Annotated in this window: 65 protein-coding genes; 13 read left to right on the forward strand and 52 right to left on the reverse strand. The window is 34.3% G+C overall.

The window, feature by feature from the left end; translation table 11 throughout:
* Positions 1-67 precede the first annotated feature (67 nt).
* The 3 genes from Z054_RS0114755 to Z054_RS0114775 all read left to right on the forward strand — a co-directional run bounded on the left by Z054_RS0114755 (position 68) and on the right by Z054_RS0114775 (position 3,347).
* Positions 68-952, forward strand: a complete 885-nt coding sequence (locus Z054_RS0114755; protein ID WP_024770824.1) for an efflux RND transporter permease subunit — start codon at positions 68-70, stop codon at positions 950-952.
* A gap of 29 nt (positions 953-981) precedes the next feature.
* A complete protein-coding gene (locus Z054_RS0114760) occupies positions 982-1,755 on the forward strand; it encodes an outer membrane lipoprotein-sorting protein (protein WP_035092091.1) in 774 nt (257 codons plus the stop codon).
* A gap of 383 nt (positions 1,756-2,138) precedes the next feature.
* Positions 2,139-3,347 carry a hypothetical protein gene (locus Z054_RS0114775; RefSeq protein ID WP_024770826.1) on the forward strand — a complete coding sequence of 403 codons (1,209 nt, stop codon included), beginning with the start codon at positions 2,139-2,141 and terminating at the stop codon, positions 3,345-3,347.
* 75 nt (positions 3,348-3,422) lie between these two features.
* Here Z054_RS0114775 and Z054_RS0114780 read toward each other — a convergent pair whose 3' ends face one another.
* The 7 genes from Z054_RS0114780 to Z054_RS0114810 all read right to left on the reverse strand — a co-directional run bounded on the left by Z054_RS0114780 (position 3,423) and on the right by Z054_RS0114810 (position 10,378).
* Positions 3,423-4,274 carry a M57 family metalloprotease gene (locus Z054_RS0114780; protein WP_024770827.1) on the reverse strand — a complete coding sequence of 284 codons (852 nt, stop codon included), beginning with the start codon at positions 4,272-4,274 and terminating at the stop codon, positions 3,423-3,425.
* 548 nt (positions 4,275-4,822) lie between these two features.
* Positions 4,823-5,098 carry an ATP-dependent Clp protease adaptor ClpS gene (locus Z054_RS0114785; protein WP_024770828.1) on the reverse strand — a complete coding sequence of 92 codons (276 nt, stop codon included), beginning with the start codon at positions 5,096-5,098 and terminating at the stop codon, positions 4,823-4,825.
* A 62-nt stretch (positions 5,099-5,160) separates the two neighbouring features.
* Complete coding sequence (prmA, locus tag Z054_RS0114790; RefSeq protein ID WP_024770829.1) at positions 5,161-6,000, reverse strand: 50S ribosomal protein L11 methyltransferase; 840 nt, start codon at positions 5,998-6,000, stop codon at positions 5,161-5,163.
* 118 nt (positions 6,001-6,118) lie between these two features.
* A complete protein-coding gene (gene tpiA / locus Z054_RS0114795) occupies positions 6,119-6,871 on the reverse strand; it encodes a triose-phosphate isomerase (protein WP_024770830.1) in 753 nt (250 codons plus the stop codon).
* A gap of 63 nt (positions 6,872-6,934) precedes the next feature.
* Positions 6,935-8,008 (reverse strand): ABC transporter permease, encoded by a 1,074-nt coding sequence (locus Z054_RS0114800; RefSeq protein ID WP_024770831.1) that lies wholly within the window; start codon positions 8,006-8,008, stop codon positions 6,935-6,937.
* Positions 8,008-9,672, reverse strand: coding sequence for a BT_3928 family protein (locus Z054_RS0114805; protein WP_024770832.1), 1,665 nt, complete (start codon positions 9,670-9,672; stop codon positions 8,008-8,010). Before Z054_RS0114805 ends, Z054_RS0114800 begins: the two co-directional genes overlap by 1 nt.
* A 160-nt stretch (positions 9,673-9,832) precedes the next feature.
* A complete protein-coding gene (locus Z054_RS0114810; RefSeq protein ID WP_024770833.1) occupies positions 9,833-10,378 on the reverse strand; it encodes a DUF1599 domain-containing protein in 546 nt (181 codons plus the stop codon).
* 169 nt (positions 10,379-10,547) lie between these two features.
* On the opposite strand from Z054_RS0114810, the gene folP reads away from it, so the two are divergent.
* The 3 genes from folP to Z054_RS0114825 all read left to right on the forward strand — a co-directional run bounded on the left by folP (position 10,548) and on the right by Z054_RS0114825 (position 13,044).
* Positions 10,548-11,372, forward strand: coding sequence for a dihydropteroate synthase (folP, locus tag Z054_RS0114815; RefSeq protein ID WP_024770834.1), 825 nt, complete (start codon positions 10,548-10,550; stop codon positions 11,370-11,372).
* A gap of 113 nt (positions 11,373-11,485) precedes the next feature.
* Positions 11,486-12,262 carry a diadenylate cyclase gene (locus Z054_RS0114820; protein WP_024770835.1) on the forward strand — a complete coding sequence of 259 codons (777 nt, stop codon included), beginning with the start codon at positions 11,486-11,488 and terminating at the stop codon, positions 12,260-12,262.
* Complete coding sequence (locus tag Z054_RS0114825; RefSeq protein WP_024770836.1) at positions 12,262-13,044, forward strand: DUF3667 domain-containing protein; 783 nt, start codon at positions 12,262-12,264, stop codon at positions 13,042-13,044. The genes Z054_RS0114820 and Z054_RS0114825 overlap by 1 nt, the downstream gene beginning before the upstream one ends.
* A 14-nt stretch (positions 13,045-13,058) precedes the next feature.
* Here Z054_RS0114825 and Z054_RS0114830 read toward each other — a convergent pair whose 3' ends face one another.
* Both Z054_RS0114830 and truA read right to left on the reverse strand, forming a co-directional pair.
* On the reverse strand, positions 13,059-14,822 hold the full coding sequence (locus Z054_RS0114830) for an ABC transporter ATP-binding protein (protein WP_024770837.1): 1,764 nt from the start codon (positions 14,820-14,822) through the stop codon (positions 13,059-13,061).
* Positions 14,823-15,569, reverse strand: a complete 747-nt coding sequence (gene truA, locus Z054_RS0114835; protein ID WP_024770838.1) for a tRNA pseudouridine(38-40) synthase TruA — start codon at positions 15,567-15,569, stop codon at positions 14,823-14,825.
* A 181-nt stretch (positions 15,570-15,750) separates the two neighbouring features.
* On the opposite strand from truA, the gene Z054_RS0114840 reads away from it, so the two are divergent.
* Positions 15,751-16,245 (forward strand): metallophosphoesterase family protein, encoded by a 495-nt coding sequence (locus Z054_RS0114840; RefSeq protein ID WP_024770839.1) that lies wholly within the window; start codon positions 15,751-15,753, stop codon positions 16,243-16,245.
* A gap of 57 nt (positions 16,246-16,302) precedes the next feature.
* On the opposite strand, the gene Z054_RS0114845 is transcribed toward Z054_RS0114840, so the two are convergent.
* Positions 16,303-16,713 carry a DUF4293 domain-containing protein gene (locus Z054_RS0114845; RefSeq protein WP_024770840.1) on the reverse strand — a complete coding sequence of 137 codons (411 nt, stop codon included), beginning with the start codon at positions 16,711-16,713 and terminating at the stop codon, positions 16,303-16,305.
* 201 nt (positions 16,714-16,914) lie between these two features.
* On the opposite strand from Z054_RS0114845, the gene rho reads away from it, so the two are divergent.
* From rho to Z054_RS30280, 3 genes are all read left to right on the forward strand, one after another.
* Positions 16,915-18,567 carry a transcription termination factor Rho gene (gene rho, locus Z054_RS0114850; RefSeq protein WP_024770841.1) on the forward strand — a complete coding sequence of 551 codons (1,653 nt, stop codon included), beginning with the start codon at positions 16,915-16,917 and terminating at the stop codon, positions 18,565-18,567.
* 142 nt (positions 18,568-18,709) lie between these two features.
* Positions 18,710-19,381: a peptide-methionine (S)-S-oxide reductase MsrA gene (msrA, locus tag Z054_RS0114855; protein ID WP_024770842.1), complete on the forward strand. Its 672-nt coding sequence runs from the start codon at positions 18,710-18,712 to the stop codon at positions 19,379-19,381.
* Between the two features lie 607 nt (positions 19,382-19,988).
* Positions 19,989-21,143 (forward strand): SH3 domain-containing protein, encoded by a 1,155-nt coding sequence (locus Z054_RS30280; RefSeq protein WP_024770843.1) that lies wholly within the window; start codon positions 19,989-19,991, stop codon positions 21,141-21,143.
* A gap of 320 nt (positions 21,144-21,463) precedes the next feature.
* Here the strand turns inward: Z054_RS30280 and Z054_RS0114865 are convergent, their stop codons facing one another.
* The 4 genes from Z054_RS0114865 to argS form a co-directional block, all read right to left on the reverse strand.
* Positions 21,464-22,348, reverse strand: a complete 885-nt coding sequence (locus Z054_RS0114865) for a bifunctional 5,10-methylenetetrahydrofolate dehydrogenase/5,10-methenyltetrahydrofolate cyclohydrolase (RefSeq protein WP_024770844.1) — start codon at positions 22,346-22,348, stop codon at positions 21,464-21,466.
* A 37-nt stretch (positions 22,349-22,385) separates the two neighbouring features.
* Positions 22,386-23,714 carry a signal recognition particle protein gene (gene ffh / locus Z054_RS0114870; RefSeq protein ID WP_024770845.1) on the reverse strand — a complete coding sequence of 443 codons (1,329 nt, stop codon included), beginning with the start codon at positions 23,712-23,714 and terminating at the stop codon, positions 22,386-22,388.
* A gap of 338 nt (positions 23,715-24,052) precedes the next feature.
* Positions 24,053-24,520: a GNAT family N-acetyltransferase gene (locus tag Z054_RS0114875; RefSeq protein ID WP_084050375.1), complete on the reverse strand. Its 468-nt coding sequence runs from the start codon at positions 24,518-24,520 to the stop codon at positions 24,053-24,055.
* A gap of 149 nt (positions 24,521-24,669) precedes the next feature.
* Positions 24,670-26,448 carry an arginine--tRNA ligase gene (gene argS / locus Z054_RS0114880; RefSeq protein ID WP_024770847.1) on the reverse strand — a complete coding sequence of 593 codons (1,779 nt, stop codon included), beginning with the start codon at positions 26,446-26,448 and terminating at the stop codon, positions 24,670-24,672.
* A 344-nt stretch (positions 26,449-26,792) separates the two neighbouring features.
* Here argS and Z054_RS0114885 point away from each other — a divergent pair, with 344 nt between their 5' ends.
* Positions 26,793-27,437, forward strand: a complete 645-nt coding sequence (locus Z054_RS0114885; protein WP_024770848.1) for a chromophore lyase CpcT/CpeT — start codon at positions 26,793-26,795, stop codon at positions 27,435-27,437.
* Between the two features lie 14 nt (positions 27,438-27,451).
* On the opposite strand, the gene Z054_RS0114890 is transcribed toward Z054_RS0114885, so the two are convergent.
* The 38 genes from Z054_RS0114890 to rpsL all read right to left on the reverse strand — a co-directional run bounded on the left by Z054_RS0114890 (position 27,452) and on the right by rpsL (position 51,499).
* The gene (locus Z054_RS0114890; protein WP_024770849.1) at positions 27,452-27,862 is read right to left on the reverse strand and encodes an RrF2 family transcriptional regulator; all 411 of its coding nucleotides are present in this window, start codon (positions 27,860-27,862) and stop codon (positions 27,452-27,454) included.
* 61 nt (positions 27,863-27,923) lie between these two features.
* Positions 27,924-28,832 (reverse strand): citrulline utilization hydrolase CtlX, encoded by a 909-nt coding sequence (gene ctlX / locus Z054_RS0114895; RefSeq protein WP_035092098.1) that lies wholly within the window; start codon positions 28,830-28,832, stop codon positions 27,924-27,926.
* 36 nt (positions 28,833-28,868) lie between these two features.
* The gene (locus Z054_RS0114900; protein WP_024770851.1) at positions 28,869-29,831 is read right to left on the reverse strand and encodes an arginase; all 963 of its coding nucleotides are present in this window, start codon (positions 29,829-29,831) and stop codon (positions 28,869-28,871) included.
* Between the two features lie 184 nt (positions 29,832-30,015).
* Positions 30,016-31,302 (reverse strand): citrate synthase, encoded by a 1,287-nt coding sequence (locus tag Z054_RS0114905; protein WP_024770852.1) that lies wholly within the window; start codon positions 31,300-31,302, stop codon positions 30,016-30,018.
* A 175-nt stretch (positions 31,303-31,477) separates the two neighbouring features.
* Complete coding sequence (gene eno, locus Z054_RS0114910) at positions 31,478-32,767, reverse strand: phosphopyruvate hydratase (RefSeq protein ID WP_024770853.1); 1,290 nt, start codon at positions 32,765-32,767, stop codon at positions 31,478-31,480.
* Between the two features lie 184 nt (positions 32,768-32,951).
* A complete protein-coding gene (gene carA, locus Z054_RS0114920; RefSeq protein WP_024770854.1) occupies positions 32,952-34,067 on the reverse strand; it encodes a glutamine-hydrolyzing carbamoyl-phosphate synthase small subunit in 1,116 nt (371 codons plus the stop codon).
* A gap of 222 nt (positions 34,068-34,289) precedes the next feature.
* The gene (rplQ, locus tag Z054_RS0114925; protein WP_024770855.1) at positions 34,290-34,769 is read right to left on the reverse strand and encodes a 50S ribosomal protein L17; all 480 of its coding nucleotides are present in this window, start codon (positions 34,767-34,769) and stop codon (positions 34,290-34,292) included.
* 63 nt (positions 34,770-34,832) lie between these two features.
* On the reverse strand, positions 34,833-35,825 hold the full coding sequence (locus Z054_RS0114930; RefSeq protein WP_024770856.1) for a DNA-directed RNA polymerase subunit alpha: 993 nt from the start codon (positions 35,823-35,825) through the stop codon (positions 34,833-34,835).
* Between the two features lie 23 nt (positions 35,826-35,848).
* The gene (gene rpsD, locus Z054_RS0114935; RefSeq protein WP_024770857.1) at positions 35,849-36,454 is read right to left on the reverse strand and encodes a 30S ribosomal protein S4; all 606 of its coding nucleotides are present in this window, start codon (positions 36,452-36,454) and stop codon (positions 35,849-35,851) included.
* Between the two features lie 132 nt (positions 36,455-36,586).
* Positions 36,587-36,970: a 30S ribosomal protein S11 gene (gene rpsK, locus Z054_RS0114940; protein WP_024770858.1), complete on the reverse strand. Its 384-nt coding sequence runs from the start codon at positions 36,968-36,970 to the stop codon at positions 36,587-36,589.
* Positions 36,971-36,978: 8 nt separating this feature from the next.
* Positions 36,979-37,353 carry a 30S ribosomal protein S13 gene (gene rpsM / locus Z054_RS0114945; RefSeq protein ID WP_024770859.1) on the reverse strand — a complete coding sequence of 125 codons (375 nt, stop codon included), beginning with the start codon at positions 37,351-37,353 and terminating at the stop codon, positions 36,979-36,981.
* Between the two features lie 2 nt (positions 37,354-37,355).
* Positions 37,356-37,472, reverse strand: a complete 117-nt coding sequence (gene ykgO / locus Z054_RS28600; protein ID WP_013621733.1) for a type B 50S ribosomal protein L36 — start codon at positions 37,470-37,472, stop codon at positions 37,356-37,358.
* Between the two features lie 117 nt (positions 37,473-37,589).
* On the reverse strand, positions 37,590-37,805 hold the full coding sequence (gene infA, locus Z054_RS0114950) for a translation initiation factor IF-1 (protein ID WP_008613577.1): 216 nt from the start codon (positions 37,803-37,805) through the stop codon (positions 37,590-37,592).
* Positions 37,805-39,142, reverse strand: a complete 1,338-nt coding sequence (secY, locus tag Z054_RS0114955) for a preprotein translocase subunit SecY (RefSeq protein ID WP_024770860.1) — start codon at positions 39,140-39,142, stop codon at positions 37,805-37,807. The genes infA and secY overlap by 1 nt, the downstream gene beginning before the upstream one ends.
* Positions 39,143-39,152: 10 nt before the next feature.
* Positions 39,153-39,605, reverse strand: coding sequence for a 50S ribosomal protein L15 (gene rplO / locus Z054_RS0114960; RefSeq protein WP_024770861.1), 453 nt, complete (start codon positions 39,603-39,605; stop codon positions 39,153-39,155).
* Between the two features lie 9 nt (positions 39,606-39,614).
* A complete protein-coding gene (gene rpmD, locus Z054_RS0114965; protein WP_024770862.1) occupies positions 39,615-39,794 on the reverse strand; it encodes a 50S ribosomal protein L30 in 180 nt (59 codons plus the stop codon).
* An 11-nt stretch (positions 39,795-39,805) separates the two neighbouring features.
* The gene (gene rpsE, locus Z054_RS0114970; RefSeq protein WP_024770863.1) at positions 39,806-40,330 is read right to left on the reverse strand and encodes a 30S ribosomal protein S5; all 525 of its coding nucleotides are present in this window, start codon (positions 40,328-40,330) and stop codon (positions 39,806-39,808) included.
* Between the two features lie 6 nt (positions 40,331-40,336).
* Positions 40,337-40,693: a 50S ribosomal protein L18 gene (gene rplR / locus Z054_RS0114975; protein WP_024770864.1), complete on the reverse strand. Its 357-nt coding sequence runs from the start codon at positions 40,691-40,693 to the stop codon at positions 40,337-40,339.
* Between the two features lie 11 nt (positions 40,694-40,704).
* Positions 40,705-41,247, reverse strand: coding sequence for a 50S ribosomal protein L6 (gene rplF / locus Z054_RS0114980; RefSeq protein WP_024770865.1), 543 nt, complete (start codon positions 41,245-41,247; stop codon positions 40,705-40,707).
* Between the two features lie 20 nt (positions 41,248-41,267).
* A complete protein-coding gene (rpsH, locus tag Z054_RS0114985) occupies positions 41,268-41,666 on the reverse strand; it encodes a 30S ribosomal protein S8 (RefSeq protein ID WP_024770866.1) in 399 nt (132 codons plus the stop codon).
* A 70-nt stretch (positions 41,667-41,736) separates the two neighbouring features.
* Positions 41,737-42,006: a 30S ribosomal protein S14 gene (gene rpsN, locus Z054_RS0114990; RefSeq protein ID WP_024770867.1), complete on the reverse strand. Its 270-nt coding sequence runs from the start codon at positions 42,004-42,006 to the stop codon at positions 41,737-41,739.
* A gap of 2 nt (positions 42,007-42,008) precedes the next feature.
* Positions 42,009-42,560, reverse strand: a complete 552-nt coding sequence (rplE, locus tag Z054_RS0114995; protein WP_024770868.1) for a 50S ribosomal protein L5 — start codon at positions 42,558-42,560, stop codon at positions 42,009-42,011.
* Positions 42,561-42,562: 2 nt separating this feature from the next.
* On the reverse strand, positions 42,563-42,874 hold the full coding sequence (rplX, locus tag Z054_RS0115000; RefSeq protein WP_024770869.1) for a 50S ribosomal protein L24: 312 nt from the start codon (positions 42,872-42,874) through the stop codon (positions 42,563-42,565).
* Between the two features lie 13 nt (positions 42,875-42,887).
* A complete protein-coding gene (rplN, locus tag Z054_RS0115005; protein ID WP_024770870.1) occupies positions 42,888-43,256 on the reverse strand; it encodes a 50S ribosomal protein L14 in 369 nt (122 codons plus the stop codon).
* A 2-nt stretch (positions 43,257-43,258) separates the two neighbouring features.
* Positions 43,259-43,516: a 30S ribosomal protein S17 gene (rpsQ, locus tag Z054_RS0115010; protein ID WP_024770871.1), complete on the reverse strand. Its 258-nt coding sequence runs from the start codon at positions 43,514-43,516 to the stop codon at positions 43,259-43,261.
* 12 nt (positions 43,517-43,528) lie between these two features.
* Positions 43,529-43,723 (reverse strand): 50S ribosomal protein L29, encoded by a 195-nt coding sequence (gene rpmC / locus Z054_RS0115015; RefSeq protein WP_024770872.1) that lies wholly within the window; start codon positions 43,721-43,723, stop codon positions 43,529-43,531.
* A gap of 12 nt (positions 43,724-43,735) precedes the next feature.
* Entirely contained in the window at positions 43,736-44,155 is a 420-nt protein-coding gene (gene rplP / locus Z054_RS0115020; RefSeq protein ID WP_024770873.1) for a 50S ribosomal protein L16, read from the reverse strand.
* A 20-nt stretch (positions 44,156-44,175) separates the two neighbouring features.
* The gene (gene rpsC, locus Z054_RS0115025) at positions 44,176-44,904 is read right to left on the reverse strand and encodes a 30S ribosomal protein S3 (protein ID WP_024770874.1); all 729 of its coding nucleotides are present in this window, start codon (positions 44,902-44,904) and stop codon (positions 44,176-44,178) included.
* Positions 44,905-44,912: 8 nt separating this feature from the next.
* The gene (rplV, locus tag Z054_RS0115030) at positions 44,913-45,320 is read right to left on the reverse strand and encodes a 50S ribosomal protein L22 (RefSeq protein WP_024770875.1); all 408 of its coding nucleotides are present in this window, start codon (positions 45,318-45,320) and stop codon (positions 44,913-44,915) included.
* 8 nt (positions 45,321-45,328) lie between these two features.
* The gene (gene rpsS / locus Z054_RS0115035) at positions 45,329-45,607 is read right to left on the reverse strand and encodes a 30S ribosomal protein S19 (protein WP_024770876.1); all 279 of its coding nucleotides are present in this window, start codon (positions 45,605-45,607) and stop codon (positions 45,329-45,331) included.
* A 7-nt stretch (positions 45,608-45,614) separates the two neighbouring features.
* Complete coding sequence (gene rplB / locus Z054_RS0115040; RefSeq protein WP_024770877.1) at positions 45,615-46,439, reverse strand: 50S ribosomal protein L2; 825 nt, start codon at positions 46,437-46,439, stop codon at positions 45,615-45,617.
* A gap of 9 nt (positions 46,440-46,448) precedes the next feature.
* On the reverse strand, positions 46,449-46,739 hold the full coding sequence (gene rplW / locus Z054_RS0115045) for a 50S ribosomal protein L23 (protein ID WP_024770878.1): 291 nt from the start codon (positions 46,737-46,739) through the stop codon (positions 46,449-46,451).
* Positions 46,740-46,744: 5 nt separating this feature from the next.
* Positions 46,745-47,374, reverse strand: coding sequence for a 50S ribosomal protein L4 (gene rplD / locus Z054_RS0115050; protein ID WP_024770879.1), 630 nt, complete (start codon positions 47,372-47,374; stop codon positions 46,745-46,747).
* A complete protein-coding gene (rplC, locus tag Z054_RS0115055; RefSeq protein WP_024770880.1) occupies positions 47,374-47,991 on the reverse strand; it encodes a 50S ribosomal protein L3 in 618 nt (205 codons plus the stop codon). Before rplC ends, rplD begins: the two co-directional genes overlap by 1 nt.
* 179 nt (positions 47,992-48,170) lie before the next feature.
* Complete coding sequence (gene rpsJ, locus Z054_RS0115060; RefSeq protein WP_010181931.1) at positions 48,171-48,476, reverse strand: 30S ribosomal protein S10; 306 nt, start codon at positions 48,474-48,476, stop codon at positions 48,171-48,173.
* Between the two features lie 11 nt (positions 48,477-48,487).
* Positions 48,488-50,614 (reverse strand): elongation factor G, encoded by a 2,127-nt coding sequence (gene fusA / locus Z054_RS0115065; protein WP_024770881.1) that lies wholly within the window; start codon positions 50,612-50,614, stop codon positions 48,488-48,490.
* A 10-nt stretch (positions 50,615-50,624) separates the two neighbouring features.
* The gene (rpsG, locus tag Z054_RS0115070; protein WP_024770882.1) at positions 50,625-51,101 is read right to left on the reverse strand and encodes a 30S ribosomal protein S7; all 477 of its coding nucleotides are present in this window, start codon (positions 51,099-51,101) and stop codon (positions 50,625-50,627) included.
* 23 nt (positions 51,102-51,124) lie between these two features.
* The gene (gene rpsL, locus Z054_RS0115075) at positions 51,125-51,499 is read right to left on the reverse strand and encodes a 30S ribosomal protein S12 (protein ID WP_024770883.1); all 375 of its coding nucleotides are present in this window, start codon (positions 51,497-51,499) and stop codon (positions 51,125-51,127) included.
* 1,055 nt (positions 51,500-52,554) lie between these two features.
* On the opposite strand from rpsL, the gene Z054_RS0115080 reads away from it, so the two are divergent.
* Entirely contained in the window at positions 52,555-55,737 is a 3,183-nt protein-coding gene (locus Z054_RS0115080) for a SusC/RagA family TonB-linked outer membrane protein (RefSeq protein WP_024770884.1), read from the forward strand.
* An 11-nt stretch (positions 55,738-55,748) separates the two neighbouring features.
* The gene (locus Z054_RS0115085) at positions 55,749-57,140 is read left to right on the forward strand and encodes a SusD/RagB family nutrient-binding outer membrane lipoprotein (protein ID WP_024770885.1); all 1,392 of its coding nucleotides are present in this window, start codon (positions 55,749-55,751) and stop codon (positions 57,138-57,140) included.
* Positions 57,141-57,547 lie beyond the last annotated feature (407 nt).

A 57,547-nucleotide genomic window follows, 5' to 3' on the forward strand; every position in this document is an offset into this window, starting at 1 on the left:
AATATACAATCCTGAGTATCTGAAGAAATTAAATGATTTTGAAGATTGGCTTAATGAGCAACCCGAAGTGATTCATGTAAATGCATTTAGCGAGGTTGCCAGAAGAGTAAACCGATCTATGCATGGAGATAATGAATCTTATTATAAGGTTCCTAATAATCGTGAAGAAGCAGCACAGTACTTATTGCTATACGAACTTTCTTTACCCTTCGGATTAGACCTCAACAATCAAATTAATGTAGATAAGTCTGAAAGCAGGGTTACTATAACATTACAGAATATCTCTAGTGCCGAGATGATAGCCTTTTCAAAAAGAGCCGAAAAATGGTTGCAGGATAATACCCCAAAACCTATGCATACTATTGGAGTAAGCCCTACCCTTATGTTTTCTAAACTAGGCTTTAGACAAGCCGATAGTATGCTTAAAGGAAACATAATAGCACTAATATTGATCTCTCTGGTATTAATGTTTGCTCTAAGAAACTTTAAACTTGGGCTCCTTAGTATCATTCCCAATGTTACTCCGGTTTTTATTGGATTTGGATTTTGGGCAATGTACAAAGCTCAGATTAACACAGGAATGGTTATCGTTTTCGGAATGACTTTAGGAATAATAGTAGATGATACTGTTCATTTTATGAGTAAGTTCTTAAGAGCTCGCAGAGAGTTAGGTTATGACGCCAAACAGGCAGTTATCTATGCTTTTGAAACCGTTGGAAAAGCATTGGTAACTACTACAATTGTACTTCTGGCCGGGTTTGCTGTACTATCCACCTCATCATTTGCTTTAAATAGCTATATGGCAAGGATTACAGTTATCATCATCCTGTCGGCCTTAATAATCGACTTTATATTACTTCCTTCACTACTAATTCTTATTAGTAAAAAAGATAAGGTTATATCAGAAACACCAGTGAAAGAATTAGAACCACAAATGCAACTTGATAAATAATAAATAAAAACAATAAAGAATCTATTCGTATGAGAACACTAATTTTAGCTGGACTTGCAGTACTAAGTATCGCAACTATAACAGCACAAAATGCAGAAGAACGAGGTTTACAAATTGCTAAAGCAGCAGATCAGGCAGATCAAGGTTTCAATAGCACTATTGTAAATCTAAAAATGACCCTAAAAAATAAAAATGGGCAAACCAGTGAACGGTTACTAATCACCAGAACTTTAGAACAAACAACAGACGGAGATAAATCACTGATTGTTTTTAATAGTCCAAAAGACGTGAAAGGAACCTCGACATTAACTTTTACACATAAAATTGGAGCAGATGATCAATGGCTTTTCTTACCTTCAATCAAAAGAGTAAAAAGAATATCTTCTAATAATAAATCCGGTCCTTTTGTAGGTAGTGAGTTTGCATACGAGGATCTTTCTTCGCAAGAAGTAGAAAAATACGGTTATAAATTTCTGGAAGAAAAAGGAAATTTATTGATGGTAGAACAAGATCCGGTTGATCCAAAATCTGGTTACACAAGAAGAATTGTTACTTACAATAAAGATAAAGGATATCGAATAGAAAAGGTTGAATTCTATGATCGCAAAAATTCACTGCTAAAAACACTTAACTACAGTGACTATAAATTATATAAAGGGCAATTCTGGAGAGCATTAACCCTTCATATGGTAAATCACCAAAGTAATAAAGAAACCGTACTAAAATTTAGTGACTATAATTTTGAGGCAGCACTTGCCGATGAAGATTTTACGCAAGTTGCTCTTAAACGAGCAGGGCGATAAATCTAAATAAATGAAATACACAAGGCTCAGTCTGTTATATCCTATAGTAGTTCTTTTGGTTACTGGATTTTTATTGTTATCACGACCTGGTCTTGTGTTTTCCCTTATGCAAAGTAATACCACATACCCATCTGAACTTGCAAATTTATTGGGAATGATTTTTTTAGGATTTGGGTTTTTGATGATTCTTATTTATAAGTATCAGGTTCAAAAAATATACAAATGATCCATAGTAATACGGATTTTTTTTAGCCTTTGCTCAATTGGATTGTATTACGTGTATCAAAACCCGCTTTTTATTGCTTTACTTTTTATCATCCTTATTGGAGTATTGATCACAATTCTTGGTCTGGTTAAAGATCAGGAAATAAAAAAACTAATACATGAAGATTAAATTTATCTATTGTATAATTCTGCTACTATGCATTGGTAATACAATATATGCTCAAAACGAAAAACCTAAAAAGGTAAATCACGATTTTGAGTTAGAATTAGAAGGAGAATATCGCTATTTCTATGATAATGCTCTTTTTGAAGATCAGGAAGATCATTTTCCTTCTCTGGCAATACGACCAGAATATAAAGCCGAATGGAATGCCGGATATGAAAGTATTAACTTTAAAGGTTTTTTTAGGCTAGACGTCGATGATGGGCGAACACATTGGGATATACGCGAACTATACTATCAAAAAGCTAAAAAAAACTGGGAATTTAACCTCGGGCTTAAAAAGGTCTATTGGGGCGTCGCCGAAAGTAATCACTTAGTAGATATCATTAATCAAACCGATGCCGTTGAAACTTTTGACGGTGAAGAAAAATTAGGTCAACTTATGGCCCAGTTTACATGGATTACCGAAAAATTTGGAACTTTTGATTTCTTTTATCTCCCCTATCATCGTAAACGTACCTTCTCTGGCAAAAAAGGAAGATTGCGGTTCCCGGTAGTAATTGATAAAGATGACCTGGGATATGAAAGTAGTGCAGAAGAATGGAGACAGGATGTTGCTTTTCGCTGGAAACACTATTTTGATATTTTTGATATTGGCATCTCTCATTTTTACGGAACCGGTAGAGAGCCTCTTTTTGTATTTGATACCACAGGAAATATCAATGCCTTTTATCCCGTAATACATCAAACTGGTCTGGATTTACAGATTACCCATAATGCTTTTTTATGGAAACTAGAATCTATTTATCGCAATGCAGATGCTCAGGATTTCTTTGCTATGGTAGCTGGTCTCGAGTATACATTCTCTAATATCGATGGAAATGGACTTGATATAGGTCTTTTGGGTGAGTATTTGTATGATGAACGAGACGAATTGGCACTAAATGCATTGCAAAATGATGTATTCTTCGGAAGCCGTATTGCTTTTAATGACACCCAGGATACATCAATATTAATTGGAGGGATTGCTGATCTAGAATCTAGCACTACAATTTTTAGCCTCGAAGCATCAAGGCGTTTTGGCAGTACTTGGACTGCAGCAATTGAAGCTCGTATTTTTAATGAAATTGATGATAATGAATTGATCTTATCAAATTTTAGAGAAGATAGTTTTTTTAGAATTTCTATTTCTAAATATTTTTAAAATAAAATAAAAAAGCCATCCTTAGTTAACAGGATGGCTTTTACAAAAAGTTCAAAGCTTTTCAATAACTAATTTTTAGTATAGGTAGTTTAAAGCAGTTCTATCTCTGCTACTAAATTCTCCATTTTCATTACCCGAGAAACAAGAAATCATAATAGAAGCAGTATCTAAACCACTCTGACCCCAACGATTTGCTGTAGGTGTACCAGGAATATGAATAGCTCCTATACCAGCAGCTCCTTCATTACTACCATCACATCTTCTTTTAGCATAATCAGTATGTCTGAATCCTACGCAATGTCCCATTTCATGAGTCATTAAATGCTCCATAACATTATTATTTAAACTGTTACTACCTGCATTAATCTGAATCCACTTATATGGTCTTCCACCACTAGGGAAACCTGCAGATCCTCCTGCTCCAGAAGCACCATTGTTATATACTACCATATCAGCACTTGTAGATGCCGCAAAAGATAGTGTAAAATTTAATGTATTATTTAATGCATTATAATTGTTAACAGCCCACTGAAGTCCTGTACGCATTTTACTGGTTAAAGCATATCCAGATCCCGTATATCCAATAATGCTAATATTTCTATTACCACTAGATACAAGGTTATTAGTTCTGTACTGCTTGTTACCATTGTCTACTTCAGCAAGTTTTTGTTCTGCTAATTTATTGATTGCCAAAATAAGATCGCTAGATTGTATAGCTTCTTCTACTGACCCATCAGGATGTTTTACCGTTACATATTTTGCTCCAAAATCATTAACTCCTGCATCATGTAATGCCTGGATATGAGCTTTAGAAAGTTGTTCTGTAACAGCTTCTGGTTGTGTTTCGTTAGAAACTTCTTTTTTTTCACAAGATGTAGTAAATCCTGCAACGATAGCGCAAAGCGCCAATACTTTGATTTTTTTCATTTTAATTAAGTTGAATTTGTGTAGTTATTAAAACTAAAAATAGAGTAGTTAAGCCCTATTTTAAATACAATTATGTAGAAAGCTTTGAACTTTTCTAAATTTTTGCGGTTTGAAGATATGATATTTTTTTTGAAAAATAAGTTAATTTTTTGAACTATTTATTGCAAATACGGTAAAACCGTAAGATTCTTCTAAAGAAAATGCGAAAAAAGCAATTTTCAAATAACACAAAAAATCGATCAAATACACAATTCTCGTGTCCAGTCAATATGTTAACAAAGTGTTAAAGCAAGAGATTACTAAGGATGTTAAAGAAAACTTAATTAAATATAGGAAGCGCGAGGTGTAGAAGGTTTTTTCCTACATATCATAAAGTTTCGATTTCAAAAATTCATATTTTAAATATTTAACAAAAATCAAAAAAACATACTTATAAAAAACAATATTAGTACTTAATCCATTCTGAAAAACACAATTTAAGGCATAAAAAAAGTCCATAATATGGACTTATAATCTTATAAATGGCATAAATTTTTATCTGCATTCGGTCACACAATCTCTGCACTAAGGCCTGCATCTAATAATTTAGAACACCTTGGCACCAATTCTTCATAAACACCTGTTTTTACAGTACATTTCCCCTTATAATGAACTAACATAGCACATTGCTCTGCCTGCACCGGTGTATGTTCACAAGTATAAATTAGAGTTTCTATAACATGATCAAATGTATTCACATCATCATTATACAAAACAATCTCACTATTGCTTTGATCAACAGATTTTTCTAAAACTTCTTCTAAAACTTTCTCCTGGGTACTCATAAGGGGGTAATTGTTTTATGCAAATATAATAACTTAGAGTATTATATGCATTAATAAAAAGATTATTTTAACTCATAAGATGCTGCTATCCAATTATTTCTATCGATGTTTTCTATAAAACCAAGATGATTCTTTTTACATTCTTCTGTAACTATATTTAAATCTTCTTTATAAAACCCGCTCAAAAATAATTTACCATTAGGATTTAAGCATTTTACATACTGTTGAATATCATTTAGCAGTATGTTACGATTAATATTAGCGATAATAACATCATAGCTTTTTCCTGGCAAAAGTGAGGCATCACCTTCATAAACAGTAATATCGTCACAATTATTGCGCTCTACATTTTCTATGGTATTTAAATAACACCAATTATCAATATCAATAGCATCTGTTGGTCCAGCTCCTCTCATTTTAGCAAGAATTGCCAAAACCCCAGTACCACAACCCATATCCAATACTGTTTTATCGTTTAGATCTGTTTTCAAAATATGCTGGATCATCATGTGCGTAGTCTCATGATGCCCCGTACCAAAAGACATTTTGGGTTCTATAATAATATCATATTTTGTATTTGGTTTTTCATGAAACGGTGCTCTTACACTACAGATATCATCAACTACAATAGGGTTAAAATTCTTTTCCCATTCTTTGTTCCAGTTTATTTGCTCTATTTCTTCAATAGTGTATTGTATATCAAACTCTCCAGAATTTAATACATAAATGCCTTCCAAAATATTTTCATCCCACTCTGTACTCTGAATAAAAGCGTTAACTCCATTTTCGGTTTCTACAAAGCTTTCGAATCCAACATATCCTAACTCTGCGATTAATATTTCTGTAGCTGGTTGTAATGGTGAAACCTTAAAATAATACCCAATGTATTTTGTATTTGACATACTGATCTTTTATTATTTTGCAAAGTTACTCTTTTACCTTAATGCTGGTACCAAAGTAAGTCTTAATAAAAAAGCACCCCATCTTGTCATGGGATGCTTTTATGTATTCTGTTAATTCTTAAATAGCGTTTACTATTGCAGTAAAATTCTCTGCATCTAATGAAGCTCCTCCTATTAACCCTCCATCTACATCAGTTTTTGCAAAAATTTCCTGAGCATTATTCGGTTTTACACTTCCACCATATAAGATAGAAACCTCATCAGCAATTTCCTGATCATAGGCATTAACTATGGTTTTTCTAATAAACGCATGCATTTCCTGAGCTTGCTCTGGAGATGCCGTTTCTCCGGTTCCTATTGCCCAAACAGGCTCATACGCAAGGACTACATTTTTCCAGTCTGCTTTATTTATATGAAAAAGACCATTTTTTAATTGCTGTTCTACAACAGAGAAATGATTATCGCCTTTTCGATCTTGTAATTCCTCTCCAAAACAGAAAATTATAGTCATTTTATGTTGTAATGCAGTATTAACTTTTTTAGCTAATAATTGATCTGTCTCTCCAAAATAAGCTCTACGCTCACTATGTCCCAAAATTACAGTCTCTACTCCAATACTTTTAAGCATATCTGCAGAAATTTCTCCTGTATATGCACCATTTTCTGCTTCATGCATATTTTGTGCAGCAACAGTAATCCCAGAGGGCTTTAAAACTTCAGTTGCACTATACAAGTTGGTAAATGTAGGTGCTACAATAATTTCTGCTTCAGACGATGCTTTAAGTTTGGATTTTAACTCAGATAGCAATGTCTTGGTTTCTGCCAGATTCTTATTCATCTTCCAGTTTCCGGCTACAATTTTTTTTCTCATTAATTTAAAATTTACGTTTTTGGTTAATAGTGTGGTTATATATTACTAGTAATTATTAATAACTCAAACCCTAATTCTCGGGTCAAGCCATCCATAGATAATATCGACAAATATATTGATTAGTATAAACATAGTTGCTATCACTAACACAGCTCCCATTATTACAGGAAGATCCGACGTGTTTAAGGCGTTTACAATCTCTTTACCCAATCCGTTCCATCCAAATATATACTCTACAAATACTGCTCCGGCAAGCATAGATGCAAACCAACCTGAAATTGCAGTAACAACCGGGTTTAATGAATTTTTTAAAGCATGTTTTCTTATCACCTGAAACATCGAAAGTCCTTTTGCCTTTGCTGTACGAATATAATCTTGTCCCATCACCTCGAGTAATGAATTACGCATTAGCTGAGACACGACAGCAAGTGGTCGTATTCCTAAGACAACTGCAGGGAGAATTAGATTTTTCCACTGTATATAGCTCCCTTCACCAAAATCATCTACTTCATATAAACTACCGGTCATATTTAAATTGGTAAATTCTTGTAATACATATCCAAACAACCAGGCAAAAATAATTGAACTAAAAAAAGAAGGAACACTCATTCCTAAAGTACTCAATAACTGAATCAACTTATCTGGCCATTGATCTTTGGTCATAGCGCTTATAACCCCTAATAAAATCCCTATAACTATCGCAATACATATAGCAAAAACAGCAAGAATCCCGGTATTGGGAAGCGTTTCTTTAATTACTTCACTTACTTTTTTACCATTCTTTTGCAATGATTCTCTTAAATATGGAAACTTAAGTATCGTAACAACATCTCCTGTTTTAAATAATTGATTTCCTTTATGCTTTTTAGTCTCAAAATATGAAAAATCATCAGGGTTTGTACTATGAAATGATATAGGAGAAAGATCATTGATATAATATAGATACTGCATTGATAATGGTTTATCAAAACCATATTTCTTTCTCACATTTTTTAATTGCTCTTCGGTCTCATTTTGCCCGAGCATCATCTGTGCAGGATCACCAGGAAGAATTGTAAATAATAAAAAAATAACAGTCACCACTCCCAATAAAGTAAGCAAAGCATATCCTATTTTACTAATGAGATAACTGCCCATTATTGATTAGAGTTTTCCTTAATTTTTTTTACTTCTTCTAGTGTATATGCTTTGTATGGAACACCTAAAAGACGTTCACTATATTCTTCTATTGTTTCTGTAAAACCAACTTCTTTTCTTCTTTTATTTACAGATTCCGGATCTTTAATCGGCCATATTAAAGGGATTGGTTTTTTGCTATTAGAATTCAAAGTCATGCCTTGTGTACCATAAACCTGTTCTAATTCTTGTTGCATTAGATATCGATCTTCCATCATTGCTACCGATGCCATATCCAGTTCACCTTTTTGTCCGGCTTCTTTTATAAGAGGTAAATACTCTCCAATCTTATCCGAATGTTGAATCACCAACCATGCAGCTATATTTGTCCCTTGACCAACCAAAGTTTTACCCGGATAGCCATACTTTTTAAAAACTTCTTCTACAAATATTGTATTGGTACTATCAACTATTTTTTGTTCTTCCCAGGAAATTCCCCCAGAACTTCTTCCTTCCTGATCCAACTTCATAATACTGTCCAGCTGTGCTTTTAGTATTACATTAATTTTAGGTTTTGAAGGCTCTACCGTTTCCAGGTTAAGTTTTTCTGCATCATTCCAGTGTAACTTTTTTACTATCGTTCCTTTTTTAAGTTTTACAATCCCCGGATTAGATCGCAATATCGTTTTTAATGCTGTCTCATCGGTTGTATAAAAATCAAAATCAAGGTTATATTGTTGTTGCACCTGTGCTATGTCTTTTGGTGTAGAAGCTGTAAGACCAATTACATCATATCCTTGAGATATAGCTTTATTAGTGATTTCTTTTATTGCATAAAATCCTTCTGCTTCACTTTTAGACAAGTTATACGTTACAATCAATATCAGATTTTCTTTTTCGAGAAATTCTGCTGTATAATCCGTATCATTTTTTTCTATTGCAAAGTCATGAATCGGGGGCTCATAGCCTTCATTTACTGTCTTGGTTTCAACTTCGATAAATTTACCTTCTACTTTGGGGTAATCTCCACTAGTGGTAATAATTTTCTCCTCTCCGTTAACATCAAATTTCCAGTGATAAGCAAACTCTGCTTTTGGAGCTCCTTCTGGAATCTCCATCCCTTCTTGGATATTGACTCCTTCTTTATATGCTCTAAAATCAAAAGCTGGTAAATGCATTAAAACATAATATGCAAAGCCCAAACAAGCAGTAAAAGTTGCAAAAACAACCCATTTATGAGTTGCAAAAGGTTTAAGCGGTGTTATATATTTTCTTCCAAAGAACAATATCAATATTAAAACTAGTAAAATCACATCTTTGGTAAAGGATTCCCAAGGAGTTAAGGGTAATGCATCACCAAAACACCCGCAATCTGTAACTTTATTAAAATACGCCGAATAAAAAGTAAGAAACGTAAAAAAGGCTATCATTAATAATAATGACCACACTGTAAACTTTGGCAAATACCCTAATAACAATGTAATACCTAATACGATTTCAAAAATCACTAAAAAAATCGCTATTAATAATGCAAAGGGAATTAAAAATTCTAAGTTAAGTACACCTTCACCAAAGTACTCCTGAAGCTTATATGAAAACCCTACAGGGTCATTAAGTTTTATAAACCCAGAAAACAGGAAAAGTGCTGCTACAAATATTCTTGAGAAAGAAACCAATATTTTCATCTACGTATATATTTATTTTTTCAAAAAGTCAATATAGAATCAATGTAATAACTATTTTAATTATCTGTTCTTCATATTTTGACCATAATATTTTAGTATAATCTGCACAAGATAATATGATTAATTCTTGTTCCTTTTAGTTTAACAGTATTTTATATATCTATTTATTTGCTTCACCTAAATGAATCATAGCAAACACTGCATAATTGATCATATCCTGATAGTTTGCATCGATACCCTCGCTTACCAACGTTTTTCCTTTGTTATCCTCTATCTGTTTTACTCTAAGTAATTTCTGAATAATAAGATCTGTAAGAGAACTCACTCTTAAATCACGCCAAGCCTCTCCATAATCATGATTTTTATTCATCATTAACTCTTTGGTAATCCCAATATGTTTATCATACAAAGCGACTGCATCTTCTGGAGATAAATCGGGTTGTTCTGCAACTCCTTTCTCTAGTTGTATCAATGCCATTAAGCAATAGTTAATAATCCCGATAAATTCGGAAACTTCACCTTCATTTATCTTACGCACTTCATTTTCCTGAAGACTTCTGATCCGTTGTGCTTTAATAAAAATTTGATCGGTTAAGGATGGTAATCTTAGAATTCTCCACGCACTGCCATAATCTATCATCTTTTGATTAAAAAGATCTCGACAATTACTAATTATTGTATCATATTGTGTGGATGTATCTTGCATAAAACTGTTGAATTTTGCGTAAATTTCGCTTTAATATGGGAATTAAAAAAATCATATCTAAAGTTTAAAAATAAAAAACACGAAATGTGACATCACAATTTTATAAATTCTAACCAAAATATAGGCTTACCTCTGAAAACAACAACCGCAAACAAATGAAATCTCAAAAATGACAATCAACTGTAAAGGCACATTAATCGATATATCTGCGCCAAAAGTAATGGGTATCCTTAACCTTACTCCTGATTCTTTTTATGATGGAGGAAAATATAAAAATGAAAACGAGATATTAAAATATACCGAGCAAATGCTCATTGAAGGTGCAACTTTTATTGATTTAGGTGCTTACTCCTCAAGACCAGAAGCAGATCATATTGCCGTTGAAGAAGAAGAAAAAAGAATCCTGCCCATAGTGTCATTATTGGTTAATGAATTTCCTGAAATCCTGTTATCTATTGATACATTTAGAAGTGAAGTTGCAAAACTATGTATTGAAGCTGGAGCCGCATTAATTAATGATATCTCTGCCGGAAATTTAGATAAAAATATGATCTCAACGGTAGGTAAATTGAGAGTTCCATACATTATGATGCACATGAAAGGAACTCCACAAACCATGAAATCATTAAATCATTATGATAACCTAATTCATGAAATGAACATTTATTTTGCAGAAAAAATTGCAGAAGCTAGAAAACATGGTGTAAGTGATATTATCATTGATCCTGGATTTGGGTTTGCTAAAGATATACATCAGAATTTCGATCTTTTAAAAAGCCTAAAACTCTTAGAGGCACATAATTTGCCTATACTGGTTGGAGTCTCTCGAAAATCAATGATATACAAAACATTAAATAGCACTCCGCAAGAAGCATTAAATGGCACTACATCCCTTAATACTATAGCCTTGCTTAATGGAGCCTCTATTTTAAGAGTACATGATGTTAAAGAAGCTGTAGAATGTATTCATCTGGTAGATGCTTATTCTAATTAGAGAAACTATCCACAAATGAATTTGACTCATCATTATTTTGAATACACTCTTTTATACAGCTTTTCAAAACAAGGTTTCACTAATTTTTCTATTTTTACAAAAACACCAGACATTTGGATTTAATAAACCTAAGGATATTAGATATACTTGATATTGTACTTGTTGCCTTCTTATTGTACTATATCTATAAGTTAGTTAAAGGTACTGCAGCTATCAATATTTTTATAGGAATAGTTATGATTTATCTGGTATGGAAACTCACACAATTCCTTGCCATGGAAATGTTAAGTAGCGTTCTGGGTGAATTTATTGGTGTCGGAATGTTTGCTTTAATTGTAGTTTTTCAACAAGAAATACGGAAATTCCTTTTAATGATTGGTTCTACTAATTTTGGAAGAAGACGTAAATTTCTAAGGCAATTAAAATTTATCAGAGATGCACCCGAAGACAGTGTTACCAATATTACTGCTATCGTAACTGCCTGTAGCGAAATGGCAAAAACTCATACCGGAGCACTTATTATTATTAAAAGAAGTACATCTTTGGACTTTGTTAAAACCTCTGGAGATGCTATGGATGTCCTTGTAAATACTCCTATAATCGAAAGTATTTTTTATAAAAACAGCCCTCTTCATGATGGGGCTATGATCATAGAAGATAATAGTATAGTAGCAACACGAGTCATCCTACCAGTTACCAACGATAATAATATGCCTTTACGTTTTGGACTAAGGCATCGTGCAGCTGTAGGTATTAGTGAAAAAACAGATGCTTTAGCTCTTGTAGTAAGTGAGGAAACTGGTAAATTATCATATATCAAAAATGGGGAATTTGTGATATTTAAAACAGAAGAAGAATTAATAGAAAAAATAAAAAGGGATTTAGTTTAATGAATAATTTAATTAGTATTACCAATTGCAAAAATTGTGGACAACAAATTGAAACTCATAATTTTTGCCCTGATTGCGGTGCAAAAAAGATTACAAAACGAATTACTTTTAAAAATCTGGTTTCAGAATTTGTTGATCGTTTCCTCAATCTGGACAATTCATTCATCAAAACATTTATTCATTTATTCACAAAACCTGAAGAAGTAATTGATGGTTATATTCATGGACTTAGAAAACGCTATGTAAATGCTTTTGGATATTTTGCCATTACGATAACAATCACAGGAATCTACGCTTTTTTGGTAAAAGATAGGCTAAAGGAAATTATGTCGTTTGGTGATTTTTCTGAACAACAAGCTGAAATGCAAAGTTCAATTTTTGACACTACTTTTCAGTATCAGTCTATATTAAGTTTTTTAATGATTCCGCTACTAGCTTTATTATCACGGTTAGTTTTTTTGAATTATAAAAAATATAATCTAACAGAGCATTTTGTAATCTATCTATACGCCTACTCCCATATTGTGGGAACCATGACATTAATTTTACTCCCATTAACATTTATGGTAGATAACTTTATGTTTGTAGGTATGGTGCAATTTCCAGTATACATTTTTTACATGGCTTATGTTTTAAAGAGACTTTATCAAATTAGCTTGAAGAAAATCCTGATCAAAACACTACTGTTTCTTATCTATGGTGGAATACTGTATATGATTACAGGATTAGTAGTCTTTATAATAATGATTCTATCAGGAGCAATAGAAATCCCTACCAAGTAAAAGCAACAAATTGTTTATTCGATCACATTAGCGAATTGTACCTCGTATAATTTTCTATAATACCCCTTTTCTATTTGAAGTAATTCATTATGGTTACCTTGTTCTACGATCTTACCTTGATCCATTACAATAATTTTATCTGCCTTTTTAATAGTTGCCAATCGATGAGCAATAACAATAGAAGTTCTTCCTTTGGTAATCTTGTTTGTTGCGTTCTGAATTAGTTGTTCACTATGCGAATCTATCGATGATGTAGCTTCATCTAATACCAAAATACCTGGATTAGTAACATAGGCTCTTAAAAAAGAAATAAGTTGTCGTTGTCCCGAAGAAAGCATAGCTCCTCTTTCTTTTACATTATAGTTATACCCATCTGGAAGACTCATGATAAAATCATGAATTCCTATCTCTTTTGCAGCTTGATATACCTGTTCTTCCAAAATGTCTCCATTATTCAAAGTGATATTATTAAAAATAGTATCTGCAAACAAAAACACATCTTGAAGCACCACTGCAATATGGTTTCGTAATGATTTTAACTCAATAGTTTTAATATCGATATCATCAATAGAAATTACCCCGCTATCTATTTCATAAAACCTGCTAAGTAAATTAATAATTGTAGATTTCCCTGCTCCTGTCGCTCCTACTATTGCTACTGTCTCACCTACTTCAACATTAAAAGAGATTCCTTTTAATACTTCTTCGTTTTCTACATAACTAAATCGTACATCATCAAATGTAATCTTACCTCTTATCTTTTCTAATAACTCCTCTCCGTTATTCTCAATTTTAGAATCTGTATCCAGAATAGCAAACACACGATTAGCTGCCACCATTCCCATTTGCAGTGTATTGAATTTATCTGCTATCTGTCGCAATGGTCTAAACAAGATTTGAGAGAGTTGAATAAATGCGATAACCAACCCTAGGGTGATCTCATCTCCTTGTGCAGCTTTAAGTCCTCCGAACCAAACTATTAACCCTATAGTCACAGAACTAGACATCTCTGCAATAGGAAAAAATATAGAGTTATACCAAACTGTTTTTACCCAACCTTTCTTATGCTTCTCGTTAATTTCTTTAAAATTGGAGTATTCGGTTTCCTCTCTTGTAAATAATTGAACAATCTTCATTCCGGTAATTCGTTCCTGCACAAATGAATTAAGATTAGAGACTTGCGTTCTCACTTCCTCAAAAGCCACTTTCATTTTCTTTTGAAAAATTCTTGTTGCATAGACAACCAAGGGCAATACAACAAATACCAGTAATGCAAGTTGCCAGCTCTGATACAACATATAGCATAAGATTGCTAGCATTTTTAACAGATCACTCATAATCATAAACAATCCCTGACTAAAAATACTGGCTATAGTTTCGATATCACTTACAGCTCTGGTAACCAATCTACCGACTGCAGACCGATCATAATATTGTTTTTTAAAGCCAAGCATATGCTCAAACAACTTAACCCTAATATCCCGAATTACTTCTTGCCCCAACCAGTTAGCAAAATAGATAAATAAGAATTGGGTGATCACATCCAGGAACAAAACTCCCAGCATCAGACAAATGAAATAAATCAATAGTTCTCCATCCTGAGGAATAATAGTTCTATCTATTGTTTCTCTAAGCAAATAAGGGTTAACAATTGACAAAACAGCCAATATAATAGCTGAAAAACCAACAAAATAAAAAGTCAGCCGGTAAGGATTAGTATATGTAATCAACCGTCTGAAAAGTTTAAAATCAAAAGCTTTACCACTCTTTTCTGCCATCTATATTATATATATATCATTAGGATATTCTACAGCTGTTAAGTAAAGCCCATGAGCAGGAACCGAATATCCGGCCTGACCACGGTCTTCACTTTTAATAATAGCTATTAAATCCTCATTATTTAATTTATGTTCTCCAACCTCGATAAGTGTTCCCACAATTGCTCTCACCATATTCCTAAGAAAACGATTGGCCGAAATCTTAAAAACTAATTGATTACCATGATTCTCCCAAGTAGCATTTGTGATTGTACAATTATACGTTTTTACATCGGTTTTGGACTTACTAAAGCATTTAAAATTAGTATAGTTTAACAGTAATTTAGCAGCTTCATTCATCAAATCTACATCCAATTGTTTTTTTAAATAATAAGATTTATGAATACTAAAAGGGTCTTTTATTAAGGTAATATGGTACTCATATGACCTACTTACTGCACCAAACCTCGCATGGGCATTTTCTTGCACATGATGTATATTCTGGATTGCAATTTCTGCTGGTAAAATTGCATTAAGTTTATATTTGAATTGATCTGGATCTAATATATCCTCGCATTCAAAATGAGCCATAATTTGTTTCGCATGAACGCCTGCATCTGTTCTTCCTGCTCCAACTACATCTATTTTATTTCTTAAAATAGTAGATAATGAATCCTCAAGAACTTCCTGTACAGAAATTGCATTAGGCTGCCGTTGCCATCCATGATATGGAGTTCCGTTATATGAAAGTTCTAAAAAATATTTCATTCTACTCGTATCTATTATTTTTAATACCGTTTCTTTACTTAGATTCTGTAGCTTATTTCAAAAGCAATATTCTATTTTTGTATAAAAACTAAGCGCAAATATACTTTATAAAACAGAGATAGAAGTTATGGTATACTTCCTGTTTTTCTATCGTGCGATAACTCAATTTTATTATTCAACTTTGAAAAAAATACTTTTACTTAGCGACACCCATAGTTATATTGATTCCCGCATATTGCATTATGTTAATGAAGCCGACGAAATCTGGCATGCCGGAGATATCGGGGACCTTAAAGTTACCGATACTATTGAAGCTTTAAAACCTCTTAGAGCGGTATATGGAAATATTGATGACGATAAAGCTCGGGCCACTTACCCTTTACACCAAAGATTTGATTGCGAAGGAGTTTCTGTATGGATCACTCACATAGGAGGATATCCTCCTAAATACAATATTAACACCAGAGATGAGATCAAATCAAACCCTCCTCAACTATTTATCTGTGGCCATTCGCATATTCTAAAAGTAATACCCGATAAAAAAAATGGAGTGTTACATATGAATCCCGGAGCTGCAGGCAAACATGGATTTCACAAAGTTAGAACAATGCTTAGGTTCACGGTAGATTCTGGTAATATCGAAAACCTAGAAGTGATTGAATTAGGAAAAAAATAAAACCCGGAGTTGGCATACTCCGGGTCTTAACGCACTAATACTACTAAGATTTTAGGTTTATCGTAATCGATCTACAGATTTTACAAGATTCTCATCCTTCTTAATGGCCTTATTGGCCATTACTAATAAAACGATAGAAATAACAGGAATGATCATCCCAATACCTTTCTCTGAAACCTGAGTCCCTCCAGATACCGTTAGTGACCAATAAACAAATACTCCTAGTAAAATAAAGTTTAATAAGATATTGATACGCCCCAATACAAATTGAAGCTTTCTATTTTTAAATAAAAAAATCGAAATCAGAGACAAAGTCGCTGATCCCAAAAACATTCCTAAAAGAAATAATTCTCCCTTAGCATAAAGCTCTACACCATTAGCATCTATCCCATATGGTAAATACATACAAAGCCCTCCAGAAAATGCAGCAGCTAATAAAAGGTATATGGTTTGAATTCGTTGTAACATTAATTTTTTTCCTTAGAGAAAAGCAAAAATAAGAGTTTCTTTTTATAAATATGTGTAAAAAATAAAAATAAAGTCGTATACTTGCAGCACAAAACCTGTAACCTTCTCAACTAAGGTTACTTACCTTCGAAAATAAAATTTTCCTAGATTTCTTCTTTAGAAAATTTATACCTAAAACGTAAAATTATATAACAAATATAAATGTTAGAGATTTCCGAATTAAAAGCAAAAAAGCTTCCTGAATTGCAAGAAATTGCAAAAAACCTTAATGTACCAAAGTTTCGTACCTTAAAAAAATTAGATTTAGTATACCAAATACTAGATTATCAAGCCACAAACCCTAACAAGGTAAAGCAAGTGGTAGCTGAGGATGCTTCAGAAAAAACAGATTCTGAAAAACCCAAATCCAATGTTCGTCAAAGAAGACCTCGTGCTCGCAAACCAGACGGACCTACAAATCCTGCCAAAAAAGACAACAAAGACAATAAAGCTCCTCAAGAACAGAAAAGCGAAGTGACCAAACCACTTCCTTCAGAGGAAACTGTTTCTAAAGAGAAAGAAAGCAGCGATAAAAAAAATAAACCTCACCAAAATAGAGACGATAAAAAGGATAATCGAAACAGAGGTAATGATAAGCCTCAACAAAATAAGTCTCGAAATAATAATCCTAACAACTCTAACAAAAAAGAGAACGGAAATCGCGACAACAGAAATCGGTATAAAGAACCAGATTTTGAGTTTGACGCTATAATCGAAAGTGAAGGTGTATTGGATATTATGCAAGATGGATATGGATTTTTAAGATCTAGTGATTATAACTATCTTTCTTCTCCAGATGACATCTATGTATCACAATCACAAATCAGACTTTTTGGGCTTAAAACAGGTGACACAGTATTAGGACAAGTAAGACCCCCTAAAGAAGGCGAAAAATACTTCCCTCTTATTAAGGTAAATAAAATTAATGGTCTTGACCCACAAGTAGTTCGTGATAGAGTTTCTTTTGAACATTTGACTCCTTTATTTCCGCAAGAAAAATTCAATATTGCAGAAAGACAAAGTACAATTTCTACCAGGATAATGGATTTATTTGCTCCTATCGGAAAAGGACAACGTGGTATGATAGTATCACAACCTAAAACTGGTAAGACAATGCTACTTAAGGATGTTGCCAATGCGATTGCCGCTAATCATCCTGAAGTATACCAAATGATTCTTCTTATAGATGAAAGACCTGAAGAAGTTACCGACATGCAACGTAATGTAAAAGGAGAAGTAATTGCTTCTACTTTTGACAAAGAAGCTAACGAACATGTAAAAGTAGCTAACATCGTACTGGAAAAAGCAAAAAGATTGGTCGAATGTGGTCATGATGTAGTAATCCTATTAGACTCAATCACAAGACTAGCTAGAGCATACAACACTGTTCAACCAGCTAGTGGAAAAATATTAAGTGGTGGTGTAGATGCAAATGCTTTACACAAACCAAAACGTTTCTTTGGTGCTGCGCGTAACATAGAAAATGGAGGTTCATTAACTATTATTGCAACAGCATTAACAGAAACAGGCTCTAAAATGGATGAGGTAATCTTTGAAGAATTCAAAGGAACTGGTAATATGGAACTACAATTAGATCGTAAAATCTCTAACCGTAGAATTTTCCCTGCTATCGATCTTACATCCTCAAGTACTCGTCGAGATGATATTCTACTAGATGAAACAACTATCCAAAGAATGTGGGTAATGCGAAAATATCTTGCAGACATGAATCCTGTAGAAGCAATGGAGTTCATTAATGAACGCTTTAAGCAAACAAGAAATAATGATGAGTTCCTTATTTCTATGAACGGATAACAATACATTTATAATAAATAACTAAGGCGGCTATCAAATTGATAAGCCGCCTTTGCTTTATCATTTTATTTTCATCATTTTTAATAAATTAACTGAAAGTTTTCTGAGAAGAAATTGACCAAGTATTAAAACCTAAATTATTATGAAAAATATATTATATATAATATGGAGTGTCGTTTTATTATTTTCAAGTTGCCAGAGCAATAGTCAATCTGCTAAAAACAAAAAAGAAGTAACACAAAATGAAAACATCACTCCCGTGAGAGTTGAACCTGTAGACGGTTTAGAAAGAGCTTATTTTGCAAGTGGATGTTTTTGGTGTGTAGAAGCTGTTTATGAAAGCGTAAAAGGTGTTAAAGAATCTATCTCTGGTTACTCAGGAGGTCATACTACAAACCCAACATACCAATCCAGCAATACAGGACGAACAGGGCACGCAGAAGCGGTAGAGATTATCTATGACCCAAAAACTGTTTCTTTCTCGACTTTGGTAGACGTATATTTTGGATCACAAAACCCAACACAGGTTAACGGACAAGGCCCAGATCATGGTTCTCAATACAGATCAATTATCTTTTATCAAAATGAAGAACAGAAAAAAATAGTCGACGACAAAAAAGAAGTATTGGGTAAAAAACTAAACAGAAGAATAGCAGCAGAAGTTTTACCATTTCAAAAATTCTGGAAAGGAGAAGCTTATCATCAGGATTATGAAAAAAGAAATCCAGGTAATCCCTACATACGCAATATATCTGTTCCCAGATTAAAAAGATTTCAAGCAAAGTTCCCTGACCTTATTAAAGAGAAACATTAGAGTTTGCTCACATTTTAATTTAAGGATCGGATTTAAACGTTATTACCAGAGCCCACAGACCGCGTGTTAAACCTATGTTAAAACAAATATAGTCCTTGCCCCCATCAAATCAAGCCTTTTTCACTTTTACATACATCTTTAATACATGACTTACAAAACCGACAATGCTATTGAAAAATTATAATTAAATCGGTTGTATTGACAAAAAAAATCGTTGAAAAACACAAAACGATGAAAATAAATTGTTATTTTTATTGAAATAAAATGAAAACAAGTTGTGTTTTTCATATTAAAACATTACTTTTGAGTCTGATTTAATGGTTTTCTTTTCAGTATTTTAATCGAAAGTATTGAAGTTTTGCTAGAGCAAAAACACTTTAAATTATTGAAAAACAGATCATTACAGATTAGATTGTTCTTTAAAAAATTGTAATTCTTTTATTGTTCATTAGAACGTTTTAAAAGAAGAAATTAGAGCTAAAATATTTTTGGCATCTTTTTTGAAGATCGATTTTTGACGGTAAATTATGTTTTTTTATAAATTTTTAATTAAAGAAATAGTAATATTAAATTTGAATTATAACCCAATCTACTTAAAACAAGCGATATGAAGTCTATTTTTACATTTATTCTGCTTTTGGTGATTACTTTCTCGTCTGCTCATGCTCAGGATGGGCAATACTTAATGTCTTCTAATAAATTAGAAGTTCGAAGTGGTCCAGGTCTACAATTTAATACCATCGCCGAGGTTCCTCAAGGAACTCAGGTGTATGTAATGAGCTCTAATTATGGAGAGTGGAGTGCAATACAGTTCAAGAAAATGAACGGTTTTGTACTTAGTAGCCTATTAACCGAGGATAGCCGAATTGCAGATGCAGAAAAAGCTGCTCAAGAGGCAGCAGCAAAAAGAGAAGCAGCAAAACAAGCTGCGGCACAAGCAATTGCACAGGCAGAAGCTGCCAAGAAAGCTGCAGAAGAAGCAGCAAGAAGAGCGATTGCTAATGCAGAACGTCTAAAAAGAGAAGCAGAAGCAACGGCTGCAAAAGCTATTGCCGATGCAGAAGCAGCAAAACGATCAAAAGACGTTGCTGCACAAAGAGCTCTTGCAGATACAGAAGAAACAAGAAGAGCGGTAGAAGAAGCTAACAAAAGAGCTGCAAGAGGTTCGAATGTAGCCTCTAATCCTATCGAATCTACAACACCATCTTATGGTTCTAGCTCAAATACGAGTTCTCCTAAAGCTGCTTCTATAGAAGTATCTAGAGAAGATAAATACTCTAGCTGGGAGAAAAAGACATATAAGTCTGGTGCTACTCCAAAATCATTTAACTTTAAAGGTAAGTTTGACTACAAACTAGATAACTACCTTAAAATTAAAGTAGGAAAAAATACAGAGGTAGTTGTTAAAATGTACAAAATGGGTAAAACCAAAGCTGATGATCAGTTAGTACGTGTGACCTTTATCAACTCAAATTCTACTCAGTTTATCAGAAACGTTCCTGAAGGAGAGTACTATCTTAAAATTGCATACGGTAAGCAGTGGGCAGAAACCACTAAGGATGGTAAAAAATTCGGAACTTTTACTAAGAATGCATTATATGAGCATAGTCAGCAAATCTTAGATTTTAACACAGTTAAAACTTCTAAGGGTATCAACGTTCCTTCTTATAACTTAGCATTAGATCTTCTTCCTAGTGGAGGTGGATATAGTACTGGTAGTACAGATGATAATATCACTGCAACTAAATTTAACGAAAACTAAGAATACAATACATACATTTTATAATCACCAAAATATAAATGTAACATATAATAAACACAGTAAGGTTTTTTTTTAGAACGAAATCCTTACATAACTAAAAAGCCTGTATATACGATCGTATATACAGGCTTTTTAGTTATTAGTTACGAATAGACATATCTTAAGGCGATTAAAAGCTACCAAATCAAGAATTTCAAACATAATGCAGAAAAATTAAGTCGACATTAACTCTTTTTAATAAAGAATCTAAGTATTGACACACCTTTACTGTTGTAAAAAAACTTAGACTGCTTTACTATCTAGACCTAAACAACCGATACCTATTTATTACTACGGTGTCTTTCTCTTGCCAATAATGTATTTTTAAGTAACATCGCTATTGTCATTGGTCCTACTCCTCCTGGTACAGGAGTAATAAAAGATGCTTTTTTGCTTACATTTTCAAAATCCACATCCCCAACAATCCTATATCCCTTTGGGTTAGACTCATCAGAAACTCTTGTAATCCCAACATCAATAACAACCGCATTTTCTTTCACCATCTCTGCCTTTAAAAAATTCGGAACTCCCAATGCAGAAATAACAATATCTGCCTGAGCAATGATTTGTTCAATATTTTTGGTATGACTATGGGTTAATGTAACTGTAGAATTACCAGGAGAACCTTTTCTTCCCATTAAAATACTTATGGGCCTACCCACAATATGACTTCTACCAATTACCACAGTATGTTTTCCTTTGGTCTCTACATTGTAGCGCTCTAATAATTCTAAAATACCAAATGGTGTAGCAGAAATAAAAGCTGGCATCTCTAGTGCCATTTTCCCAAAATTCATAGGATGAAAACCATCTACATCCTTATCAGGGTGTACTGCTAAAAGTATTTTTTGTTCATCAATTTGGGAAGGTAGTGGCAATTGCACTATAAAGCCATCGATATCATCATCTTCATTAAGCTCTTTGATCTTTGCCAACAATTCTGTTTCACTGGTAGTATCAGGCATTTTAACCAAAGTAGACTCAAAACCTATTCGTTCACACGCTCTAACTTTGCTACCCACATAGGTTAAACTTGCACCATCATTACCTACCAAAACTGCTGCAAGATGTGGTACTTTCTCACCACGTTCTTTCATTTTCTGGACCTCAACAGCTATTTCATCTTTAATATCGTTACTTACTTTTTTTCCATCTAATATTTCCATTTGCCTAAATTACCAGTTATTTCCAAAAAAATTATAATTATTTCATTTTACCCATCATCTGCATCATTCGTTTTCCACCGCCACCTTGCATCATCTTCATCATCTTACTCATCTGATCAAATTGTTTTAACAATTGATTCACCTGCTGTATGGATGTTCCCGAACCTTTACCAATACGTTTCTTTCTGCTAGAATTTATGATTTGCGGTTTTGATCGTTCTTCTGGCGTCATAGAATGTATAATAGCTTCAATATGTCTAAACGCATCATCATCGATATCCATGTTTTTCATCATTTTTCCTGCTCCTGGTATCATTCCGATCAAATCCTTCATATTACCCATTTTCTTAATCTGCTGAATTTGTTTTAGGAAATCATCAAATCCAAACTGATTTTTAGCAATTTTCTTTTGTAGTTTTCTCGCCTCTTCTTCATCAAACTGTTCTTGAGCACGCTCTACCAGAGATACAACATCTCCCATTCCCAAAATACGATCTGCCATACGAGAAGGATAGAACACATCAATAGCTTCCATTTTCTCTCCTGTACCAATAAATTTAATAGGTTTATTGACAACCGATTTTATAGATATTGCCGCTCCACCTCGAGTATCACCATCCAGTTTGGTTAAGATTACTCCATCAAAATTAAGCACATCATTAAAGGCTTTTGCAGTATTAACCGCATCCTGCCCTGTCATAGAATCAACAACAAATAAGGTTTCATTAGGAGTAACGGCTTTATGGATATTTGCAATCTCTGTCATCATCACTTCATCAACTGCCAGACGCCCTGCGGTATCAATAATAACCACATTAAATCCATTTGCCTTTGCATGTGCCACACCAGCTTTAGCGATAGCAACCGGGTCATTGTTACCTCTATCACTAAAAACTTCTACATCAATCTGTTCTCCAACTACATGTAACTGATCAATCGCTGCAGGTCTATATACATCACAAGCAACAAGAAGTGGTTTTTGAGTTTTTTTGGTTGCAAGAAAATTAGCCAGTTTCCCCGAAAAAGTAGTTTTACCAGAACCTTGTAATCCCGACATCAAAATAACCGATGGTTTACCAGATAAATCAATATCCACAACATCACCACCCATCAATTCTGTCAATTCATCCTTGACAAGTTTTACCATCAACTGCCCAGGCTTAAGGCTTTTCAAAACATTTTGACCTAATGCTTTTTCTTTTACGGTTGCAGTAAATTCTTTGGCAATTTTATAATTTACATCGGCATCAACTAATGCTCTTCGTACTTCTTTAAGTGTCTCTGCAACATTTACTTCTGTTATCTGCCCGTGACCTTTTAGAATATGTAAAGCCTTATCTAGCTTATCACTTAAATTATCAAACATATATTTTCTCGTATTTTGAAAACACTACCTTTATCGATAGATCGGTGCAAATTTAAGGATTTGAAGTGTATAAATAAAGGATGGAATTATAGAATTACAGAATCAATACCAAACAATATAGCAACGCATGCATTTTTTTTACCAAAAACAAGATCTGCATAAGGTTTTGCGTTTTATTTTACTATAAAAAACTGAAGACCATTTATATATCTAAATCATGAATCTATTTTTCAAAATTCTTTCAAAATAAAAGTATTCTTCCAAAATTATTCATAGAAAATGTGTTCTAAATGAAGTAGAACTAGAATTTACCTCCGATTTGATTTTTGATATTAGTCTTAGAGATGTTTTACTCCACTATAGCTTATTATTTCTTCTCCCCCAACTACTTTTGAAGCATTTTTTATAATTTCAAAGCCATTTTTCTGAAAAAACGAACGGGTTAACATATTAACCTGTGTAGTTAATGTCTTTATATTTGTTTTTTGTGCTATCTCTTCAATAGTGTGATATAATTCACTAGCAATTCCTCGTCCATGATAATTCATATGAACAAATATATACTCAATATTTCCTTTTGAATCCATAGAAAAAGAACCTACGATTTCACCATTTAACTTAGCATTATAGATAAAGTCTTTATTAAATTTCTTTTGCCAGTATACTTTGTTTATGGCCAATCGAGAGTAAATTTTGATTTCAGATTTTGTAAATACCATAGAACCATAAGTAATAACCGTCTGATAAAACAAATGTTGCATCAACGGTAAATCTTGGTCAGTTGCTCTTGATATTTGACACTTCATAATACTAAAATAAAAAAACAGATGATTTAATTTAGCATTTTACTATTGATTTTTACTACATATTTAGACAAAAGGAATAAAAAATCGATATTCTTCTCCTTTTTATTCAAAAAATATCGATCCTAAAGGTTTTACACCTATATCAAAAACTACATTCGTTTAGGCACGCTAATCCCCAAAAGTTTAAATGCCGATTTAATAGTGTTACCTACCAGACTAGAAATCTGAACTCTAAATGCTTTTTCCTGATCTGTATCTGCTCCAAATATAGATACATTCTGAAAAAACGAATTATAACTCTTTACCAGATCATAGGTATAATTACTAATTATAGCTGGACTAAGTTCATTCGCAGCATTTTGAATAACTTCTGGATAAAGCTCTAATTGTTTAATGAGCTCTTTTTCCTTTTCATGTAATGCTATATCGACAATCGGGCTATTGTAATCAAAGTCTGCTTTGCGTAGAATTGCTTGAATACGTGCATAGGTATATTGTATAAATGGGCCTGTATTTCCTTGAAAATCTACTGATTCTTCAGGATTAAAAAGAATGCGTTTTTTGGGATCTACTTTCAAAATAAAATATTTTAATGCCCCAAGTCCAATAGTACGGTAAATTTCTGTTTTTTCATCTTCGGTATAACCATCTAACTTACCCAAATCTTTAGAAATCTCACCAGCAGTTACTACCATTTGATTAATTAAATCATCAGCATCTACTACGGTTCCTTCTCTACTTTTCATTTTACCACTAGGCAAATCAACCATACCATAACTTAGATGGTGTAAATATTGTGCCCAATCATATCCTAATTTCTTCAAAATTAAAAATAGCACTTTGAAATGATAATCCTGCTCATTCGCTACAGTATAAATCATCCCTCCTATATCTGGATTATCCTTAACCCGTTGTATGGCTGTTCCGATATCCTGAGTCATATACACTGCAGTACCATCACTACGTAGTACTATTTTTTCATCAAGACCTTCATCAGTAAGATCACACCATACCGACCCATCTTCTTTTTTAAAAAATACACCCTTAGCTAACCCTTCTTCGATATTATCTTTACCAAGGAGGTATGTACTACTTTCATAATAATAACTATCAAAACCTACTCCCAAAGTTTTATACGTCTGGTCGAAACCTTCATACACCCAACCATTCATCATTTCCCAAAGCTTCACCACTTCTTCATCTCCTGCTTCCCATTTACGAAGCATTTCCTGGGCTTCTACTATAACTGAAGCTTCTTTTTTTGCGTCCTCTTCTGTTTTACCATCCGCAACTAACTGTGCAATTTGACCCTTATAGACTTGATCAAATTTTACATAATAATTTCCAACTAATTTATCTCCTTTTAACCCAGTAGATTCTGGTGTTTTTCCTTCACCATATTTCTGCCAGGCTAACATAGACTTACAGATATGTATGCCTCGGTCATTAATAATTTGGGTCTTAAGCACTCTTTTACCACTAGCTTTAATAATCTCTGCTACAGCATACCCCAAAAGGTTGTTTCTTACATGACCTAAGTGCAAAGGTTTATTTGAATTAGGTGAGGAATACTCTACCATAATCGCTTTATCTCCTTCTGAAGGGGTAACAAAACCATAATGCTCAATATTTCTGATTTCTGTAAAAAAATTAAGGTAATATGAATCCGAAATTACTAAATTCAGAAACCCTTTAACCACATTATAAGCGTCAATTTCTTCTACATTCTCTATCAAATATTTACCTATAGATTCTCCTATCTGCACAGGATTTCCTTTTACTACACGAAGCATAGGAAATACCACTACGGTAACATCTCCCTCAAACTCTTTTCGGGTGGCTTGTAATTCTACAGATTCCAGATCAGCACTATACAATTGTCGTATCGCATCTTTTACTTTTTCTGAAATGGTTTGTTGTAAACTCATCTTCTTAAAAAATTAAGCTGTAAAGATAATAGAAATTACACAGCGATACTACGTGTTTTCACATCATTTCATTATATTGTACATAAAAAAACACTAGTCAACAACTCGTACAAAAACCCCCTGAGTTAAATTAGAAAACATATCTAGAAATCATCCTTCCTTTTGTATCAGCATAGGTAGATTGATTATTTATGACACAAATGATATCTATTTATTATTTTGCATTTGAGGTTTCGATCTGCAAGATTGTATAGTTAAATCAAATTTACTAGGACAAAACGCTAAGTTTTATCGATAAATTGCATTTTTTTTCGTATTTTTTATATATTTATTAAAACAATCATATGAGGCAACTATTACTAATTATTTTTCTATCAACATTACTTTCATCCTGTAATTCTAATCCTGTAAAAGATCTTGAATTACACAATTTGGTAGCTTTATTAATTGGTGAATTTTCTAATAAAGAACAAGCTGAAAATGATTCTAGCTTTGCCCATCTTAACTTAATTAATATTAGAATCTGGAAAGACAAACCTGGGTATTGGATATATTCTGAAGTATCAGATGCAAAAGGAGATCATTACGTATACAATCAGACTATATTAAACTATGAGAGATTAGATTCCTCGACTATTAAAAGCACAAGTTATAAAATCATTAGTGTAAAAGATCATACTACAGATCTAGACAATCCTGAATTTTCTAGCAAACCTTCGCCCGAACTCTTCGATAGATTAACTTTGGATAGCCTGAAAATGAAAACCGGATGCCAAGTATATTTCAAGAAAAAGACTTCGACAATATATTCTGGTAAAACAGGTAAAGGATCTTGCAATAACAATATTGATTATATTGATTATATCATGAGCACCTATGTGGTTAGTAAAAGCAAAATATCTATATGGACTAAAGGATATAACAACAGTGGAAAACAAGTATGGGGTAAAATCAAAGGACCTTATAAATACAAAAGAATCAGCAATTAAAGATCACTTTGTGATTACTTCACAAAATCTGCTAATGTTTTATTTTCCAGAACTTTTAACGTGCTATCTCTCACCTCAATCATAACACTATGTACCGCGCACTTATCTTCATCGGGACAATCGTCGCACTTTTCATAGAAATTAAGACTCACACAAGGCACCATAGCAATAGGCCCTTCTAAAACTCTAATTACAGATGCCATTGTGATATTTTCTGGTTCTTTAATCAAATAATATCCTCCTCCTTTTCCTTTTTTAGATCCTAAAAAACCTGTTTTTCTTAGTGTTAATAGAATGCTTTCTAAAAACTTTTGAGAAATATTCTCATTAGATGCAATCTCTGAGATTAGTACGGGGTCATCGCACCTCTTTTTTGCAATATATGTAAGTGCCTTTAGGCCATATTTAGTTTTTTTTGAAAGCATACTTTAATTGATTTCTTGTAATTTATAGTTACTAGTGAAGTTTTAACTACAGCTTATAGAACTACAAACTTTTCGGAAGAAAAACTTCTGCCATCATGCAACGTGCACTCCCTCCACCTAATGTTTCAATTGTATTCAGATCACTATGAAGAATTGCGCAATGCTTTTCTATCTTGACAATCTGATCTTTAGTTAGGCTCTTAAATGCTGCGGATGACATGACAATATAGCGCTTATCTCCCAAACCAACAACTTGGAGCATATTACCCGCAAAGTTGTTTACTTGATCTTCTGTAATTGCAATAATCTCTTTACCATCATCTTTTAAATGATTAACAAGATTTTTACGTTCTTTTTTATCATCTATAGATTCCAGACATATAACTGCAAATGTTTCTCCTACTCCCATCATAACATTGGTATGATATATTGGTAATCGTTTTTTATTAACAGTTTGATAAGCAGTAAAGACAACAGGTGTGTATTCAAAGTCTTCACAAAATTCTATAAACAAATCTTCATCTGCGCGAGGAGATAATGCGCAATATGCTTTTCTATTTACCCTATCTAACACCAAACTACCAGTACCTTCAAGAAATAGTTCTTCATCTTCAGCACTGGTATAATCTATAATATTATTTATTTCAAAACCAGAAACTTCTATTTGATCCAAAACTTCGGGTCTACGTTCCTTTCTCCTATTTACTGCAAACATTGGATATAATCCCACATCCCCATTTGCATGAAAAGATACCCAGTTATTAGGAAAAATAGAGTCAGGAGTATCATTTTGAGGATCATCGTCGATTACAATTACTTGTACTCCAGCTTCTCTTAATACTTTTACAAATTGATTAAATTCTTGTTGAGCTTTGATATTAGCTGCTTTTGGATCTATACCTGCAGTTTCCTGATAGTAATTATTTACAGCAGTTTGTTCATTCATCCTAAATTGAACCGGACGAATCATTACTATGGTATTGGTTATCTGTTTTTCCAAATAAATTTAGCTTATCATTTTTTCTGTAATCGTTGCTGTTGTCGCTTTTAATACATCAAAAGCAGCTTCTGCCATTTTATTCCCTTTATTATCCAATGTAGGGTTAACTTCTACTACTTCAAAGCAAACTGTTTTCTCTGTTCTCACAAATGCCTGAATAATACGAATTGCCTCATTAATATCAAATCCTCTAGAAACAGGTGTTCCTGTTCCTTTAGAAATCAAATCACAATCCATACTATCAACATCAAAAGATATATATATCATATCGCAGGATTCTAATCTTTGAATTGCTTCTTCAAGGCATTGTTCAAATCCACGGTAGCGCATTTCTTCTACCATATAATTTTTAATCCCATTTTCTGCAATTACTCCTTCTTCTGGTTCTTCTGTATCTCTTACTCCAAAATACACAATATTTTGATGTTCAATTTTTTGCCCTTCAATGCCAATATTTTTCATCTTGTTCCACAAATCGGCTGTCTCTTCTGACACCTCATTGATCTTAAAATTCAAATTATCATTAGAAAGTGCTGCTGCCAATGGCATGCCATGAATATTCCCTGATGGTGATGTATACGGTGAATGTACATCGGCATGAGCATCTATCCACACCACTCCTAATGTTTTGGTGGGAAAAGCTGCTTTTACTCCACTAATTGTACCCAAAGCTGATGAGTGATCTCCCGATAACACAATCGGGTATATATCTTTTTTAAGGTTTCTTGACACGCTATCACTTAATCGAGTACACACGTTAAGTACACTACCTATTCGCTTAGCGAATGAGTTGTTTACCTTATTATAAATAGTTTCATTCTCTGTTTCTACATTTTCATAAGAATACAGATTAAAATAATCATCATTTTTATTAATAGCTGCAATTTCTATTGCATCAACTCCCAGATCAGAACCTCTTGTTCCTGCGCCAATATCTGATCTATTTTTAACTAATTTAATTTCTTTCATTACTTATGCTACTGTTTTTAATCGCTTTCAGAAATATTCTACAATTAAAACATCATTATTCAATCTATTTTATCGAACTCATTTTAATAACTTATCTCTTATTAGAGATGGTATAAAGATAAAATAAAAAAGCCTTACTACTATTGATTATAATGTAAGGCTTTTTTATTTGTATATCTAATGCTTATCTATTTTCTACTTTCACAAAAGGTCTGTAGTTTTCACCAACATATATTTGTCTTGGCCTTCCGATTGGTTCTTTACGAAGTCTCATCTCTTTCCATTGAGCTATCCATCCAGGCAACCTCCCCAAAGCAAACATCACGGTAAACATTTCTGTTGGTATACCTAAAGCTCTATAAATAATACCTGAGTAAAAATCTACATTAGGATATAGTTTTCTTTTTACGAAGTATTCATCTTCGAGAGCTACTTTCGCCAATCCTTTGGCAATATCAAGAACCGGATCTTCAATACCTAAATCTCCTAGTACTTCTTCTGCCGATTTTTTGATAATATTAGCTCTTGGATCAAAATTTTTATATACTCTATGACCAAATCCCATTAAACGGAAAGGGTCACTCTTATCTTTAGCTTTAGCAATATACTTAGCCGTATCTCCTCCATCTGCTTTGATTGCTTCAAGCATTTCTATAACAGCCTGGTTTGCTCCTCCATGAAGCGGACCCCATAATGCAGACATCCCTGCTGATAATGACGCAAATAATCCAGCATGAGAAGACCCTACAATTCTAACGGTAGAAGTAGAACAGTTTTGCTCATGATCTGCATGAAGTATCAATAATTTATCCAGTGCATCATATACAAGCTTATTTGGCTCATAAGCCTTATTAGGTCTTGCAAACATCATTTTATGTAAATTCTCTACATATCCTAATGAGTTATCTCCATAATCCAATGGAAGACTTTTTCTTTTTCTCATTGTCCAGGCCGCTAGTACTGGAAATTTTGCTAATATTTTTACAATAGCATTATACATTTCTTCTTCAGAATCAACATCTACTGATCCTGGATTAAAAGCTATCAATGCGCTAGTCAAAGAAGACAACACTCCCATTGGGTGTGCACTTTTAGGAAATCCGTCCAAGATTTTCTTCATATCCTCATCGACATGAGATTCTTCTTTTATATCACTATCAAATTTTTCTAATTCTACTTTTGTAGGTAGTTCCCCAAAAATCAATAAATAAGCAACTTCTAAGAAATCTGCCTTTTCTGCCAATTCTTCAATAGAATATCCTCGGTATCTTAAAATTCCTTTTTCTCCATCTAGAAATGTAATACCACTCTCACAACTTCCGGTATTTTTATACCCGGGATCAATGGTTGTAACCCCTCCAGTTGCCCCTCTAAGTGTTTTAATATCAATTCCTAATTCTTTCTCTGTTCCTTCTATTATCGGAAACTCATATTTATTACCGTCGATTTCTAACGTTGCTATTTTTGACATTTGATTATTTTAGAATTTTGCTATTATTGTAGGATTGCTAAATTACGAAATATAGTGTTAACATAGTATTAATCGTAAGATCATTTTCACCCTTACACTCATTTTCAAAATTATATAAAAAACAAAGCGACTACCTAATTTAGATAGTCGCTTTATATTCTATTTATAACCTTTGTTACTTTACTTTAAATGCATTTTCTTTTGGAAAATACGCAATACTTCCCAACTCTTCTTCAATACGAAGTAATTGATTGTATTTTGCCATTCTATCACTACGAGAAGCAGATCCTGTTTTGATTTGCCCTGTATTTAAGGCAACGGCCAAATCGGCAATAGTATTATCTTCTGTTTCACCAGAACGATGTGACATCACAGAGGTATATCCTGCATTATGTGCCATATTTACTGCTGCAATAGTCTCGGTAAGCGTTCCTATTTGATTAACTTTAATCAATATTGAATTGGCGATACCATTTTCAATTCCTCTTGAAAGTCGTTCTACATTAGTAACAAACAAATCATCGCCAACCAATTGAACTTTATCCCCTACCTTATCAGTAAGATATTTCCATCCTTCCCAATCGTTCTCATCCATACCATCTTCTATAGAGATAATCGGGTATTTTGAAGCTAGTTCGGCAAGATAATCTGCTTGCTCTTCACTCGTTCGTATTACTCCTGTATCGCCTTCAAATTTTGTATAGTCATATTTACCATCAACAAAAAACTCTGCTGCTGCACAGTCTAGTGCAACCATTATTTCATCACCAAACTTGTATCCGGCTTTCTTTACTGCAAGAGCAATTGAATCTAAAGCATCTTCTGTACCATCTAATGCTGGAGCAAATCCTCCTTCATCACCTACAGCAGTACTCAGACCTCGGTCATGTAATACTTTTTTAAGGTTATGAAAGATCTCGGTTCCCATTTGCATTGCATGTGTAAAATTTTTGGCTTTTACTGGCATAACCATAAATTCCTGAAATGCTATTGGAGCATCACTATGCGAACCTCCATTGATAATATTCATCATTGGTACCGGTAGCGTATTAGCACTTACTCCTCCAACATAACGATATAGTGGCATACCTAGTTCGTTTGCTGCTGCTTTTGCTGCTGCTAATGAAACTCCTAATATTGCATTAGCACCAAGTTTTGATTTGTTAGAAGTGCCATCCAATTGGATCATAGTTTGATCTAATAAATTTTGATCAAATACAGAATATCCTAATAACTCCTCAGCAATTATTGTATTTACATTTTCGACAGCTTTAAAAACTCCTTTACCCATATATGCTGCACCACCATCTCGTAGTTCTACAGCTTCGTGTTCTCCTGTAGATGCTCCAGAAGGAACAGCTGCTCTTCCTAAAACACCGTTTTCGGTAATCACGTCTACTTCTACAGTTGGGTTACCACGTGAATCTAAAATCTGTCTAGCGTGAATATTAATAATTACACTCATGTTTTTAATTTATTTTGTTGGATAATTTTAATTCTTCGCAATATACAAAACCAGTATCCTTTAAGCTCTTCAAAAAAACCATAATTTACCACAGAAACCATGATATAACAGTCAAGTTATCAACTATAACGTTATAGGTTATAGTTTTACCAAAAGAGCCAAAAGCTACCATGCTACTGTTATATTATGCTGTAACTTTTGTTTTCTTAATATTCTCAATAAATTGATCAAACAAATAGATTGAATCATTGGGCCCAGGGCTAGCCTCTGGATGGTATTGTACAGAGAAACAGTTTTTATTTTTCATTTTGATTCCTGCAACAGTATCATCATTAAGATGCACATGAGTTATTTCTACATCAGGATGTTTTTCTGTTTCTTCTCTATGTATTGCGAAACCATGATTCTGTGAAGTAATTTCTCCTTTGCCAGTAATCAGGTTTTTAACCGGGTGGTTTATTCCTCTATGCCCATTATGCATTTTATATGTGCTTATCCCATTAGCCAATGCTATTACCTGATGCCCCAAACAAATACCAAATAGTGGTAAATCTTTTTCAAGAATCTCTTTTGCTGTTGCAATTGCCTGAGTTAATGGTTCTGGATCACCAGGACCATTAGAAAGGAAATATCCATCTGGTTCCCATCCGCTCATTTCTTCGAATGTAGCATTATAAGGGAATACTTTTATATATGCGTCTCTGTTAGTCAGATTACGAAGTATATTTTTCTTTATTCCTATATCCAAAGCTGAAATCTTATAAGTAGCATTAGGATCACCTACAAAATAGGGTGTTGTAGTAGAAACTTTTGAAGCTAGCTCTAACCCATTCATATCAGGAACTGCTGCTAGTTCTTTTTTAAGTTTATCTATATCATCTACCTCTGTAGAGATTACAGCATTCATTGCTCCATTATCTCTAATATAACTTACCAATGCTCTGGTATCTACATCAGAAATTGCCAACAGATTATGTTTTTCTAAAAATTCTTGCAACGAACTATCTGCGAGATCCCGTGAATATTCGTAACTAAAATTCTTAACAATCAAACCTGCAATTTTAATGGAATCAGATTCTATTTCGTTTTCATTAGTTCCATAATTACCTATATGTGCATTGGTAGCCACCATTAATTGCCCATAATACGAAGGATCTGTAAAAATTTCCTGGTAACCTGTCATACCAGTATTAAAACATACTTCACCAAAAGCACTACCTTCTCTTCCCACAGCTTTGCCATGAAAAATAGTACCGTCTGCTAATAAAAGAACTGCTTTTTTTCGAGATTGATATTTCATTTGTTATGCCTATTGTTTTTAATGGTCCGACAAAATTCACATAGTATTTATTTTGATTGGTATTTCAATCTTTATTACTATGTTTATTTCATCATTTTTAACTTTATTTGATTATAAAATTTCCGTTTTGGCGGAAACCAAACCTTTTAGAATTATTCAAAAAAAAAGGATAAACGACGAACGTTTATCCTTTTTTTATTATGTGCGATTCGCATTTCTCATTTACTCTTCTTCAGAACTAGCGGTTTCGGTTACTGGTGCTACAGGAGCAGTCTCAGCTTTTTTTCCTTTACCACCTCTTCTTCTTGATTTCTTCTTAGCAGGCTTACCAGCATTGTATAGCTCATTGTAATCCACCAATTCGATCATAGCCATATCTGCATTATCCCCAAGACGATTACCAAGTTTTATAATTCTTGTATATCCTCCTGGTCTATCTCCTACTTTAGGAGCAACATCTCTAAACAATTCTGTTACTGCGTATTTATTACGCAATCTACTGAATACGATACGACGATTATGTGTAGTATCATCTTTAGATTTTGTCACTAATGGCTCTACAAATTGCTTAAGCGCTTTTGCTTTTGCAACTGTAGTATTGATTCTTTTATGTTCAATTAGAGAACAAGCCATATTCGCAAGCATCGCTTTACGGTGTGCTGTTTTTCTCCCTAAGTGATTTACTTTTTTTCCGTGTCTCATGACATTTTATTTTAATCATCATCTTGCTCAATCCGCCTCATGCAGAGAGCAAACTATGATGAGTTAGTCTTTATCTAATTTGTATTTTGAAAGGTCCATACCAAAGTTAAGCCCTTTAACATTCACTAATTCTTCAAGTTCTGTTAAAGATTTCTTACCAAAGTTACGGAACTTCATTAAGTCATTTTTATTGTAAGATACCAAATCTCCCAAAGTATCTACCTCTGCAGCTTTTAAACAGTTAAGAGCACGTACAGAAAGATCCATATCGATCAATTTAGTTTTTAACAACTGTCTCATGTGAAGTGATTCTTCATCATAAGTTTCTGTTTGTGCAATTTCATCAGCTTCTAATGTAATACGCTCATCAGAGAATAGCATGAAGTGATGGATTAATATTTTAGCAGCTTCGGTTAATGCGTCTTTTGGATGAATAGATCCGTCTGTTACAATTTCGAAAACTAATTTTTCGTAATCTGTTTTTTGCTCTACACGATAGTTCTCAATGCTATACTTAACATTTTTGATTGGAGTGTAAATAGAATCTGTAAAAATGGTTCCAATAGGAGCGTTAGCTTTCTTATTTTCTTCAGCAGGAACATAACCTCTACCTTTTTCGATAGTAATTTCTAGGTTAAGTGCTACTTTTTTATCCATGTTACAGATTACAAGATCAGGATTTAACACCTGGAATCCAGAAATAAATTTCTGAAAATCACCAGCAGTTAATTGCTCTTGACCCGAAATAGAGATTGTAACAGATTCATTATCTATATCTTCTATTTGACGCTTAAAACGTACTTGCTTAAGATTTAAGATAATCTCGGTAACATCTTCTACTACTCCAGAGATCGTAGAGAACTCATGATCTACACCTTCTATTCTAAGAGAAGTTATAGCGAATCCCTCTAAAGAAGATAGCAAAACTCTTCGCAAAGCGTTACCAACTGTTAATCCGTACCCAGGTTCTAATGGTCTAAATTCAAATTTACCATCGAACTCTGTGGAGTCGATCATGATAACTTTATCGGGCTTCTGAAAATTTAATATTGCCATGTTATTGTTTCTTCTTTGAGTTATTACTTAGAGTATAATTCGACGATGAATTGTTCATTGATATTTTCCGGAATCTGAATTCTTGCCGGAACAGATACAAAAGTACCTTCTTTAGTATCATTATTGAACGTAATCCACTCATACACTTTGCTATTATTAGCTAGTGAGTTTTGAATTACTTCTAATGATTTTGATTTTTCTCTTACTCCAACAACATCTCCTGCTTTTAATTGATAAGAAGGGATGTTAACTTGTTGTCCGTTAACAGTTACATGCCTGTGAGAAACTAACTGTCTTGCTCCTCTACGAGAATTTGCTAACCCCATTCTGAATACTACATTATCCAAACGAGATTCACAAAGTTGAAGTAATACTTCACCAGTAATTCCTTGAGAACGTGTTGCTTTTTCGAACATGTTACGGAACTGACGTTCTAAAACACCATACGTATACTTTGCTTTTTGCTTTTCCATTAACTGGATAGCATATTCACTTTTCTTTCCTCTACGTCTGTTATTTCCGTGTTGTCCCGGTGGGTAATTTCTTTTTTCGAATGACTTATCGTCTCCGAATATCGCTTCACCAAATTTACGAGCGATTTTAGTTTTTGGACCAGTATATCTTGCCATTATTAATAATTTAGTTACTTAGGATGATTATGAATTAAGGTCTCTTTCCTTCGATAATCAATATTCCTAATTTAGATTTACCTATTGTTGTTTATATATAAAAGATCCCGAAATTAAAATTCGGGATAAAAATTATACTCTACGTCTTTTTGGAGGACGGCATCCATTATGCGGCATTGGAGTAACATCAATAATTTCTGAAACCTCTATACCAGCATTATGAAGAGAACGTATTGCTGATTCTCTACCATTACCAGGACCTTTAACATATACTTTCACCTTCTTAAGTCCAGCCTCGATAGCTACTTTAGAAGCATCTTCTGCGGCTAATTGGGCAGCATAAGGAGTATTCTTCTTAGAACCTCTAAAACCCATTTTACCAGCAGAAGACCAAGAAATAACGTCTCCCTTTTTATTTGTTAACGAAATAATTATGTTGTTAAAAGAAGCTGTTACGTGCGCTTCTCCTACAGATTCAACAATTACTTTACGTTTTTTTGAAGTTGACTTTGCCATACTACTTATTATTTAGTTGCTTTTTTCTTGTTAGCAACTGTTTTTCTTCTTCCTTTACGTGTTCTAGAATTGTTCTTAGTGCGTTGTCCTCTAAGTGGCAAACCAGCTCTATGACGGATACCTCTATAACACCCAATATCCATAAGACGTTTGATGTTTAATTGTACCTCAGAACGTAATTCTCCTTCAATAGTATAGACTCCAACAGCTTCACGGATACGACCTATTTGATCATCATCCCAGTCTGAAACTTTTACACTTTCATCTACTTTGGCAGTTTCTAAAATTTCTTTAGCTCTACTTCTACCAATTCCGAAGATATAGGTTAATGCTATAACTCCTCGCTTTTGTTTAGGTATATCTACCCCTGCAATTCTTGCCATAATTACCCTTGTCTTTGTTTAAATCTAGGATTCTTTTTATTAATTACGTAAAGTCGGCCTTTTCTACGCACAATCTTGCACTCGGCACTTCTCTTTTTTATTGATGCTCTAACTTTCATCTCTTTGTTTTTAGTTTCCAAAACATACAAATTATATCTTTTGGAGGTATCAGTAACAAGATTTTTCGGCCTGCAAAAGTACACAAAAAATCTTAATTTACAATAATCTTAAATTATTTAGTATCTATATGTTATACGAGCCTTTGTTAAATCATAAGGACTCATTTCTAACTTCACCTTATCTCCTGGTAATAATTTAATGTAATGCATACGCATTTTACCAGATATATGAGCTGTCACTACGTGACCATTTTCCAGTTCTACACGAAACATTGCATTTGATAATGCTTCGATGATACTTCCGTCTTGTTCTATTGCTGGTTGTTTTGCCATTATGCTACTGCTTTACGGTTTTTACCAGTTTTCATTAATCCATCATAATGCCTGTTTAACAAGTATGAATTAACCTGTTGCATTGTATCGATCGCTACACCTACCATAATAAGTAGAGAAGTTCCTCCGAAAAACAATGCCCAACCTTGTTGTACATTCAATAACTTAACTGCTATTGCAGGAAATACTGCAATTAACGCTAAGAATATTGATCCTGGTAATGTGATCTGAGACATGATTTTATCTAAATATTCTGATGTTTCACTTCCTGGTCGAATACCCGGAATAAAACCACCACTACGCTTCAAATCATCCGCCATTTTATTAGTTGGCACCGTGATAGCCGTATAAAAATATGTAAATATGATAATCAATACTGCAAACAAAACATTATACCAAAATCCAAAAATATCACTAAATGCTGCAGCAATACCTTGAGAGGTTTCTGAATCTGACAGACCAGCTACAGCAGCAGGCACAAACATAATTGCTTGAGCAAAAATGATAGGCATTACTCCTGAAGCGTTCAATTTTAAAGGTATGTACTGACGAGATCCAAAGACATTCTTCTCATACCCTCCTCCGGCTGTTCTTCTAGCATATTGAACTGGTATTTGACGTACAGCCATAACCAATAACACTGATGCTAGTATAATCACAAACCAGATAACCAGTTCTATTAATACCATAATCATTCCTCCTCCATCTCCTGAAGTTCTTGATGCAAAGTTTTGCACAAATGATTGTGGTAGCGTAGCAATAATACCAACCATAATTAAGAGGGAGATACCATTACCTATACCTTTATCTGTAATTTTTTCACCTAACCACATTGCAAAAATACAACCTGTAGATATAATGATTACAGAAGACACAACGAAAACTGTTTGATTAGGAACTACAAAAGCTTCTGCCGGAAGTGTTGCAAACAGGTTATAAATATATCCTGGTCCTTGAACCAAAGTAATAGCGATAGTTAACCAACGAGTAATTTGGTTGATCTTTTTTCTACCACTTTCTCCTTCTTTTTGTAGTTTTTGTAAATAAGGAATTGCTATTCCCATTAACTGAACTACAATCGAGGCTGATATATACGGCATAATACCTAATGCAAATACTGAAGCGTTAGCGAAAGCTCCTCCTGTAAACGCATTAAGTAACCCCAACAAACCATCTTGAGTTTGTGTTCCCAGGTTTGCTAATTCTGAAGCATCTATTCCTGGAAGTACTATTTGCGCCCCAAATCGATATACTAAAAGTAATCCCAGTGTAACTAAGATTCTATTCTTTAGTTCTTCGATTTTCCAAATGTTTTTTATTGTGTCAATAAATTTCATGAATTGTCTATTATAAGGTTACTGCTTCACCACCTGCTGCTTCTATAGCAGCTTTTGCAGTGGCTGTAAATTTGTGAGCTGAAACTTTTAATTTTGCTTTCAGTTCACCTCTTCCCAATATTTTAACCAAATCATTTTTCCCCGCCAAGCCTGTAGTTAAAATAACATCTAGATCAACAGTATCTTTAATTTTGCCATCATCTACTAATTTCTGTAGTGTGTCTAAATTAATCCCTTGATACTCTTTTCTATTAATGTTTTTAAAACCAAATTTTGGCACACGTCTTTGAAGTGGCATTTGCCCTCCTTCAAAACCTATCTTTTTAGAATATCCAGAACGTGATTTTGCTCCTTTATGTCCACGAGTAGCAGTTCCTCCCTTTCCAGAACCTTGTCCACGACCTACTCGTTTGCTATTGTTTTTTACCGAACCTGCAGCAGGTTTTAAGTTACTTAAATCCATGTGCTTTTATTATTTTGTTTCTATCGAAACTAAATGTTTAACTTTATTTACCATCCCAAGGATATTAGGAGTATCTTCATGCTCCACAACCTGGCCGATCTTTTTAAGACCTAGAGCCTCTAGGGTCCTCTTCTGTCTTTGAGTACGGTTAATCGCACTTTTTACTTTAGTAATTTTAATCTTTGCCATCGTTCCTGAATTTATCCTTTAAACACTTTCTCTAGTGAAACTCCACGTTGAGTTGCTACTTGTTGCGCACTACGCAATTGTAACAGAGCATCAAACGTTGCTTTCACCACATTGTGAGGGTTAGACGATCCTTGGTTTTTAGAAAGTACATCATGCACTCCTACTGATTCTAATACTGCACGGATTGCTCCACCAGCAATTACCCCGGTACCTGTAGCAGCAGGTAAGAGTAATACTCTTGCACCACCGTACTTACCTTTTTGTTCATGAGGTAATGTACCTTTATGTAATGGAATACGAACCAAATTCTTTTTTGCATCTTCTACTGCCTTAGAGATAGCTTCTGCTACTTCTTTAGACTTACCTAAACCGTGACCTACAACACCGTTTTCGTCACCTACAACAACTATAGCCGAGAAACCAAATGCTCTACCACCTTTAGTTACTTTAGTTACACGTTGTACACCAACTAGACGATCTTTAAGTTCAAGCCCGCTTGGTTTTACTAATTCTGCGTTTTTATATTTTTGATACATATTTTCTTAGAATTTAAGTCCTGCTTCTCTAGCACCGTCTGCTAATGATTTTACTCTACCGTGATACAAATACCCTCCTCTATCAAAGGATACTGTTTCTACACCAGCTTTCTTAGCTTTTTCAGCAAGCGCTTTACCTACTAAGTTTGCTTTTTCTATCTTACTTCCTGTTGCTGAAGCAATGTCTTTATCTCTTGAAGAAGCAGCACTGATTGTTTTACCAGTTACATCATCTATGACTTGTGCATAGATTTCTTTATTACTTCTAAAAACAGATAATCTAGGACGTTGTTCTGTACCGCTTACATTTCCGCGGATACGCTTTCTTATCTTTAATCTTCTTAAATCTTTTGAGAATGCCATAACGTTAGTTATTATGCAGATTTACCTGCTTTTCTTCTTAATTGTTCTCCTACGAATTTGATACCTTTTCCTTTATAAGGCTCTGGTTTACGGAAGCCTCTAATCTTAGCTGCTACCTGACCCACCAATTGCTTATCATGAGAGGTTAATTTTACTATAGGGTTTTTACCTTTTTCTGAAATAGTTTCGACCTTAACTTCTGGTGCTATATCTAAAACTATATTATGAGAGAATCCCAAAGCCAAGTCTAATTTTTGACCTTGATTAGAAGCTCTATAACCAACCCCTACCAATTCTAACTCTTTGCTAAATCCTTCAGAAACACCATTGACCATATTATTAATCAAAGCTCTATATAAACCGTGCTTCGCTTTATGATCTTTGGCTTCACTAGGTCTTTCAAAAACAACCTGGCCATCTTCGACTTTCACTTCGATACTATCGATTTCTTGAGAAAGCTCTCCTAATTTTCCTTTAACAGTAACAACATTACCTGTCACTTCAACAGTGACACCAGACGGAATAGTTACTGGATTTTTTCCTATTCTTGACATTTCTTTTGTCTTTTATACTGTTAATATACGTAACAAAGTACTTCACCACCTACATTCTCATGCTTTGCACGTTTACCGGTCATTACACCATGAGAAGTAGAGATTATCGCAACACCTAATCCGTTAAGAATTCTTGGGATATCATTAGACCCTGCATACTTACGTAATCCTGGCTTACTGATTCTCTGTAATTCTTTAATAACTGGTTCTTTAGTTATCTTATCGTATTTAAGTGCTATTTTGATAGTACCTTGTGTTGTATTATCTTCAAATTTATAACTTAAAATATATCCTTGATTGAATAATATTTTAGTGATCTCTTTTTTAACCTTCGATGCAGGAATTTCAACTACTCTGTGTTGAGCACTATTTGCATTACGAATTCTGGTTAAATAATCTGCTATAGGATCTGTATTCATTGTTTATAATTTATGGTTTTGGTTTTCAATTTTTTTAATTGAACCTTAAACCAATTAATTTACTTTATTATTACCAACTAGCTTTTGTTACTCCCGGAATTAATCCTTTGTTTGCCATCTCTCTGAATGTTACACGAGAAATTCCAAATTGACGCATATATCCTTTTGGTCTTCCTGTTAACTTGCATCGATTATGCTTACGAACTGGTGAAGCATTTTTAGGCAATTTCTGTAATGCATCATAATCTCCAGCTTCTTTTAAAGCCTTACGTTTCTCTGCATATTTTTCTACAGTCTTAGCTCTCTTCACCTCACGGGCTTTCATTGATTCTTTAGCCATAATTAATTCTTTTTAAAAGGTAATCCTAGTTCGGTTAACAATGATTTTGCTTCTTTATCGGTTTTTGCCGAAGTTTCGAAGGTAACATTCATTCCAGAAATCTTATTCACTTTATCGATATCGATTTCAGGGAAAATAATCTGTTCCAGAACTCCTAAAGAGTAATTACCTCTACCATCAAAACCTGTAGCTTTAATTCCGTTAAAATCTCTAACACGTGGTAAAGCTGAAGTAATTAGACGATCTAAAAATTCATACATTCTTTCTCCTCTTAACGTAACCTTTGCCCCAATCGGCATTCCTTTACGTAATTTGAAAGAAGCAACATCCTTTTTAGAAATCGTTGATATAGCTTTCTGACCTGTTATATTTGTTAATTCGTCTACTGCATAGTCGATTAACTTCTTATCAGCTACTGCTGCTCCAACACCTCTACTTAAAACTATTTTTTTAAGCTTTGGTACTTGCATTACATTATCATAGCTGAATTCTTCTGTAAGAGCTGACACTACTCTGTCTTTATACTCTTGTTTTAATCTTGGGATATAAGCCATAATTATATTACTTCATTAGATTTTTTAGAAAATCTCACTTTCTTATCTCCTTCTACTCTATATCCAACTCTTGTTGTTTCACCTTTAGCGGTTAACAATGATAAATTAGAAATATGAATAGCTGCTTCTTGTTTTACAATACCACCTTGTGGATTTGTAGCACTAGGCTTCTGGTGTTTTGACACTAAGTTCACACCTTCTACGATTGCCTTGTTTTTATCTTTCAATACTTTTTGTACTGTTCCCTCTTGACCTTTATTGTCTCCAGCGATAACTCGTACTGTATCTCCTGATTTTATTTTTAGCTTTGTCATCTTTACAAATGTTTTAAAGCACTTCTGGCGCTAGTGAAACAATCTTCATGAATTGCTTATCACGAAGCTCTCTTGCAACAGGACCAAATACACGTGTTCCTCTCATTTCTCCTGTAGGAGTCAATAGAACACACGCATTATCATCAAAACGGATATAAGAACCGTCCGGTCTGCGCACTTCTTTTTTGGTACGAACTACAACTGCAGTTGAAACTGCTCCTTTTTTAATGTTTCCATTTGGAGTTGCTTCTTTTACACTGACAACGATTTTGTCTCCTACAGAGGCGTATCTTCTTTTTGTACCGCCTAAAACACGAATGACTAAAACTTCTTTTCCACCTGTGTTATCGGCTACTTTTAATCTAGACTCTTGTTGTACCATAATTACTTCGCTCTTTCAATTACTTCTACTAATCTCCAGCATTTGGTTTTACTCATAGGTCTTGTTTCCATGATCTTTACAGTATCACCAATATTGCAGTCGTTTTTCTCGTCGTGTGCAACGTATTTTTTCGTTTTTAACACGAACTTTCCGTACATAGGGTGTTTTACTTTTTTAACTTCAGCAACCACAATGGATTTCTGCATTTTGTTACTAGTAACAACTCCTATACGCTCTTTTCTTAAATTTCTTTTTTCCATCTTTCAGCAGAATTAACCGTTTAATTCTCTTTTTGTTAGCTCTGTAGCCATTCTTGCAATAGATCTTCTTACTTTACGTAATTGTAAAGGGTTTTCTAACGGAGACATAGCGTGAGCCATTCTTAAATCTGAATACGCTTTTTGAGTTTTACCAAGTTCCTCTTGTAATTCAGCTGTAGATAATTCTTTTACTTCTGATTGTTTCATAATCCTCAAATATTAAGCTTGATAATCTCTAGCTACGATAAACTTAGTTTTTACAGGAAGTTTTTGAGCTGCCAGACGTAAAGCTTCTTTGGCTACGTCATAAGGCACTCCACTTATTTCAAATAATATTCTTCCTGGTCTTACTACTGCTGCCCAATACTCAACAGCACCTTTTCCTTTACCCATACGTACTTCGAGAGGTTTCTTGGTGATCGGCTTGTCTGGGAAAATTTTAATCCACAGAGAACCTTCTCTCTTCATATAACGAGTAGCAGAAATACGAGCTGCCTCTATTTGTCTAGCAGTAACAAAACTTGAATCTAATGATTTGATTCCGAAAGTACCGTTAGAAAGTGTATGTCCTCTTTGAGAAAGACCTTTCATACGTCCTTTTTGTTGCTTACGGAATTTTGTTCTTTTAGGCTGTAACATTGTTAATTTACTTTAAAAAATTACTTTCTACGACGTGATTTGTTATTACCTCCACCACTTCGTCCACCTCTGTCACCTTTTCCTTGTTTTTTGGATAAACCAACCAAAGGAGAAAGCTCTCTTTTACCATATACTTCACCTTTCATGATCCATACTTTAACACCCAATCTACCATAAGTAGTGTGAGATTCTACTAAAGCATAATCAATATCGGCTCTAAATGTTGATAAAGGAATACGACCATCTTTATAAGACTCTGTACGTGCCATTTCTGCACCGTTCAAACGTCCCGAAATCTGGATTTTGATACCTTCTGCATTCATTCTCATTGCTGCCGCAATAGCCATTTTAATAGCACGACGATATGAGATACGGCTTTCGATTTGTCTTGCAACACTCGATCCTACCAAAAATGCATCAAGTTCTGGTCTTTTGATTTCAAAAATATTGATCTGAACTTCCTTTTCAGTAATTTTCTTAAGCTCTTCTTTCAACTTGTCTACCTCTTGACCACCTTTTCCGATAATGATACCAGGTCTGGCAGTAGTGATAGTAACGGTTACAAGTTTAAGCGTACGCTCAATAATTACTCTAGATACACTAGCTTTTGATAAACGTGCGTGTACATACTTTCTAATCTTATCGTCTTCGGCAAGTTTATCACCGTAGTCATTACCTCCGTACCAGTTGGATTCCCATCCTCTGATAATACCAAGGCGATTTCCGATTGGATTTGTCTTCTGTCCCATAGTTTATATTAGCTTTGTGTATTATTGTTTGCTGCAACCACTATTGTTACGTGGTTAGAGCGTTTTCTTATTCTGTGCGCGCGACCCTGTGGAGCAGGACGAAGTCTTTTTAACATACTTCCTCCATCTACACGAATCTCTTTTACAAAAAGATCTGCATCTTCGATGCTAGCGTCTTCATTTTTCGCCTGCCAGTTTGCTATTGCCGAAAGCAATAACTTTTCTAAACGACGTGATGCTTCTTTAGGGTTAAATCTAAGAATATGAAGCGCCTTTTCAACTTTTACACCACGAACCAAATCTGCTACTAAACGCATCTTACGAGGTGACGTAGGGCAGTTATTAAGTTTAGCAAAAGCAATTTGCTTTTTCTCTTCCTTAATTCTTTCTGCCATTTCTCTTTTACGAACTCCCATGACTTAAATTATTTTTTACCTTTATTTTTAGCACCAGCGTGTCCTCTAAAGGAACGTGTTGGCGAAAATTCTCCTAATTTATGACCTACCATATTCTCGGTAATGTATACCGGTACAAACTGGCGACCATTATGAACTGCAATTGTTTGCCCTACAAAGTCAGGAGTAATCATAGATGCTCTAGACCAAGTCTTAATAACAGACTTCTTATTAGCTTCTACATTTGCAGCTACTTTTTTCTCTAACTTATAGTGAACGTAAGGTCCTTTTTTTAATGAACGTGCCATATCTTAATTATTTCTTTCTACGTTCTACAATATACTTATTACTCGCTTTCGTCTTAGAACGGGTTCTGAATCCTTTTGCAGGAAGACCTTTTCTAGAACGTGGGTGACCTCCAGAAGAACGTCCTTCACCACCACCCATTGGGTGATCAACAGGGTTCATCGCTACTGGTCTTGTACGAGGACGACGACCTAACCATCTTGTTCTACCCGCTTTACCTCCTACGATCAATTGATGATCACTATTAGATATAGCACCAATGGTAGCCATACAGTTAACCAATATCATTCTCACTTCACCAGAAGGTAATTTTACCGTAGCAAACTTACCATCTCTAGCCATAAGCTGAGCGAATGATCCAGCACTACGCGCCATAACAGCACCTTGACCTGGACGTAACTCTATACAAGAAATGATCGTACCTAGTGGAATATCACTAAGTGGCATAGCGTTACCGATTTCTGGAGCAATATCACTACCAGAAACGATATTCTGACCTACCTGTAAACCATTTTGAGCGATAACATAGCGCTTTTCACCATCTTGGTAATTTAGCAACGCTATAAATGCAGTTCTGTTTGGATCGTATTCTATTGTAGCAACGGTAGCAGGAATTCCTTGCTTATCTCGTTTAAAATCAATGATACGATACCTTTTTTTATGACCACCACCTTTGTAGCGCATGGTCATTTTTCCTTGACTGTTTCTACCTCCAGATCTTTTTTTCGGAGCCAATAGGCTTTTTTCCGGCTTATCAGTAGTAATGGCGTCATATCCATTTACTACTCTAAAACGCTGACCTGGGGTAATTGGCTTTAATTTTCTTACTGACATTTCTTAGTCTTAAAGATTACTATATAAATCAATTACTTCACCTTCCGCCACCTGTACAATTGCCTTTTTATAAGCACTTGTTTTACCAGTAACCATACCTGTTTTTGTATAACGAGTATTACGGTCTGGACGGACATTTATTGTTCGAACCTTAGTAACAGATACACCATAAGCAGCTTCAACTGCTTTTTTGATCTCTACCTTATTCGCTTTCTTGTCTACTACAAAACCATAGCGATTAAACACTTCACTATCTGCAGTAGCCTTTTCTGTAATAATAGGTTTTATTAAGATACTCATGGCTTCTATTTACTTAAATTCGTTTCAATTCCTTTCAAAGAACTTTCCAAAAACACAACATTATTCGCATTAAGTATTTTGTAAGTACTTAATTCCGAGGAAGTTATGACTTCTGAACTTTTCAAATTGCGTGACGACAAATATACATTTTTATTCGACTCTGCCAACACAAACAAAGATTTTTTGTTTTCAAGCCCTAAAGACTTTAAAACTGCTGTAAAATTCTTAGTTTTTACTGTATCAAAAGTAAAGTCTTCGATTACAGTTATTGCTTTGTCATTTGCCTTAATACTTAGCGCAGATCTACGCGCTAATCTCTTCAAGTTCTTATTTAATTTAAAAGAGTAGCTACGTGGTCTTGGACCAAAAACTCTACCTCCACCTTTAAATATAGGAGACTTTATACTACCTGCTCTCGCGGTACCTGTCCCTTTTTGTTTCTTTATTTTTCTAGTACTACCTACAATCTCTGCACGTTCCTTAGCTTTATGAGTACCTTGACGTTGATTAGCCAAGTATTGCTTCACATCTAAGTATACAGCATGATCATTTGGTTCTATACCAAAAACAGCGTCTGAAAGGTCTGCCTTTCTTCCTGTTTCTTTTCCGTTTATATCAATTACCGCTACTTTCATTACTTCTGAATCGTTACATAAGCGTTTTTATGTCCAGGAACACATCCTTTAACAACAAGTATGTTCTTTTCAGGAACTACTTTTAACACTCTTAAGTTTTGAATTTTTACTTGCTCTCCACCCATTCTTCCTGCCATTTTCATTCCTTTGAAAACTCTTGCAGGATATGATGCAGCACCGATAGAACCTGGAGCTCTTAAACGGTTATGCTGACCGTGAGTTGCTTGACCAACACCACCAAAATTGTGTCTCTTCACAACCCCTTGAAAACCTTTTCCTTTTGAGGTTGCTGACACATCAACAAATTCTCCTTCGGCAAAGTGTTCAACAGTTACTGTATCTCCTAATTTGTACTCCTCATCAAAACCTTTGAATTCGACAACTTTACGTTTAGCAACAGTTCCTGCTTTCTTAAAGTGACCTAAAGCCGCTTTAGTAGCATTTTTGTCTGCTTTGTCATCGAAACCTAGCTGAACAGCTTCATAACCGTCAACCTCTTCAGTTCTGACTTGGGTTACCACACATGGTCCAGCTTCGATTACTGTACATGGAATATTCTTTCCATTTTCATCGAAGATGCTGGTCATGCCGATCTTTTTTCCTATTAACCCAGACATATTTAATTATTTATTAATGATTTACTTATTCTCTATTGAAATTACTTTCAATTTATTTTATTCTTTTACAAAAAAACAGGGTCAAAATACTTTCAACCCTGAATGTATTTTTTTGCCGTTTTTCCCTTGCATACAGCTTGGGACATTTTATTGTAAGCGCACTTACTCTTAAAGCTTTATCACACTTTAATCTCCACTTCTACTCCACTTGGTAATTCCAGCTTCATCAACGCATCAATCGTTTTTGAAGAAGAGCTATAGATATCCAAAAGTCTTTTATAAGAACTTAATTGGAATTGCTCTCTGGATTTTTTGTTTACGTGTGGAGAACGAAGCACAGTAAAAATTTTCTTATGTGTTGGTAAAGGAATTGGCCCAGTTACTACAGCTCCTGTACTCTTTACCGTCTTTACGATTTTCTCAGCAGACTTATCTACTAAGTTATGATCGTAAGATTTTAGTTTTATTCTGATTTTTTGACTCATTTCTGTAATAATTAAGCGTTAACTCCTTTTGCTGCAGCAATTACTTCTTCTGAAATATTAGAAGGAGTTTCTGCATAGTGAGAAAATTCCATTGTAGACGTTGCTCTACCAGATGACAATGTTCTTAATGTTGTTACATATCCAAACATTTCAGAAAGTGGAACAGTTGCTTTTACAGTTTTTGCACCTGCACGGTCTCCCATATCACTTACTTGTCCTCTACGACGGTTAAGATCACCTACGATATCACCCATATTTTCTTCTGGAGTAATAACCTCTAATTTCATAATTGGCTCCATAATTACGGCTTTAGCAGCTTTTGCTGAATTCTTAAACCCTAATTTAGCAGCTAATTCAAAAGATAGTTGATCAGAATCCACATCGTGATAAGATCCGTCAGTCAATGTTACTTTAATAGCATCAACTTCGTAACCGGCTAAAGGTCCATTTACCATCGCCATTTTGAAACCTTTCTCTATAGAAGGAACAAATTCTTTTGGTACGTTTCCACCTTTTATCTTATTAATAAACTCAAGTCCAACTACACCTTCATCTGCTGGTTCAATTGTAAATACAATATCTGCAAATTTTCCTCGTCCACCAGATTGCTTCTTGTACACTTCTCTATGTTCTGCTACAGCAGTAATAGCTTCTTTGTACTCTACTTGTGGTTGACCTTGATTTACTTCAACTTTAAATTCTCGTTTTAAACGATCTACAATAACATCTAAGTGAAGTTCACCCATTCCAGATATAATAGTCTGTCCTGAAGCTTCATCCGAACGTACTGTAAATGTTGGATCTTCTTCAGCCAATTTTCCTAAGCCAATCCCTAATTTATCAACATCTGCCTTAGTCTTAGGCTCAACCGCGATACCAATTACGGGATCCGGAAAGTCCATAGATTCTAAAACAATAGGGTTTTTCTCATCTGTAAGCGTATCTCCTGTTTTGATAGATTTAAATCCAACAGCAGCTCCAATATCTCCAGCTTCTATATAGTCAATTGCATTTTGCTTATTAGCATGCATTTGATAGATACGAGAAATACGTTCTTTTTTACCAGAACGATTGTTTAACACATAAGAACCTGCGTCTAAACGGCCAGAATAAGCTCTAAAGAATGCCAAACGTCCCACAAAAGGATCTGTAGCAATTTTAAAAGCTAAAGCCGCAAAAGGCTCCTTTACATCTGGTTTACGTATTTCTTCTTGATCTGTATTAGGATTTATACCTGCAATACCTTCTTTATCCGTTGGAGAAGGTAAATAACGACATACCGCATCTAATAAAAACTGAACACCTTTATTTTTAAATGCAGATCCACAGATCATAGGAATAATACTCATATCCATTACAGCAGCTCTAAGTGCAGCATGCACTTCTTCTTCTGTAATCGATTCTTCATCTTCCATATATTTTTCAAGAAGATCCTCATCATACGCAGCAACTTCTTCAATAAGTTTACCACGAAGCATTCTTGCTTCTTCTTTAAGATCATCTGGAATATCAATAACATCAAACGTTGATCCCTGCCCTTCTTCATGCCATACAATAGCACGATTCTTTACTAAATCAACAATTCCTTTAAAATCTTCTTCGTCACCAATATTTAATACAATAGGCACTGCATTAGAACCTAGCATATCTTTAACCTGCTGACATACTTCCATAAAATTAGATCCTTGACGATCCATTTTATTTACAAAACCGATTCTTGGTACTTTATAATTATCGGCAAGTCTCCAGTTAGTTTCTGATTGTGGTTCTACCCCATCAACAGCACTAAACAAAAACACCAACCCATCAAGTACACGTAAAGAACGGTTTACCTCTACGGTAAAATCAACGTGACCCGGGGTATCAATTATATTAAAATGGTATCCTTTAGTATCATCTACTGGTTTACCATTTTCTGTTGGAAAGTTCCATTCACAGGTTGTAGCAGCAGAGGTAATCGTAATACCACGCTCTTGCTCTTGCTCCATCCAGTCCATCGTAGCTGCGCCATCATGAACCTCACCAATTTTATGACTCACCCCTGTATAATAAAGAATACGTTCGGTGGTTGTAGTTTTCCCTGCGTCAATATGCGCAGCAATTCCTATATTTCTAGTATATTTTAAATCTCTAGCCATTTCTTAATGATTAAAATCTAAAGTGAGAGAATGCTTTGTTTGCCTCAGCCATTTTATGAGTATCTACTCTTTTCTTAACAGCAGCTCCTTCTTCTTTTTCTGCAGCTATAATCTCTGCAGCAAGTTTCTGAGCCATAGATTTCTCATTTCTTTTACGTGAAAATTGAATCAACCACTTCATAGCAGTAGATATTTTACGATCTGGTCTGATTGGGTTAGGAATCTGAAAAGTAGCTCCTCCTACACGGCGGCTTCTAACCTCTACGTGAGGCATTACATTAGATAATGCATCTTTCCAAATTTCTAAAGACGTTTTTTCGTCATTTTGTTTTTTCTCTTCTACAATATCGATTGCATCATAGAATATTTTGAAAGCTGTCGATTTCTTTCCATCCCACATCATCATGTTCACAAAACGTGTAACTAATTGATCGTTAAAACGTGGATCTGGCAAAATCGGTCTTTTTTTAGCCTTTCTTTTTCTCATGTCTTCTTCTTAAAGTTTTTTAATTACTTCTTAGGGCGTTTAGCACCATACTTAGATCTACGTTGTGTCCTTCCTTCTACACCTGCGGTGTCTAAAGCTCCACGAACAATGTGATATCTAACTCCTGGTAAATCTTTTACCCTTCCACCTCTAACTAATACTATCGAGTGCTCCTGGAGATTGTGACCTTCACCACCGATGTACGCATTTACTTCTTTACCATTTGTTAACCTAACACGAGCTACTTTACGCATAGCTGAATTTGGTTTTTTTGGTGTAGTAGTATAAACACGTGTACAAACACCGCGGCGTTGCGGGCACGAATCCAAAGCAGCCGATTTACTCTTCTTAGTTATTTTGGCTCTACCTTTTCTTACTAATTGTGAAATTGTTGGCATAATTTGCTTTACACTATTATTAAAATTTAAAAAAATATCCCTTTTAAAGGGCTGCAAAGGTAGAATTATTTTTCAGCAAATCAAATCCTAAGGGATTAATTTTTATTCCTTTATGTATGTTACCCAAAACAAATGAGGTAAAACAACCACACTAACTACAAAATCAACAACAAAAACATCTTATTTTAACTTCAATAGAAAATAAGTATATTACATATATAATGTACACATGTACGCCTATTATAATATATCATATTAACTCTATAATTTTCAATGCTCATCTTTTCACACCACTAATATCTTTGATTATCACATTTCACTCCTATCTAAAGACCGCCAACAACAGTAATTAGAAAATAACCTAAACCCGAAACATATTACAATCACATCCCTTAGGTCGCCATTAATTAGGCACTTGTCACCTATGAGTCAGAATAACATTTTTATTGCATCATTAAATTCTTAGGTTTTCTCATTCAAAAAAACATCCTCCAACAGCAACACTTAAATATATAAGGTATTGATTAATCCAATTACTTATCATTATTACATTATCACATGAAAACTCATTGATATAATAAAACATATAGTAATAAAGAACAACCTATATATAGAATTTGATGTCTTTTAAATACCAAAAAACACCAATTTTTAGCTCTTTAAGCTGGCAAATGGTTAATATTTCACTATCTCAACACCCCAAAACGACTCATCTATCATCATAATTAACAAGAAGAAATCTTTATTTAACACAAACAGGAAACCTTTATCAGAAAGCTCTTATATTTTTATACCATTAACCAAACAAGCTTCAAATCTATAGAAGCGCACACCAACACCACACTACAAACGATCAAAGAAGTTGTTCATTATGTGATACTTAATAATCCTAAAAACATAAAAAATCTTATAAACACCCCACACCCCTCCTACAACAACGCCAAACAATTTTGGATACATCACAGCAGCTACAATTTAAATTTTAATAACAAAAAGTTGTTTTATAAAGATATTATTATGATTTTTGGAACTGGCTAATTCAAATAAATTGTAAAATGAGAACAAAGTTTAGTGGAATTCTAACGCTATTACTAGCGTTTGTTGTGCAATTCACTTTTGCACAGGAAAAAACAGTTTCAGGAACTGTGACCGATGATAAAGGGTTACCTCTTCCTGGAGTTAATGTTGTTGTAAAAAATACAGCAAGTGGTACTCAAACTGATTTTGATGGGAACTATTCCCTTCAAGCGAATCGGGGAGGAGTACTTTCTTTCAGCTATGTCGGATTCGACACGAAAGATGTAGTAATTGGGGATGGTAACTCAATTAATGTTCAACTATCTACTTCAGCTTCAGAGCTAGAAGAGGTTATTGTAACAGCAAGAGGTATTAAGGCTAAACCAAGGTCTTTAAGTTATGCCATTGCTACAGTATCAGATGATGAAATCGAAAACACCGGAGAGGTTAACTTAGTAAGTTCCTTAACGGCGAAAGCCCCAGGGGTTTCGGTTGTTTCGTCTTCAGGTTCTGTTGGAGCATCCGCGAACATAAGAATTCGTGGTAATACTTCTATTACAAGAAGTAACTCTCCTCTATTTATTGTTGATGGTGTGCCTATTGATAATTCAACTACTGGAAATGGTACTGGAGGTGCAGATAACTCAAACAGAGCTATTGATATCAACCAAAATGATATCGAAAGCATTTCAATCCTTAAAGGTATTGCTGCACAAACATTATATGGTTTAAGAGCTGCAAATGGTGTTGTAATCATTACTACCAAAAAAGGAAAAAGTGGCGCTCCTACCGTTTCTATCAATTCAACTGTACAGATTAGTGAGATTACTCAAACACCTGATATACAAAAGCAGTATGCTCAAGGTAGACCTGTAGGTGGTGTTGCTACTCACAGAGGCCCAGAGACTCGTGAAGGGTTTAGCTGGGGTCCAGCAATTTCTAATCTTGAATTCGATGGTGCGACAGATTATCCTTTTAGTAGATTTGGTAGATTAGTACCCGCAGGAACAGGAAATGGTCGTGCTGCAGAAGCATATGACAATGTCGACAATTTTTTTGTAAAAGGTTTATTAACGGATTTAAATGTATCTGTAAGAGGTGGAACTGAAACTGTAAGATATTATATATCTGGAGGTAAATTAGACCAAACTGGTGTTGCTCCTACTGAGGATTTTGGTAAAAAGTCTTTTAGAGCAGATATAACAGCAGATCTTTCTGATAAGTTTGAAATCTCTGCAAGTGGTTCTTTCGTAAATTCTGGTGGACAAAGAGTACAAAGAGGTTCTAATATCTCTGGTATTATGTTAGGTTTATTAAGAACTACTCCTACTTTTGATAATGGTAACGGGTTGACAGGTAGAGAAGCTGCTTCAAATCCTAGTGCGTATGAAATACCTCTACTGGGAACACAAAGAAGTTATAGAGCTGGTGTTTACGATAATCCATATTGGACCGTAGCAAAAAACCCGTCATTTGATGACGTAAATAGATTTATTGGTAGACTATCTTTTGAATATAGACCAATGGATTGGTTAACATTACAAGGTAGGTATGCATATGATAGATATAGCGATGTAAGAAAAGCCGGAGAAGACAAAAATTCTGCCAACAATCCTGATGGTAGAGTATTTGATGATAATATCTTCAATGAAGATATTACCACCAACTTTATGGCATTATTTAATAAAGACATATCCGAAACAATTACATTTAATGCAATACTTGGATATGAGAATTATAGTTCTGATTACCTTAGAAGAAACGTTCGAGGGGATGCTATGACCGTACCTGGATTCTTTGATGTATCGAATACAGCTACTCAAGTTAATAACAATAGTGTATTCAGAAAGAAATTAGACGCAGTTTTTGCTGATGCAAAATTTGGATTTAATGATATGTTTTTCATAAATGGTTCTGTTAGAAATGACTGGTCTTCTACTCTTCCTGTAGATAACAATGATTTCTTATCGTATAGTGGCGGTCTTAGTTTTGTTTTTAGTGAACTTTTTGAAAGTGAACTAGTAAACTACGGAAAATTAAGAGCTTCTTATGGTAGAACTGGTAATGACGCTCCTATCTATGCAACTCAAACTTTTTATAACGCTGGAGTCGCTGGTGGTGATGGTTTCATAGGAAACAACAATTTCCCATTATTTGGAGCAGTTGGTTTTGAAAGAACCGGAACAGCAGGAAGTACTGGTATACAGCCTGAGGAAACTACAGAATTTGAATTTGGTGGAGAAATAAAATTCTTTAACTCAAGAATAGGATTAGACATTACTTATTATAACAAAGAAACAACTGGCCAAGTATTTCCTGTAGACACGGCTCCGTCTACCGGATTTAATGGTCGTAATATTAATGCTGGTAAAATAGAAAATAAAGGGTTTGAGATAGGTGCAAATTTCGTACCAGTTCGTACTGATGATTTCTCATGGAATATTGATGTAAACTGGACCACTTATGAGTCAAAAGTTATTGAACTTGCTCCTGGAGTTGAGTCATTTACATTAAATGGATTTACTTCAGTTTCTTCTAGAGTAATTCCTGGCGAATCATATGGAGCACTCTTTGGAGATAAATGGTTAAGAAATGATGCTGGCCAAGTACTTATTGATGATAATGGTTTCCCAATAGTTGATCCAACATCTGGTGTAATTGGTGATCCAATTCCAGATTGGCAAATGGGGATTAAGAATACTGTTACTTATAAGAATCTTTCTTTAGGTTTCTTATTTGATATCAGAGAAGGTGGTGATATATGGTGTGGTACTTGTGGTATTGTTAATTACTTTGGAGTGGGTCAAGAAACCGCTGACCAAAGAAATGTTACTGATTTCGTATTTGATGGAGTTGTACAATCTACTGGTCAAACAAACACGCAACAAGTTGCTTTAGCAGATCCTGCTGCCGGTTTAGGTGGTAACAGATGGGTAAGATATGGTTTTGGTGGAGTAGGAGAAGATAGTGTTTATGATGCATCTTGGGTTCGTCTAAGAGAAGCTTCATTAACATATAACTTTGGAGAAAAGTTATTAAATGGAACACCTCTTTCTTCTGGTTCTCTTACAGTATCAGGAAGAAACTTATGGTTAAGCACTGACTATCCCGGTGTTGATCCTGAAACTAACTTAACTGGAGCTTCTAATGGTATTGGTCTAGATTATTTTAATCAGCCTAATACAAGAAGTTATGCTGTTTCACTTAAACTTAATTTCTAAAAAAAGTAAAAATGAAAAAAACATATAAAATCAATAAGGTTTTTATTCTCATGATGGCAACAGCAATGATGTTGGTATCATGTGAGTATGGTACCACAAATGATGATCCTACAAGAATTAGTGGAGACGCGGTACCTACACTGGCAATTATGCCAATAATGCAAATACAATCGCATAGAAACATTACTGCAGGGTTAGGACGTTTGTCTGGTATCGTTACACAGCAATGGATCGGTTTTGATGCACAACAAGTAGCATACACAAGTTACGCAATAGGAGAAACTGATATAGAAAATTTCTGGAACAATGGAATATATGTTGGTTCTATGAGAGATTGTATAGATATCATAAACAGAACCAGTGATACGGAAGGAGTAAACACAAGAGGTGTTGCAAAAATATATCTTGCAGCTAATTTAGGTATGGCAACCAATTCATGGGGTGACATTCCTTTCTCCGAAGCTTTTCAAGGAGTTGATCATTTATTCCCTAAGTATGATTCTCAAGAATTTATATATTCAGAAATAATCAGATTACTAAATGAGGCCGAAGCTGATTTACTAGCTACTGATAACCTTGGAGGTATTCAGGGAAGTTTAATCTCTCTAAGCAATGCAGGTTGGATTAGAGTAGCTAATGCCTTAAAAGCACGTTATCTTATTCAACTTACCAAAAGAGATCCTCAAGCATCAACAAAGGCATTAGCTGCCATAGCTAACGCAATGGGAAGTAATGCAGATCAAGCACAATTCGATTTTGAAAATTCTCAAAATGGTGCTAATGCATTAGCTTTATTTGGCCAAGGAAGACCAAACACTATGATCATTGATCCTCAATTTGCTACGCTTATGACAGGAGATCCAAGACAGGATTTATACATGACAGAAGATGATGGAGATTTCTTATTTTATGATGGTTCTGAAGATTTATTCTGGGCACAATTTGATTCTCCTGGTTTGTTAATGACTTATGCTGAGCAGAAGTTTATTGAAGCTGAAGCTCTTGAGCGTAATGGTGGTGACGGTACAGCTGCATTAGTAGCTGGTGTAACTGCAAATATGGAGTTCATTGGTGTACCTGCTGCTGATATTGCAACATATACTGGTGCTTTAGCATTAGGTGGTACTCTTGATGCTGATATCGAAACTATTATCGGTGAAAAATACAAAGCTCTTTATGGTAACACTCCTATCGAAGTATGGAATGATTACAGAAGAACAGGATTCCCTACTTTAACAGCAAATGCAGATGGAGTGAATGGGTTCAACCCTTCTGGTGTTATCCCAAGACGTTGGTTATATCCAATTTCTGAAAGAGTATCTAATCCAGATTCTTTCCAAGCTGCTATTACTGCACAAGGAGGTCATTTATTAGATGTAGATATGTGGGCTTATAAAAATTAAGTCAAATAAATAATAAAGATTCGAAAGAGGCTATCCAATGGATAGCCTCTTTTTTTTTACTTTATCAAAAAACACACATACCTATATATTTAATTCCCTCAATAGGTATCTCTCCCTTATCCAATTAGCACTCTATGTTTATTCACATGAGATCTCTTCTTATATAATATTATTTGGTTTTAACCAAAAAACCAGAATAGATTTAAATGGTACATAATCAAGACTATTTCTCTATTATAAATACAAACTCTTTTCAAAAAATATTTTATACAATTAGCATTCGAATATCACTATATCCTAATAGGTGAAAATCAATAAGGTTTCTAAAAAGTACCGAAATCATCCATTACATCTGCATAAACAAGGCCAGCTTTTAAAAAGCCGGCCTTGTTTATTTTCAATAGCAT

The sequence above is a fragment of the Aquimarina macrocephali JAMB N27 genome, assembly GCF_000520995.1.
GTDB classification, from domain to species: Bacteria; Bacteroidota; Bacteroidia; order Flavobacteriales; family Flavobacteriaceae; genus Aquimarina; species Aquimarina macrocephali.

Excerpts from the sequence above, each read along its gene's own strand:
- Z054_RS0114760 (WP_035092091.1), top strand. The coding sequence starts at position 982 with ATGAGAACACTAATTTTAGCTGGACTTGCAGTACTAAGTATCGCAACT.
- Z054_RS0114775 (WP_024770826.1), top strand. The coding sequence starts at position 2,139 with ATGAAGATTAAATTTATCTATTGTATAATTCTGCTACTATGCATTGGT.
- Z054_RS0114780 (WP_024770827.1), bottom strand. The coding sequence starts at position 4,274 with ATGAAAAAAATCAAAGTATTGGCGCTTTGCGCTATCGTTGCAGGATTT.
- Z054_RS0114785 (WP_024770828.1), bottom strand. The coding sequence starts at position 5,098 with ATGAGTACCCAGGAGAAAGTTTTAGAAGAAGTTTTAGAAAAATCTGTT.
- prmA (WP_024770829.1), bottom strand. The coding sequence starts at position 6,000 with ATGTCAAATACAAAATACATTGGGTATTATTTTAAGGTTTCACCATTA.
- tpiA (WP_024770830.1), bottom strand. The coding sequence starts at position 6,871 with ATGAGAAAAAAAATTGTAGCCGGAAACTGGAAGATGAATAAGAATCTG.
- Z054_RS0114800 (WP_024770831.1), bottom strand. The coding sequence starts at position 8,008 with ATGGGCAGTTATCTCATTAGTAAAATAGGATATGCTTTGCTTACTTTA.
- Z054_RS0114805 (WP_024770832.1), bottom strand. The coding sequence starts at position 9,672 with ATGAAAATATTGGTTTCTTTCTCAAGAATATTTGTAGCAGCACTTTTC.
- Z054_RS0114810 (WP_024770833.1), bottom strand. The coding sequence starts at position 10,378 with ATGCAAGATACATCCACACAATATGATACAATAATTAGTAATTGTCGA.
- folP (WP_024770834.1), top strand. The coding sequence starts at position 10,548 with ATGACAATCAACTGTAAAGGCACATTAATCGATATATCTGCGCCAAAA.
- Z054_RS0114825 (WP_024770836.1), top strand. The coding sequence starts at position 12,262 with ATGAATAATTTAATTAGTATTACCAATTGCAAAAATTGTGGACAACAA.
- Z054_RS0114830 (WP_024770837.1), bottom strand. The coding sequence starts at position 14,822 with ATGGCAGAAAAGAGTGGTAAAGCTTTTGATTTTAAACTTTTCAGACGG.
- truA (WP_024770838.1), bottom strand. The coding sequence starts at position 15,569 with ATGAAATATTTTTTAGAACTTTCATATAACGGAACTCCATATCATGGA.
- Z054_RS0114845 (WP_024770840.1), bottom strand. The coding sequence starts at position 16,713 with ATGTTACAACGAATTCAAACCATATACCTTTTATTAGCTGCTGCATTT.
- rho (WP_024770841.1), top strand. The coding sequence starts at position 16,915 with ATGTTAGAGATTTCCGAATTAAAAGCAAAAAAGCTTCCTGAATTGCAA.
- msrA (WP_024770842.1), top strand. The coding sequence starts at position 18,710 with ATGAAAAATATATTATATATAATATGGAGTGTCGTTTTATTATTTTCA.
- Z054_RS30280 (WP_024770843.1), top strand. The coding sequence starts at position 19,989 with ATGAAGTCTATTTTTACATTTATTCTGCTTTTGGTGATTACTTTCTCG.
- Z054_RS0114865 (WP_024770844.1), bottom strand. The coding sequence starts at position 22,348 with ATGGAAATATTAGATGGAAAAAAAGTAAGTAACGATATTAAAGATGAA.
- ffh (WP_024770845.1), bottom strand. The coding sequence starts at position 23,714 with ATGTTTGATAATTTAAGTGATAAGCTAGATAAGGCTTTACATATTCTA.
- Z054_RS0114875 (WP_084050375.1), bottom strand. The coding sequence starts at position 24,520 with ATGAAGTGTCAAATATCAAGAGCAACTGACCAAGATTTACCGTTGATG.
- argS (WP_024770847.1), bottom strand. The coding sequence starts at position 26,448 with ATGAGTTTACAACAAACCATTTCAGAAAAAGTAAAAGATGCGATACGA.
- Z054_RS0114885 (WP_024770848.1), top strand. The coding sequence starts at position 26,793 with ATGAGGCAACTATTACTAATTATTTTTCTATCAACATTACTTTCATCC.
- Z054_RS0114890 (WP_024770849.1), bottom strand. The coding sequence starts at position 27,862 with ATGCTTTCAAAAAAAACTAAATATGGCCTAAAGGCACTTACATATATT.
- ctlX (WP_035092098.1), bottom strand. The coding sequence starts at position 28,832 with ATGATTCGTCCGGTTCAATTTAGGATGAATGAACAAACTGCTGTAAAT.
- Z054_RS0114900 (WP_024770851.1), bottom strand. The coding sequence starts at position 29,831 with ATGAAAGAAATTAAATTAGTTAAAAATAGATCAGATATTGGCGCAGGA.
- Z054_RS0114905 (WP_024770852.1), bottom strand. The coding sequence starts at position 31,302 with ATGTCAAAAATAGCAACGTTAGAAATCGACGGTAATAAATATGAGTTT.
- eno (WP_024770853.1), bottom strand. The coding sequence starts at position 32,767 with ATGAGTGTAATTATTAATATTCACGCTAGACAGATTTTAGATTCACGT.
- carA (WP_024770854.1), bottom strand. The coding sequence starts at position 34,067 with ATGAAATATCAATCTCGAAAAAAAGCAGTTCTTTTATTAGCAGACGGT.
- rplQ (WP_024770855.1), bottom strand. The coding sequence starts at position 34,769 with ATGAGACACGGAAAAAAAGTAAATCACTTAGGGAGAAAAACAGCACAC.
- Z054_RS0114930 (WP_024770856.1), bottom strand. The coding sequence starts at position 35,825 with ATGGCAATATTAAATTTTCAGAAGCCCGATAAAGTTATCATGATCGAC.
- rpsD (WP_024770857.1), bottom strand. The coding sequence starts at position 36,454 with ATGGCAAGATATACTGGTCCAAAAACTAAAATCGCTCGTAAATTTGGT.
- rpsK (WP_024770858.1), bottom strand. The coding sequence starts at position 36,970 with ATGGCAAAGTCAACTTCAAAAAAACGTAAAGTAATTGTTGAATCTGTA.
- rpsM (WP_024770859.1), bottom strand. The coding sequence starts at position 37,353 with ATGGCAAGAATTGCAGGGGTAGATATACCTAAACAAAAGCGAGGAGTT.
- ykgO (WP_013621733.1), bottom strand. The coding sequence starts at position 37,472 with ATGAAAGTTAGAGCATCAATAAAAAAGAGAAGTGCCGAGTGCAAGATT.
- infA (WP_008613577.1), bottom strand. The coding sequence starts at position 37,805 with ATGGCAAAACAACCAGCAATAGAACAAGACGGAAGTATCATCGAAGCA.
- secY (WP_024770860.1), bottom strand. The coding sequence starts at position 39,142 with ATGAAATTTATTGACACAATAAAAAACATTTGGAAAATCGAAGAACTA.
- rplO (WP_024770861.1), bottom strand. The coding sequence starts at position 39,605 with ATGGATTTAAGTAACTTAAAACCTGCTGCAGGTTCGGTAAAAAACAAT.
- rpmD (WP_024770862.1), bottom strand. The coding sequence starts at position 39,794 with ATGGCAAAGATTAAAATTACTAAAGTAAAAAGTGCGATTAACCGTACT.
- rpsE (WP_024770863.1), bottom strand. The coding sequence starts at position 40,330 with ATGTATCAAAAATATAAAAACGCAGAATTAGTAAAACCAAGCGGGCTT.
- rplR (WP_024770864.1), bottom strand. The coding sequence starts at position 40,693 with ATGGCATTCTCAAAAGATTTAAGAAGATTAAAGATAAGAAAGCGTATC.
- rplF (WP_024770865.1), bottom strand. The coding sequence starts at position 41,247 with ATGTCAAGAATAGGAAAAAATCCAGTAACTATTCCGTCTGGTGTCACT.
- rpsH (WP_024770866.1), bottom strand. The coding sequence starts at position 41,666 with ATGAATACAGATCCTATAGCAGATTATTTAACCAGAATTCGTAATGCA.
- rpsN (WP_024770867.1), bottom strand. The coding sequence starts at position 42,006 with ATGGCTAAAGAATCAATGAAAGCCCGTGAGGTGAAGAGAGCTAAGACT.
- rplE (WP_024770868.1), bottom strand. The coding sequence starts at position 42,560 with ATGGCTTATATCCCAAGATTAAAACAAGAGTATAAAGACAGAGTAGTG.
- rplX (WP_024770869.1), bottom strand. The coding sequence starts at position 42,874 with ATGACAAAGCTAAAAATAAAATCAGGAGATACAGTACGAGTTATCGCT.
- rplN (WP_024770870.1), bottom strand. The coding sequence starts at position 43,256 with ATGGTACAACAAGAGTCTAGATTAAAAGTAGCCGATAACACAGGTGGA.
- rpsQ (WP_024770871.1), bottom strand. The coding sequence starts at position 43,516 with ATGGAAAAAAGAAATTTAAGAAAAGAGCGTATAGGAGTTGTTACTAGT.
- rpmC (WP_024770872.1), bottom strand. The coding sequence starts at position 43,723 with ATGAAACAATCAGAAGTAAAAGAATTATCTACAGCTGAATTACAAGAG.
- rplP (WP_024770873.1), bottom strand. The coding sequence starts at position 44,155 with ATGTTACAGCCTAAAAGAACAAAATTCCGTAAGCAACAAAAAGGACGT.
- rpsC (WP_024770874.1), bottom strand. The coding sequence starts at position 44,904 with ATGGGACAGAAGACAAATCCAATCGGAAATCGCCTTGGTATTATCAGA.
- rplV (WP_024770875.1), bottom strand. The coding sequence starts at position 45,320 with ATGGGAGTTCGTAAAAGAGAAATGGCAGAAAGAATTAAGGAAGAGAAA.
- rpsS (WP_024770876.1), bottom strand. The coding sequence starts at position 45,607 with ATGGCACGTTCATTAAAAAAAGGACCTTACGTTCACTATAAGTTAGAG.
- rplB (WP_024770877.1), bottom strand. The coding sequence starts at position 46,439 with ATGTCAGTAAGAAAATTAAAGCCAATTACCCCAGGTCAGCGTTTTAGA.
- rplW (WP_024770878.1), bottom strand. The coding sequence starts at position 46,739 with ATGAGTATCTTAATAAAACCTATTATTACAGAAAAGGCTACTGCAGAT.
- rplD (WP_024770879.1), bottom strand. The coding sequence starts at position 47,374 with ATGAAAGTAGCGGTAATTGATATAAACGGAAAAGAAACAGGAAGAAAG.
- rplC (WP_024770880.1), bottom strand. The coding sequence starts at position 47,991 with ATGTCTGGGTTAATAGGAAAAAAGATCGGCATGACCAGCATCTTCGAT.
- rpsJ (WP_010181931.1), bottom strand. The coding sequence starts at position 48,476 with ATGAGTCAAAAAATCAGAATAAAACTAAAATCTTACGATCATAACTTA.
- fusA (WP_024770881.1), bottom strand. The coding sequence starts at position 50,614 with ATGGCTAGAGATTTAAAATATACTAGAAATATAGGAATTGCTGCGCAT.
- rpsG (WP_024770882.1), bottom strand. The coding sequence starts at position 51,101 with ATGAGAAAAAGAAAGGCTAAAAAAAGACCGATTTTGCCAGATCCACGT.
- rpsL (WP_024770883.1), bottom strand. The coding sequence starts at position 51,499 with ATGCCAACAATTTCACAATTAGTAAGAAAAGGTAGAGCCAAAATAACT.
- Z054_RS0115080 (WP_024770884.1), top strand. The coding sequence starts at position 52,555 with ATGAGAACAAAGTTTAGTGGAATTCTAACGCTATTACTAGCGTTTGTT.
- Z054_RS0115085 (WP_024770885.1), top strand. The coding sequence starts at position 55,749 with ATGAAAAAAACATATAAAATCAATAAGGTTTTTATTCTCATGATGGCA.